The 56,098-nt window shown below is 72.0% G+C and carries 54 protein-coding genes and 1 pseudogene (2 of these 55 running past the window's edge); 11 read left to right on the top strand and 44 right to left on the bottom strand.

The annotated features are described in order from the left end of the window. From fdxA to Leucomu_RS05460, 21 genes are all read right to left on the bottom strand, one after another. Positions 1-263, bottom strand: partial view of a ferredoxin gene (fdxA, locus tag Leucomu_RS05560; RefSeq protein ID WP_031290182.1) — the 5' portion only. Its footprint begins 58 nt before the window's first position; only the first 263 of its 321 coding nucleotides appear in the window; its start codon is at positions 261-263; the stop codon falls past the left edge of the window. A gap of 206 nt (positions 264-469) precedes the next feature. Further along, a complete protein-coding gene (locus Leucomu_RS05555) occupies positions 470-3,004 on the bottom strand; it encodes a glycoside hydrolase family 65 protein (protein ID WP_128386590.1) in 2,535 nt (844 codons plus the stop codon). Next, positions 3,001-4,602 carry an HAD-IA family hydrolase gene (locus tag Leucomu_RS15820; protein ID WP_323368306.1) on the bottom strand — a complete coding sequence of 534 codons (1,602 nt, stop codon included), beginning with the start codon at positions 4,600-4,602 and terminating at the stop codon, positions 3,001-3,003. Before Leucomu_RS15820 ends, Leucomu_RS05555 begins: the two co-directional genes overlap by 4 nt. Beyond that, a complete protein-coding gene (locus Leucomu_RS15465; RefSeq protein WP_267128470.1) occupies positions 4,599-5,003 on the bottom strand; it encodes a carbohydrate ABC transporter permease in 405 nt (134 codons plus the stop codon). Before Leucomu_RS15465 ends, Leucomu_RS15820 begins: the two co-directional genes overlap by 4 nt. 88 nt (positions 5,004-5,091) lie before the next feature. Continuing rightward, positions 5,092-5,955, bottom strand: coding sequence for a carbohydrate ABC transporter permease (locus tag Leucomu_RS15460; protein WP_228407296.1), 864 nt, complete (start codon positions 5,953-5,955; stop codon positions 5,092-5,094). Positions 5,956-5,967: 12 nt separating this feature from the next. Next, complete coding sequence (locus Leucomu_RS05535; RefSeq protein WP_128386589.1) at positions 5,968-7,239, bottom strand: ABC transporter substrate-binding protein; 1,272 nt, start codon at positions 7,237-7,239, stop codon at positions 5,968-5,970. A gap of 325 nt (positions 7,240-7,564) precedes the next feature. Next, positions 7,565-8,404: a prepilin peptidase gene (locus tag Leucomu_RS05530; RefSeq protein WP_128386588.1), complete on the bottom strand. Its 840-nt coding sequence runs from the start codon at positions 8,402-8,404 to the stop codon at positions 7,565-7,567. 23 nt (positions 8,405-8,427) lie between these two features. Then, entirely contained in the window at positions 8,428-9,339 is a 912-nt protein-coding gene (gene argB, locus Leucomu_RS05525; RefSeq protein ID WP_128386587.1) for an acetylglutamate kinase, read from the bottom strand. 109 nt (positions 9,340-9,448) lie between these two features. Beyond that, the gene (gene argJ, locus Leucomu_RS05520) at positions 9,449-10,606 is read right to left on the bottom strand and encodes a bifunctional glutamate N-acetyltransferase/amino-acid acetyltransferase ArgJ (RefSeq protein ID WP_128386586.1); all 1,158 of its coding nucleotides are present in this window, start codon (positions 10,604-10,606) and stop codon (positions 9,449-9,451) included. Positions 10,607-10,751: 145 nt separating this feature from the next. Next, positions 10,752-11,774, bottom strand: a complete 1,023-nt coding sequence (gene argC, locus Leucomu_RS05515) for an N-acetyl-gamma-glutamyl-phosphate reductase (protein ID WP_267128468.1) — start codon at positions 11,772-11,774, stop codon at positions 10,752-10,754. A 130-nt stretch (positions 11,775-11,904) separates the two neighbouring features. Next, the gene (locus tag Leucomu_RS05510; RefSeq protein ID WP_128386585.1) at positions 11,905-12,681 is read right to left on the bottom strand and encodes an enoyl-CoA hydratase; all 777 of its coding nucleotides are present in this window, start codon (positions 12,679-12,681) and stop codon (positions 11,905-11,907) included. Between the two features lie 135 nt (positions 12,682-12,816). Further along, positions 12,817-14,010 (bottom strand): bifunctional 2-methylcitrate synthase/citrate synthase, encoded by a 1,194-nt coding sequence (locus tag Leucomu_RS05505; protein WP_128386584.1) that lies wholly within the window; start codon positions 14,008-14,010, stop codon positions 12,817-12,819. A gap of 90 nt (positions 14,011-14,100) precedes the next feature. After that, positions 14,101-15,012, bottom strand: a complete 912-nt coding sequence (gene prpB, locus Leucomu_RS05500) for a methylisocitrate lyase (protein WP_128386583.1) — start codon at positions 15,010-15,012, stop codon at positions 14,101-14,103. Continuing rightward, the gene (locus tag Leucomu_RS05495; RefSeq protein ID WP_128386582.1) at positions 15,012-16,550 is read right to left on the bottom strand and encodes an MmgE/PrpD family protein; all 1,539 of its coding nucleotides are present in this window, start codon (positions 16,548-16,550) and stop codon (positions 15,012-15,014) included. The genes prpB and Leucomu_RS05495 overlap by 1 nt, the downstream gene beginning before the upstream one ends. Beyond that, the gene (locus tag Leucomu_RS05490) at positions 16,547-17,200 is read right to left on the bottom strand and encodes a GntR family transcriptional regulator (RefSeq protein WP_017884774.1); all 654 of its coding nucleotides are present in this window, start codon (positions 17,198-17,200) and stop codon (positions 16,547-16,549) included. The genes Leucomu_RS05495 and Leucomu_RS05490 overlap by 4 nt, the downstream gene beginning before the upstream one ends. Positions 17,201-17,304: 104 nt before the next feature. After that, positions 17,305-18,231, bottom strand: coding sequence for a VOC family protein (locus Leucomu_RS05485; RefSeq protein WP_128386580.1), 927 nt, complete (start codon positions 18,229-18,231; stop codon positions 17,305-17,307). 155 nt (positions 18,232-18,386) lie between these two features. After that, positions 18,387-18,797 (bottom strand): RidA family protein, encoded by a 411-nt coding sequence (locus Leucomu_RS05480; protein WP_128386579.1) that lies wholly within the window; start codon positions 18,795-18,797, stop codon positions 18,387-18,389. Between the two features lie 249 nt (positions 18,798-19,046). After that, positions 19,047-21,638, bottom strand: a complete 2,592-nt coding sequence (gene pheT / locus Leucomu_RS05475; RefSeq protein ID WP_128386578.1) for a phenylalanine--tRNA ligase subunit beta — start codon at positions 21,636-21,638, stop codon at positions 19,047-19,049. Further along, entirely contained in the window at positions 21,638-22,726 is a 1,089-nt protein-coding gene (gene pheS / locus Leucomu_RS05470) for a phenylalanine--tRNA ligase subunit alpha (protein ID WP_128386577.1), read from the bottom strand. Before pheS ends, pheT begins: the two co-directional genes overlap by 1 nt. Continuing rightward, on the bottom strand, positions 22,713-24,518 hold the full coding sequence (locus Leucomu_RS05465) for a 5-oxoprolinase subunit B/C family protein (RefSeq protein WP_128386576.1): 1,806 nt from the start codon (positions 24,516-24,518) through the stop codon (positions 22,713-22,715). The genes pheS and Leucomu_RS05465 overlap by 14 nt, the downstream gene beginning before the upstream one ends. A gap of 1 nt (position 24,519) precedes the next feature. Next, positions 24,520-25,302 carry a LamB/YcsF family protein gene (locus Leucomu_RS05460; RefSeq protein WP_128386575.1) on the bottom strand — a complete coding sequence of 261 codons (783 nt, stop codon included), beginning with the start codon at positions 25,300-25,302 and terminating at the stop codon, positions 24,520-24,522. A gap of 176 nt (positions 25,303-25,478) precedes the next feature. Between Leucomu_RS05460 and Leucomu_RS05455 the strand changes: the two genes are divergently transcribed. The 4 genes from Leucomu_RS05455 to Leucomu_RS05440 all read left to right on the top strand — a co-directional run bounded on the left by Leucomu_RS05455 (position 25,479) and on the right by Leucomu_RS05440 (position 28,931). After that, the gene (locus Leucomu_RS05455; protein ID WP_128386574.1) at positions 25,479-26,135 is read left to right on the top strand and encodes a hypothetical protein; all 657 of its coding nucleotides are present in this window, start codon (positions 25,479-25,481) and stop codon (positions 26,133-26,135) included. Between the two features lie 90 nt (positions 26,136-26,225). Then, positions 26,226-26,942: a copper resistance CopC family protein gene (locus Leucomu_RS05450; RefSeq protein ID WP_128386573.1), complete on the top strand. Its 717-nt coding sequence runs from the start codon at positions 26,226-26,228 to the stop codon at positions 26,940-26,942. Beyond that, positions 26,939-27,520, top strand: coding sequence for a copper chaperone PCu(A)C (locus Leucomu_RS05445; protein WP_017884765.1), 582 nt, complete (start codon positions 26,939-26,941; stop codon positions 27,518-27,520). Before Leucomu_RS05450 ends, Leucomu_RS05445 begins: the two co-directional genes overlap by 4 nt. After that, on the top strand, positions 27,507-28,931 hold the full coding sequence (locus tag Leucomu_RS05440; RefSeq protein WP_194294570.1) for a Dyp-type peroxidase: 1,425 nt from the start codon (positions 27,507-27,509) through the stop codon (positions 28,929-28,931). Before Leucomu_RS05445 ends, Leucomu_RS05440 begins: the two co-directional genes overlap by 14 nt. A gap of 119 nt (positions 28,932-29,050) precedes the next feature. On the opposite strand, the gene Leucomu_RS15155 is transcribed toward Leucomu_RS05440, so the two are convergent. From Leucomu_RS15155 to infC, 5 genes are all read right to left on the bottom strand, one after another. Next, the gene (locus Leucomu_RS15155) at positions 29,051-29,200 is read right to left on the bottom strand and encodes a hypothetical protein (RefSeq protein ID WP_017884763.1); all 150 of its coding nucleotides are present in this window, start codon (positions 29,198-29,200) and stop codon (positions 29,051-29,053) included. A 173-nt stretch (positions 29,201-29,373) separates the two neighbouring features. Then, positions 29,374-30,183 carry a TrmH family RNA methyltransferase gene (locus tag Leucomu_RS05435; RefSeq protein ID WP_017884762.1) on the bottom strand — a complete coding sequence of 270 codons (810 nt, stop codon included), beginning with the start codon at positions 30,181-30,183 and terminating at the stop codon, positions 29,374-29,376. A gap of 179 nt (positions 30,184-30,362) precedes the next feature. After that, on the bottom strand, positions 30,363-30,746 hold the full coding sequence (rplT, locus tag Leucomu_RS05430; protein WP_017884761.1) for a 50S ribosomal protein L20: 384 nt from the start codon (positions 30,744-30,746) through the stop codon (positions 30,363-30,365). A gap of 49 nt (positions 30,747-30,795) precedes the next feature. After that, positions 30,796-30,990, bottom strand: a complete 195-nt coding sequence (rpmI, locus tag Leucomu_RS05425) for a 50S ribosomal protein L35 (RefSeq protein ID WP_010156662.1) — start codon at positions 30,988-30,990, stop codon at positions 30,796-30,798. 78 nt (positions 30,991-31,068) lie between these two features. Next, positions 31,069-31,674, bottom strand: coding sequence for a translation initiation factor IF-3 (infC, locus tag Leucomu_RS05415; protein ID WP_081611693.1), 606 nt, complete (start codon positions 31,672-31,674; stop codon positions 31,069-31,071). Between the two features lie 237 nt (positions 31,675-31,911). Here infC and Leucomu_RS05410 point away from each other — a divergent pair, with 237 nt between their 5' ends. Next, entirely contained in the window at positions 31,912-32,289 is a 378-nt protein-coding gene (locus Leucomu_RS05410) for a DUF1844 domain-containing protein (protein WP_017884759.1), read from the top strand. Between the two features lie 10 nt (positions 32,290-32,299). Here Leucomu_RS05410 and Leucomu_RS05405 read toward each other — a convergent pair whose 3' ends face one another. Both Leucomu_RS05405 and Leucomu_RS05400 read right to left on the bottom strand, forming a co-directional pair. Beyond that, positions 32,300-33,355 carry an aldo/keto reductase gene (locus Leucomu_RS05405; RefSeq protein WP_017884758.1) on the bottom strand — a complete coding sequence of 352 codons (1,056 nt, stop codon included), beginning with the start codon at positions 33,353-33,355 and terminating at the stop codon, positions 32,300-32,302. Between the two features lie 78 nt (positions 33,356-33,433). After that, positions 33,434-33,868, bottom strand: coding sequence for an Lrp/AsnC family transcriptional regulator (locus Leucomu_RS05400; protein ID WP_017884757.1), 435 nt, complete (start codon positions 33,866-33,868; stop codon positions 33,434-33,436). Positions 33,869-33,947: 79 nt separating this feature from the next. On the opposite strand from Leucomu_RS05400, the gene Leucomu_RS05395 reads away from it, so the two are divergent. Beyond that, positions 33,948-34,799 carry an AzlC family ABC transporter permease gene (locus tag Leucomu_RS05395; RefSeq protein WP_228407294.1) on the top strand — a complete coding sequence of 284 codons (852 nt, stop codon included), beginning with the start codon at positions 33,948-33,950 and terminating at the stop codon, positions 34,797-34,799. Positions 34,800-34,907: 108 nt separating this feature from the next. Continuing rightward, on the top strand, positions 34,908-35,123 hold the full coding sequence (locus Leucomu_RS05390; protein ID WP_267128447.1) for an AzlD domain-containing protein: 216 nt from the start codon (positions 34,908-34,910) through the stop codon (positions 35,121-35,123). Between the two features lie 39 nt (positions 35,124-35,162). On the opposite strand, the gene Leucomu_RS05385 is transcribed toward Leucomu_RS05390, so the two are convergent. The 10 genes from Leucomu_RS05385 to Leucomu_RS05340 all read right to left on the bottom strand — a co-directional run bounded on the left by Leucomu_RS05385 (position 35,163) and on the right by Leucomu_RS05340 (position 43,703). After that, on the bottom strand, positions 35,163-35,336 hold the full coding sequence (locus Leucomu_RS05385; protein WP_128386570.1) for a MetS family NSS transporter small subunit: 174 nt from the start codon (positions 35,334-35,336) through the stop codon (positions 35,163-35,165). Continuing rightward, complete coding sequence (locus Leucomu_RS05380; RefSeq protein ID WP_017884753.1) at positions 35,333-37,012, bottom strand: sodium-dependent transporter; 1,680 nt, start codon at positions 37,010-37,012, stop codon at positions 35,333-35,335. The genes Leucomu_RS05385 and Leucomu_RS05380 overlap by 4 nt, the downstream gene beginning before the upstream one ends. 116 nt (positions 37,013-37,128) lie before the next feature. Further along, positions 37,129-38,013 (bottom strand): SseB family protein, encoded by an 885-nt coding sequence (locus tag Leucomu_RS05375; protein WP_128386569.1) that lies wholly within the window; start codon positions 38,011-38,013, stop codon positions 37,129-37,131. 29 nt (positions 38,014-38,042) lie between these two features. After that, complete coding sequence (gene priA / locus Leucomu_RS05370) at positions 38,043-38,789, bottom strand: bifunctional 1-(5-phosphoribosyl)-5-((5-phosphoribosylamino)methylideneamino)imidazole-4-carboxamide isomerase/phosphoribosylanthranilate isomerase PriA (RefSeq protein ID WP_017884751.1); 747 nt, start codon at positions 38,787-38,789, stop codon at positions 38,043-38,045. A gap of 33 nt (positions 38,790-38,822) precedes the next feature. Then, complete coding sequence (hisH, locus tag Leucomu_RS05365) at positions 38,823-39,497, bottom strand: imidazole glycerol phosphate synthase subunit HisH (RefSeq protein WP_128386568.1); 675 nt, start codon at positions 39,495-39,497, stop codon at positions 38,823-38,825. Further along, positions 39,494-40,102, bottom strand: coding sequence for an imidazoleglycerol-phosphate dehydratase HisB (hisB, locus tag Leucomu_RS05360; protein ID WP_017884749.1), 609 nt, complete (start codon positions 40,100-40,102; stop codon positions 39,494-39,496). Before hisB ends, hisH begins: the two co-directional genes overlap by 4 nt. A 10-nt stretch (positions 40,103-40,112) precedes the next feature. After that, positions 40,113-40,967 carry a cytochrome c biogenesis CcdA family protein gene (locus Leucomu_RS05355; protein WP_017884748.1) on the bottom strand — a complete coding sequence of 285 codons (855 nt, stop codon included), beginning with the start codon at positions 40,965-40,967 and terminating at the stop codon, positions 40,113-40,115. A 6-nt stretch (positions 40,968-40,973) separates the two neighbouring features. After that, entirely contained in the window at positions 40,974-41,984 is a 1,011-nt protein-coding gene (locus tag Leucomu_RS05350) for a DsbA family protein (RefSeq protein WP_017884747.1), read from the bottom strand. Between the two features lie 99 nt (positions 41,985-42,083). Continuing rightward, entirely contained in the window at positions 42,084-43,166 is a 1,083-nt protein-coding gene (locus tag Leucomu_RS05345; protein ID WP_128386567.1) for a histidinol-phosphate transaminase, read from the bottom strand. A gap of 126 nt (positions 43,167-43,292) precedes the next feature. After that, entirely contained in the window at positions 43,293-43,703 is a 411-nt protein-coding gene (locus Leucomu_RS05340) for a hypothetical protein (protein ID WP_128386566.1), read from the bottom strand. A 264-nt stretch (positions 43,704-43,967) separates the two neighbouring features. Here Leucomu_RS05340 and lexA point away from each other — a divergent pair, with 264 nt between their 5' ends. Beyond that, positions 43,968-44,627: a transcriptional repressor LexA gene (lexA, locus tag Leucomu_RS05335; RefSeq protein WP_017884744.1), complete on the top strand. Its 660-nt coding sequence runs from the start codon at positions 43,968-43,970 to the stop codon at positions 44,625-44,627. A gap of 94 nt (positions 44,628-44,721) precedes the next feature. On the opposite strand, the gene Leucomu_RS05330 is transcribed toward lexA, so the two are convergent. The 4 genes from Leucomu_RS05330 to hflX all read right to left on the bottom strand — a co-directional run bounded on the left by Leucomu_RS05330 (position 44,722) and on the right by hflX (position 51,070). Continuing rightward, the gene (locus Leucomu_RS05330; RefSeq protein ID WP_017884743.1) at positions 44,722-45,627 is read right to left on the bottom strand and encodes a methylenetetrahydrofolate reductase; all 906 of its coding nucleotides are present in this window, start codon (positions 45,625-45,627) and stop codon (positions 44,722-44,724) included. Beyond that, positions 45,624-46,805, bottom strand: coding sequence for a uroporphyrinogen decarboxylase/cobalamine-independent methonine synthase family protein (locus Leucomu_RS05325; protein ID WP_017884742.1), 1,182 nt, complete (start codon positions 46,803-46,805; stop codon positions 45,624-45,626). Before Leucomu_RS05325 ends, Leucomu_RS05330 begins: the two co-directional genes overlap by 4 nt. After that, on the bottom strand, positions 46,802-49,144 hold the full coding sequence (metE, locus tag Leucomu_RS05320) for a 5-methyltetrahydropteroyltriglutamate--homocysteine S-methyltransferase (protein ID WP_128386565.1): 2,343 nt from the start codon (positions 49,142-49,144) through the stop codon (positions 46,802-46,804). Before metE ends, Leucomu_RS05325 begins: the two co-directional genes overlap by 4 nt. A 162-nt stretch (positions 49,145-49,306) precedes the next feature. Further along, entirely contained in the window at positions 49,307-51,070 is a 1,764-nt protein-coding gene (gene hflX, locus Leucomu_RS05315; protein WP_128386564.1) for a GTPase HflX, read from the bottom strand. A 191-nt stretch (positions 51,071-51,261) separates the two neighbouring features. Between hflX and Leucomu_RS05310 the strand changes: the two genes are divergently transcribed. Further along, positions 51,262-51,873 (top strand): class I SAM-dependent methyltransferase, encoded by a 612-nt coding sequence (locus Leucomu_RS05310; protein WP_128386563.1) that lies wholly within the window; start codon positions 51,262-51,264, stop codon positions 51,871-51,873. Between the two features lie 72 nt (positions 51,874-51,945). On the opposite strand, the gene Leucomu_RS05305 is transcribed toward Leucomu_RS05310, so the two are convergent. Together Leucomu_RS05305 and Leucomu_RS05300 are read right to left on the bottom strand one after the other, a co-directional pair. Continuing rightward, on the bottom strand, positions 51,946-53,637 hold the full coding sequence (locus Leucomu_RS05305) for a dihydroxy-acid dehydratase (protein WP_017884738.1): 1,692 nt from the start codon (positions 53,635-53,637) through the stop codon (positions 51,946-51,948). A 170-nt stretch (positions 53,638-53,807) separates the two neighbouring features. Continuing rightward, the gene (locus Leucomu_RS05300) at positions 53,808-54,533 is read right to left on the bottom strand and encodes a GntR family transcriptional regulator (protein WP_128386562.1); all 726 of its coding nucleotides are present in this window, start codon (positions 54,531-54,533) and stop codon (positions 53,808-53,810) included. On the opposite strand from Leucomu_RS05300, the pseudogene lhgO reads away from it, so the two are divergent. Beyond that, positions 54,481-55,820, top strand: a pseudogene (gene lhgO / locus Leucomu_RS05295) (L-2-hydroxyglutarate oxidase). The gene Leucomu_RS05300 and the pseudogene lhgO sit on opposite strands and share 53 nt — an antisense overlap. After that, a protein-coding gene (locus Leucomu_RS05290) for an FAD-binding and (Fe-S)-binding domain-containing protein (RefSeq protein WP_128386561.1) crosses the window boundary here: on the top strand, positions 55,817-56,098 show its beginning. Its footprint extends 2,514 nt past the window's final position; the window shows 282 of its 2,796 coding nt (coding positions 1-282); its start codon is at positions 55,817-55,819; its stop codon lies beyond the right edge, outside the window. Before lhgO ends, Leucomu_RS05290 begins: the two are co-directional and overlap by 4 nt.

Here is a 56,098-nt window from a genome sequence, read left to right as displayed (position 1 = left end):
ACCTTCGCCGCACCGCCCGGCGACCCGACCTCGTCGAAGAACTCGACGTTGGCCTTGTAGTAGTCGGCCCATTCCTCGGGCAGATCGTCTTCGTAGTAGATGGCCTCGACCGGGCAGACCGGTTCGCATGCTCCGCAGTCGACGCACTCGTCAGGGTGGATGTAGAGCGAGCGCTCGCCCTCGTAGATGCAGTCGACCGGGCACTCGTCGACGCAGGCGCGATCCTTCACGTCGACGCACGGAAGAGCGATCACATACGTCACGATGCCCCTACCTTTCGTTTCACTCCATCAGGCCGCGGCGTCAGCCGCAGCGGTCGAACGGCGAATGCTCCCCGTTCGCCTCAGCCGACCGTCATCACTCGGCTCGTAACACATCCATCCTACTCCCCGCCCGAGCCGCTGCCTGAGCCCCGCGACCCGGCCCCGCCCCCTTCGATCAGCCTCTGAGCCTGTCGAAGGGAGCGGGCTCAGATCTCGGAGTACTCGCGCGTCGGGATCTCGGTGGTGACCGTGGGCACGTCGGGGTAGAGCGGCGGCAGGGTGCCCGTGTCGCCCTCCCTCGGCAGCATCCCGGCCGAAAGGCCGCGGAACGGACCGAGGTTCGGGCCCTGATCCGCGAGAAGCACCTCGCGCCGCTGCCCCGGCTCGACGTCGAAGCGCTCGCCCCGCACGCTCACCGAGACGGGGGTGTCGCCCTCGACCATCTCGAAGGCGATGCTGCGCCGGCGCAGCTCCACCGCGATGCGGCGCCCCCGCCAGACCAGTTTGAAGCGCAGGGAGTCCCAGTGACCCGGCAGCCTGGGGTCGAAGCTCAGCTGGCGCCCGGCCGCGTCGCGCAGCCCCGCGAAGCCCTGCACGAGCGTCATCCAGACGCCGCCGGTCGAGGCGATGTGCACACCGTCGGCCGAGTTGCGGTGCAGGTTGTCGAGATCGACGCGCAGCGCGTGCTCGAAGTAGCGGTACGCGAGCTCGGGGTAGCCGACCTCGGCCGCGATGATCGACTGCACGACGGCCGAGAGCGTCGAGTCGCCCGTGGTGAGCGCGTCGTAGTATTCGAAGTCGTTGCGCTTCTCCTCGCGGGTGAACTCCTCGCTCGCGAGCAGCAGCGCCAGCACCACGTCGGCCTGCTTGAGCACCTGGAAGCGGTAGATCACGAGCGGGTGGAAGTGCAGCAGCAGCGGCTTCTGCTCGGGCGGGGTCGCGGCGAGGTCCCAGACCTCGCGGTCGAGGAAGTGCGCATCCTGCGGGTGGATGCCCATCTCCTCCGAGTAGGGCACGTTCATCGCGTCGGCCGCCTCCTCCCACGCCACGACCTCGTCGGGGTCGAGGCGCAGGCGGTCCAGCAGCTCGGCGTACACCTCGGGGGCCTCCTGCTCGAGCCGGCGCACCATGTGCGCCGCGACTCGCAGATTGAAGCGCGCCATCACGTTGGTGAAGAGGTTGTCGTTGACCACGGTGGTGTACTCGTCGGGGCCGGTCACACCGTGGATGTGGAAGCGCCTCACCCCGTCGCGGTCGGTGCGCCAGAACCCCAGGCTGCGCCAGAGCCGCGCCGTCTCGACGGGGACGTCGCACGCTCCCGACAGCAGGTACTCGAGGTCGCCCGTCGCGAAGACGTAGCGGGCCAGCGCGTATGTGACGTCGGCGTTGATGTGGTAAGCGGCGGTGCCGGCCGCGTAGTAGGCGCTCGCCTCCTCGCCGTTGATGGTGCGCCAGGGGAACAGCGCACCGTCCTCGTTCAGCGTCACCGCCCGGCGCCTCGCCTGCTCCAGCATCCGCTCGCGGGCGCGCAGCGCGTTGCGGGCCCACAGCGGGGTGGTGTACGTCAGGAACGGCAGCACGTAGATCTCGGAGTCCCAGAAGTAGTGGCCGCTGTACCCGGAACCGGTGAGGCCCTTGGCGGCGATGCCGCGCCCGTCGGCGCGGGCTGATGCCTGGGCGAGCTGGAACAGGTTCCAGCGGATCGCCTGCTGCACGCCGGGCTCGGCCTCGACCTGCACGTCGCTGCGCTCCCAGAACTCGGCCAGGAAGTCCCGCTGCCGCTCCCAGCGCAGCTCGGGCGGCTCGGCCGCGACCTTCGCGAGCGTGTGCACGCAGCGGTCGAGCAGCTCCTCCGGACCGGCCGTCGCCGAGGAGTGGTAGGCCGCGGTCTTGACGAGGCGAACCGTGCGCCCCTGTCTGGCGGTGCCCTGGAACAGGTGCCGCACGCGGTCCGAGGAGGTTTCGACGCGGGTCTGCCACTCGTTCTCGTCGCCGCCGTCGAAATCGTGGTCGACTCCCACGCCCATGGTCATGCCGGAGTCGTGCACGCGGTAGCTCAGCACGCTGCGGCCGCCCTCGTGGCGCGCGGGCCCCGGATCGAGGATGCGCTCGGTCAGCTGCTCGCTCTTGCGGGGGTCCGCCATGCCGGTCGCGGCCCGCTCGGTGTGCACGCGCCGCAGATCCTGGCGATTGACGACGAGGCTCGACAGGGTGAGATCGGCGTCGGCGTCGAGCACCGTGACGCGCATCTCGAGCGTCGCCAGGTGCCGCGACGTGAACGACACCATGCGCCGCGTCTCCACCCGCACCCGCTTGCCCGTCGGGGTGAGCCACAGCAGCGTGCGGGTGAGCGTGCCGGCGCGCAGGTCGAGGATGCGCTGCACATCGAGGATCTCTGACGACTCGAGGTTGAGCCGCTCGTCGTCGACGTAGATGCGGATCGTCTTCATGTCGGGCACGTTGACGATCGTCTGCCCGTGCTCCGCGAAGCCGTAGGCGTTCTCGGCGTGGCGGATGCGCCAGGTTTCGTGCAGGCCGTTGATGAAGGTGCCGTGGCTGCCGAGCGGCAGGCCCTCCTCGTGGTTGCCGCGCAGGCCGAGGTAGCCGTTCGCGAGCGAGAACAGCGTCTCGTCCTGCCCCGCGAGTTCGGGATCGATGCCGCGCACCACGAGGCGCCAGGGATCCTCGCCGAAGTCGCGGTGCAGGTTCTCGACCGGGATGTCGAAGAGTTCGGGGTTCATCGTGCAAGCTCCTCCAGATCCGTGACCACGGTGTCGGCTCCCGCCGCCGTGAGCGTTGCTCCCCCGGCGCCGCGATCGACGCCCACCACCAGGCCGAATCCGCCCGCGCGCGCCGCGGCGACGCCCGAAGCGGCGTCTTCGAACACGGCGGTGCGCTCGGGGGCCGCGCCGAGCAGCTCGGCGCCCCTCAGGAAGGTGTCGGGCGCCGGCTTGCCGGGCAGTCCCTCCCGCTCGGCGACGACGCCGTCCACCACGGCGGCGAAGCGATCCCGCAGCCCCGCGGCCCGCAGCACGGCCTCCGCGTTGCGCGAGCTCGAGACCACCGCGAGGGGGCGCTCCAGCTCGGCGAGACGGTCGAGCAGCAGCAGCGATCCCGGGTAGGGGTCGATGCCGTCGCGCTGCAGCACCTCGGTGAAGGCGCCGTTCTTGCGGTTGCCGACGCCGATCACGCTCTCGTAGCCGTCGTCGCCGGGTTCGCCCTGCGGCAGGGAGATGCCGCGAGCGCGCAGCAGCGCGGCCACCCCCTCGAACCGGGGCCGACCGTCGAGCGACTCGTAGTAGTCGCTCTCGCGGTACGGAGCCTCCCCCAGGGCGGCGAACAGGCGGTCGAAGGTCTCGGCCCACGCCCGCATGTGCAGGTCGACGGTCGGTGTGATCACCCCGTCCAGGTCGAACAGGTAGGCGTCGTAGCGGTCGATCAAACGGTGTGCCCTTCCGGAAGCTACTTCTGCGACCCCCGCCAGCAGTGCTTGTACGAAGTATCGCTGGAACGCGAAAAACACTATCAGCGGAACCAGCATGGAGAGGAACGCCCCGGCTGAGAGCACGTCGATGTTCGCACCGAATTGACGCAGCTGTGACTGGATCGCAACAGTGAGCGGCTGCGAGTCGGTGTTCGTGAAGATCAGCGCCACCAGCATGTCGTTCCAGGTCCAGAGGAACTGGAAGATGGCGAGCGAGGCGATCGCGGGCAGCGCGAGGGGCATCATGATCTGGAAGAAGATCCTCCAGTCCCTCGCACCGTCGATGCGGGCCGCCTCGAGCATCTCCTCCGGCACCTGGATGAAGAAGTTGCGCAGCAGGAAGATCGCGAACGGCAGGCCGAATGCCGTGTGGAACAGGATCACCCCCAGCACGCTGCCGAAGATGCCGAGCGATCCGAAGAGGCGCGCGAGCGGGATCAGCGCCACCTGCAGCGGCACCGCGAGCAGCACGATCACGGCGATGAACAGCCAGTCGCGGCCCGGGAAGTGCAGCCACGCGAACGCGTAGGCGGCGAACGCGCCGAGCACGACGACGAGCACCGTCGTCGGCACCGCGATGACGATCGTGTTCCAGAACGACCCGGTGATCACGGGGTTCGACAGCAGGTTGGCGTAGTTCTCGATCGTGAGCTCGGCCGGCTTCGTCAGCACCGTCCACCAGCCGCTCGAGGCGTTGTCGCCCGCGCTGCGGAACGAGGTGAGCAGCAGGCCGATCGTGGGCACGAGCCAGAAGACGGCGACGATCAGCAGGATCGCGTTGACGAGCCCTCGGCTCGCGATCCGGGCGATGCGCCGGCCGGCCGTCGGCTTGCCCGGGGCGGATGCCACGCTCATCGGCTCCTCTCCTCTCGGAATCTGCGGACGTTGATGATCATCGAGGGCAGCACGAGCACGAGCAGCAGGATCGCGAGCGCCGACCCCAGACCCTGGTTGCTGCCACCGCCGAACGAGACCGTCCACATCTCCACCGCGATCACGTTCGCCGCGGGTTTCGAGGCGCCCGGCGGGATCACGTAGACGAGATCGAAGATCTTCAGCACGTTGATGATGAGCGTGACGAACACCACCACCAGCACGGGCGCGAGCAGGGGGGCCGTGATGCGGGTGAAGACCTGCCACTCGCTCGCACCGTCGGTGCGGGCGGCCTCCTGCAGCGAGCGGTCCATGGCCGAGAGCCCCGAGGCGATCATCACCATCGCGAAGCCCGCCCAGATCCAGACGTAGGCGAGGATCACGACCACGTTGATGAAGGTCGAGCTGAGCCACGAGACGCCCTGCGCCCCCTCGTCGAAGTTCGCCGCGGGCAGGGCCACGCGGTAGCTCTCACCCGCGGCGAGGCCCTCGATCGTGTAGACGCCGCCGGCCCCCGTCGTCGCGTAGCCGCGGATCGAGCCGTCCTCCGCCACGGCGTCGACCCGCACCCCCTCGAGGCCCTTCTTGCCCATCCTCGATCGCCCCCTCGGAGCCGCCTCCGCCCCGGATCACGTCGAGGAACACGGTGCCCGATATCTCGGTGCCGCCCGGCGCGGGCGCCTCGCGGGCGTCGGCGGCGTCCTCGGGCAGCGAGCTCTGCCGGATCCCGGTGAGCGGGAAGTCCTGCACCGATCCCGCGGCGACCGCCTCGCTCGTCGCGATGATCCCGCCCTCGGCCTCGATCCCGAGCCCCTCGCGCGGTTTCGCCCCCGGATAGCTCGACTGCTCGCCGAAGATGCTCTGCACGCTCACGATCGCGGCGTTCACCACGCCGAGCTGGGGGCTCTCCTGGAACATGCCCCGGAAGATGACGCCGGCGGCGAGCATCGAGATCGCCATCGGCATGAACACGATGAGCCGGAACGCCGTCTTCCAGCCCAGCTTGTCGACGAGCACCGCGAAGATGAGTCCGATGACCGTGACCGTCACCGGGGCGACGATCACCCACATGAGGTTGTTGCGGATCGCCGTGAAGGTGGTGTCGTTCGTGAACATGGTGACGTAGTTCTGCCACCCCACGAACGAGGCGCCGCTCTTGTCGAAGAAGGAGCGCACCACCGTGTACACGATCGGGTACACGACGAGCGCCCCGAGCACGAGCAGGCCGGGGCCGAGGAACGAGGCCACGACCAGCCAGCGCCGTGCTCGGCCGCGACCGCGGACGCTCCGTCCGCGGTCGCGGATCTGCACCGGCACCGTGAGCGTGCGGCTCATGGCTGCCGTCGCCTACTGGTAGGCCTTGACGGCCGCGTCCTCGAGACGCTGCGCCGTGCCGTCGATGTCGCTCGGATCCTGGTAGAAGGAGATCATCTCCTGCCAGAAGCCCTGACCCGGCGTGCCCCCGAAGGCGCTCGGGGTGAGGTCCGACATGTCGAAGCGCAGCTCCTCGGCCCCCGTCAGGGCCTCGGCGATCTGCCGCGAGACGTCGTCGGGGTAGAGCGAGGTGTCGACCGAGCCGTTGGGTGACGTCAGGCCACCGTTCGGCACCCAGATCTCGGCCGCCTCGGGCGACGCGAGGAACTCCATGAGCGCCGTCGTGGCCTCGTCGTCGTCGAACTGCACCGCGACGTCGCCGCCGCCCACCACCGAGGACGCCGAGCCGTTCACCGACGGGAAGTCGTAGAACAGCGCGTTCTCACCCACCGTCGAGTTGCCGTCGGCAGCGATGTTGCCGGCCACGAAGTCGCCCTCGAACACGGTGCCCGCCTGCGGGTCCGAACCGAAGACCTCGGTCACGCTCGTCGGGAAGTCGCGCTGGTCGCCGCCCGGCTGCACGAGATCGCTGCCCCACAGCTCGGCCAGCACCCCGAGCGCCTCCTTCACGGATTCGTCGGTCCACGGGATCTCGTGGTCGGTGAGCTGGTCGTACTTCTCGGCCCCAGCGGTGCGCAGGTACACGTTCTCGAACCAGTCGGTCAGCGGCCAGCCGACGTCGGCCCCGATCGAGATCCCCGCGTACCCGGCGTCGCTCACAAGGCCGAGCTGGGTCATGAAGTCGTCCCAGTCCTCGGGCTCGGCGGCGCCCGCCTCGTCGTAGATGTCGGCGTTGTACCAGACGGTCGACTTGTTCGCGCCCTTGAACCACACGCCGTAGAGCTCGCCGTCGACGCTGCCGAGGTCGATCCAGTCCTGCGCGTAGTGCTCTTCGACCGCCGAGCGCACGCCGTCGCCGACGGGCACGATGTCGCCGTTCTGCGCGAGCGACTGCATGAGGGCAGGCTGGCCCAGCACGGCGACGTTCGGCGGGGTGCCGCCCTCGAGCTGCCCCTGGATGTACGTGGGGCCGTTGTCGCCGAAGCTCGTGTAGTTCACCTTCGCGCCCGTGCGCGAGCTGAACTCGGCGAGCACGGCCTCGAAGTTCTCCTGCTCGGCGCCCGACCAGGCCGCCACGACGTTGAGAGTCTCACCCGAGAACTCGCCGCCTCCGCCCCCGGCGCCGCCCCCGCCCGATCCGCAGCCCGTCAGCGCGAGCGCCGCGGCCGACAGGCCCGCCGCCACTGCGAGGAGGCGCCGCCGAGAACGCCGTCCACCACTCGTTGAGAAACGCATCGTATACATGAAGCACTCCGTCCAGCAGGGTTGTTCGCCGGGATCCGGAACGGATCCCGGCGAGGTCGAGCCCGTCTGCTTCGGGTTTGCGAAGCAGCACTGCTCCGCTGCCAGGCTAATCTCCCCCGCGCTCCCGCGGGGACCCCCTTGCGAACGGCCGCTGGATCGTTATAAGGGGTTTCTCGGAGCCGCGCAGCAGATCGCTCGGTCGTTTCCCTCGAACAGCTGGGACCGGGCACGCGCCCGATCCGATTCGGCTTGCCGGACGCCGCCCTCACGCTCCGTACGTCAGGCCGAGGCACGCCTCCGAGATCCGCGCTCCCCACACCAGGCCGGCCCAGGCGCCGAGCAGCATGCACGGGCCGAACGGGAAGGCGCGCGTGCGCGAGGCACGACGCAGCGCGACGAGCACCAGCCCCGCCGCGGCGCCCAGCGCGAAGCCGCTGAGCACCCCCACCAGCAGCGCGCCCGCCCCCGCAAACCCCAGCGCGGCGCCGATCAGCGGCGCCAGCTTGAGATCGCCGCCGCCCAGGCCGCCGCGCGCCGCGAGGGCGAGCCACAGATAGACGGCGAAGACGACCGCGGAGCCCCCGAGCGTCGCCGCCAGGCGCCCCCAGTCGCCGCCGAGCACGCTCGAGACGGTCAGCAACGCGACGACCGCGACGAGGCTCGGCAGCACGATCCGGTCGGGCAGCCGGCGATGCTCGAGGTCGATGAGCACGAGCGCGATCCCCGCCCCCGCGAACCAGAGGTACGCCGCGAGCCCCAGCCACCATGCGACCGCGTGCGCCGGCGGGCCGAGCATCGCGGTCGCCCGCCAAGCACCCGCGACGACGCCCGACTCGGCCGCCGGCCCGCCGGCCGACCCGGAGCCCGGCCCGACCGCATCGGCCGAGGCGTACCACGCCGCGACGAGCGCGAAGACGACCGCCGTCACCCCCATCAGCGGGGCGCTCGCTCCGATCGACCCGCGGCGGCCGAGCCTCAGCGGCTCGCCCCGCGGCACCCGCCGCACGATCGCGGCGAGCGGTGAGCCGACGAACAGCCCGAGCACCGCCGAGCCGACGATGAGCCAGGCCGTGAGCAGCACGGCCGCCTGGGAGCCGGGCGCCACGCGGGGTCAGCCGCCCGCCGCGGCTACGGCGTGACCTCGGTGCCGATGCCGCGCTCGGTGAAGATCTCGAGCAGCACCGAGTGCGGCTCCCGACCATCGATGATCGCGGCCTTCGGCGCCCCGCCGCGCACGGCGTCGAGGCAGGCGCGCATCTTCGGGATCATGCCGGACTCGAGGCTCGGCAGCAGCCGTTCGAGATCGGTCGCCGAGATGCTCGACACGAGCGAGTCGAGGTCGGGCCAGTTCGAGTACAGGCCGGCCACGTCGGTGAGGATCACGAGCTTCTCGGCGCCGAGCGCCGCCGCGAGCGCCGCCGCGAGCGCCGCCGCCGCGTCGGCGTTGATGTTCAGGGAATCGCCCGGACGGTCGGCGTCGGGCGCGATCGACGAGACCACCGGGATCAGGCCCGCCTCGAGCAGCGCCAGCACCGGCTCGGGGCGCACGTCGATCACATCGCCCACGAGCCCCAGATCCATGAGCTCGCCATCGACCTCGACCGGCGGGCGGCGGCGGCCGATGAACAGGCCCGCGTCCTCGCCCGTCGTGCCGGCCGCGAGCGGTCCGTGCGCGTTGATCTCGTCGACCAGCTCGGGGTTCACCTTGCCGGTGAGCACCATGCGCACGACATCCATCGCCTCGGGCGTCGTGACGCGGTACCCGCCTTTGAACTCGCTCTCGATGCCGAGCCGCGCGAGCATCGCGTTGATCTGCGGCCCGCCGCCGTGCACGACCACCGGCAGGATGCCGGTGTGCCGCAGGTACACCACGTCTTCGGCGAACGCCGCGAGCAGCGAGTCGTCGATCATCGCGTTGCCGCCGAACTTGATCACCATGATCCTGCCGCGGAACTTCTTGAGCCACGGCAGCGACTCGATGAGCACCTGCGCCTTGGCGGCCGCCTGCTCGTGGTCGAGGGTCTTCGTGGTGGTGGTCATGGGTTCCGTTCTTTCGTCATCCTGAGGCGGCGGAGCGACTCGCGGCGCGCGGGCCGGAGCCGGACGGCGCCCCCGCGCCCCGACGCCGCCGAGGGTGCGGAGGCCGCGATCACGAGGAGTACGCCGAGTTCTCGTGCACGTAGTCGTGCGTCAGGTCGTTGGTGCGGATGGTGGCGGTGTGGTCGCCCGCGAAGAGTTCGATCTCGACGCGGGTGCGGCGCGGTGCGAGGTCGCACTCCTCGACGGGGCGATCGGGGCCGCCCGCATGGCAGAGGCGCACGCCGTTGAAGCTGACGTCGACCTGGTAGGGGTCGAAGGCCGCGTCGGTGGTGCCGATCGCGGCGAGCACGCGGCCCCAGTTCGGGTCGTTGCCGAAGATGGCGGCCTTGAAGAGGTTGTTGCGCGCGACTGAGCGGCCCACCTCGACGGCATCGGCTGGGCTTGCGGCCCCGCGCACCTCGATGTCGATGTCGTGGCTCGCGCCCTCCGCGTCGGCCTGCAGCTGCGCTGCGAGGCTGTCGCAGACGGCGGCGAGCGCGTCGGAGAACGCCTCCTCGTCGGGCGAGACGCCCGACGCTCCGCTCGCGAGCAGCGTCACCTGGTCGTTCGTCGACATGCAGCCGTCGCTGTCGAGCCGGTCGAAGCTCGTCGCGGTCGCGCGGCGCAGCGCGCGGTCCAGCGCCTCCCCGTCGAGCAGCGCATCGGTGGTGATCACCACGAGCATGGTCGCGAGGCCCGGCGCGAGCATGCCCGCCCCCTTCGCCATCGCCCCGATGGTCCAGCCGTCGCCCGTGTGCACCACGGTCTTCTCGACGGAGTCGGTGGTGAGGATCGCCGCGGGGGCGGTCGTGTCGTCTGCGGCGAGCGCGGCCGCGAGCGTCGGCACGTTGTGCACGATCTTGTCGCGGAAGGCCTGGTCTCCTGTGCCGATGAGCCCGGTCGAGCAGACGAGTATCCGCTCGGCGTCGGGCTCGCCGATGGCGGCGGCGACCGCCTCGGCCGTGAGCCGGGTCGTCTCGTAGCCGAAGTCGCCCGTGAAGCAGTTGGCGCCGCCCGAGTTGAGGATCACCGCGCGCGCCTGGCCGTTCTGCGCGACCTTGCGGCTCCACAGGATCGGGTTGGCCTGCGCCCGGTTGCTCGTGAACACGACGGCCGAGGCACGCTCGGGGCCGTCATTCACGACGAGGGCGAGGTCGGGTTTGCCCGTGCTCTTGAGGCCGACGGCGATGCCGGCCGACCTGAATCCCTGGGGTGCGGTGACGCTCATGCCTGCTCCTTCTTCTGCGCTGCCGTGGCGCGGCTGGCGGCCGCGGTCTCGATCCGGGTCGCGATCTCGATCTCGCCGAAAGGCGGATTTCGCACGTGCTCCGCACGCGGAGCACGCGAAATCCGCCATTCGAGGGCCGGGCCCGTCACGGGGCCACGCCGTTCACCGACAGACCCGTGGTCTCGGGGATGCCGAGGGCGATGTTGGCCGACTGGATCGCGGCGCCCGCGGTGCCCTTGGCGAGGTTGTCGAGGGCCGCCGCCACCACGACGCGGCCCGCCGCCTCGTCGATCGCGACCCCCATCAGACACGTGTTGGCGCCGAGCGTGTCGGCGGTGCGCGGGAAGACCCCCTCGGGCAGCAGCTGCACGAAGGGTTCCGCGGTGTAGGCGTCCTCCCAGGCGCTGCGCACCTGCTGCGCGGTGACGCCGGGCGCGAGCCGCGCCGTGGAGGTCGCGAGGATGCCCCGGCTCATCGGCACGAGCACGGGCGTGAAGCTGATGCTGGGCTCGGTGACGGCGCCCGCCCCGCGCAGCGCCTGCCGGATCTCGGGGATGTGCCGGTGCGTGCCCCCCACCGCGTAGGGGTTCGCGCTGCCCATGAGCTCGGCGCCGAGCAGGTGGGTCTTCGCGGCCTTGCCTGCACCGCTCGGCCCCACGGCGAGCACGCTCACGATGTCGCGCGGCTCGATCACCCCCGCCGCGATACCGGGGGCGAGCGACAGCGCCACGGTCGACGCGTTGCAGCCCGGCGCCGCGATCCGCGTCGCCCCGGCCAGGCACTCCCGCTGCCGGGTCCAGACGGGTGCGCCGTCGGCGGCGCGCTCGGCCACGATGAGCTCGGGCACCCCGTACGCCCACGCTCCGTGGTGCTCGCCCCCGTAGAAGGCCGCCCAGTCGGCGGCGTCGGTGAGGCGGTGGTCTGCGCCGCAGTCGATCGCGAGGCGCACGTTCCCGAGCCGAGCCGTGAGCTCGCCCGAGGCACCGTGCGGCAGCGCGAAGAACACGACGTCGTGGCCGTCGAGCACCTCGGGCAACGTGGGCTGCAGCACCAGGTGCGCGAGCGAGCGCAGGTGCGGCTGCGACTCGCTGAGGGGCCGGCCGGCGCTCGAGTGCCCCGTGACGGTGCGGATCTCGAACTCCGGGTGCCCCGCGAGCAGGCGCAGCAGCTCTCCCCCGGCCTACCCGCTCGCTCCGGCCACCGCCACTGAATAGGTCATCTCGCGCCCTCCATCGTCACCCGTCTATTCTGGCACCTCGCGGGCCGGTCGCGGGCGCCGACCCCCGCGGCACCGGGCCTCAGCGGTGGGTGAACTCGGGCGGGCGCTTCTCGGCGAAGGCCCGCATGCCCTCCGCCTGATCCTCGGTCGCGAAGGCCGCGGCGAACGCCTGCCGTTCGAAGCGCAGCCCCTCCGACAGCGGGGTCTCCTGCGCCACCTGCAGCGCCTCCTTCGCGGCGTACACCGCGGGCAGCGACTTCGACGCGATCGTCTCGGCGGTCTGCGCGGCCTCGGCGAGCAGCTCGGCCGCCGGCACCACCCGCGAGACGAGCCCCGACCGCTCCGCCTCCTCGGCATCCATCATGCGGCCCGTGAGCACCATCTCGGCGGCCTTGTACTTGCCGATCGCTCGCGGCAGGCGCTGCGAACCGCCGAAGCCGGGCAGGATCCCGAGGTTGATCTCGGGCTGGCCGAACTTCGCGGTGTCTGCCGCGATGATGATGTCGCACATCATCGCGAGTTCGCAGCCGCCGCCCAGCGCGAAGCCCGACACCGCGGCGATCAGCGGCGTGCGCATGCGTTCGAAGCCGCCCCACCCCGGGAACGGCCCGCCGAGGTACATGTCGGAGTACCCCAGCTCGGCCATCTCCTTGATGTCTGCGCCCGCGGCGAAGGCCTTCTCAGAGCCCGTGATCACGATCGCGCCGATCCCGGAGTCGGCGTCGAAGGCGAGCGCCGCCCCGATGAGCTCGCGCACCAGCGTCGAGTTCAGCGCGTTGAGGGCCTCGGGTCGGTGCAGGGTGATCGTCGCGACGCGCCCCTGCGTCTCGGTTCTGATGCAGCTGTACTCGGTCATCGTCGCTCCTCGTTCTGCGGGTGGGATGCGCGGCCCGGAGCGGATCCCGATCCGGGCGCACACCCCACGCTACCGCGCGGGCGCTCCTCCGCGCTCGGCCCGCCTCGCCGGAGGGACCGGGCGCGCAGCGATCCGCTACTCCGCCTCCGTCTCGCGCTCCGCGGCGGCGAGCTGCTCATCGGTGGGCTCGTACCCCTCGACGTGGCGCTCGGCCGGACCGTTGTAGGCCGACAGGGGGCGGATCAGCGCGTTCGAGGCCGCCTGCTCCATGATGTGCGCCGTCCAGCCGGTGACGCGCGAGGCGATGAACAGGGGCGTGAAGGTGAGCGTGTCGAAGCCCATGAGGTCGTACGCGGGGCCCGACGGGTAGTCGAGGTTCGGGTAGATGCCCTTGCGCGACACGAACTCGCGCTCGAGCGCCTCGTAGAGTTCGCCCACCTCGGGTCGGCCGTAGTGATCGATGAGTGCGTCGAGCGCCGCTTTCATGGTGGGCACGCGCGAGTCGCCCTTCTTGTAGACGCGGTGCCCGAAGCCCATGATCTTGCGCTTCTCGGCGAGCGCCCGATCGAGCCACGGCACGACGTTCGAGGCGTCGCCGATCTCGTCCATGATGTGCAGCACCGCCTCGTTCGCCCCGCCGTGCAGCGGGCCCTTGAGCGCACCGATCGCAGCGACCACCGCCGAGTAGAGGTCGGAGAGCGTCGACGTGACGACGCGCGCCGTGAACGTCGACGCGTTGAACGAGTGCTCGGCGTACAGCGTCATCGAGCGGTTGAACGCGTCGACCACCGTGTCGTGCGGCTCGGCTCCGAAGGTCATCCACAGGAAGTTGGCGGCGTAGTCGAGGGCGTCGCGGGGCTCCACGATCTCCTCGCCGCGGCGGCGGCGCTGCCCGTACGCGACGATGGCGGGCAGCGCCGCGTAGAGCCGGATCGAGCGCTCCAGGTTCTGCTCGGGCGTGCCCGAGGCGTCGAGCACCGACGCGGAGCCCGCCGTGTCGGATGCGCCGATCACGCTCACCGCCGTGCGCACCTCGTCCATCGGGTGGGCCTCGAGCGGCAGCAGGTCGATCGCCGCCCGCACCTCGCGCGGCAGGGCGCGGTGGCGGCGTTCGCGGGCCCGCAGCTCGGCCAGCTGCCGCTCGTCGGGCAGTTCGCCGTTCCAGAGCAGGTACGCGACGGCTTCGAACGGCTGCGTCGCGGCGAGCTCCTGCACCGGGTAGCCGCGGTAGAGCAGGCTGTTCGTCTCGGGGTTGACCTTCGAGACGGCGGTGACGTCGGCCACCACTCCCGCGAGGCCCTTCTTGATCTCGGCGTCCGTTTCGGCCATCTTCGGCCCCTTCCCTCGTCGTGCTGCGCGCAGTCGCAGGATCTCACGTCTTGATCGATCGATCCAGCGGGTGCGCCCCGCGGTGGCCCGTCAGCGCTCCACGCTGAAGTTGAAGACGCTCGTGTCGAAGCGGTCGTACCCCGCGTAGTCGACGAGCTCGTAGAGGTCGGCGCGGTGCTGCATCTCGTCGAGCTTCGAGGTGAGATGCCCGTGCTCGTTCAGCGTGTCGAGCGCCCGCGCGGTCGCCCCCATTGCGATCCGCAGCATCGACACGGGCCAGATCACGATGTTGACGCCGATGTCGGCGAGCTGCTGCGCCGAGAAGAGGTCGCTCTTGCCGAACTCCGTCATGTTGGCGAGGATCGGCACGTCGATCGCGCGGCGCACCGCCTCGAACTCCTCGAGGGTGCGCATCGCCTCGGGGAAGATCGCGTCGGCGCCGGCGTCGACGAGGGCCTTCGCCCGGTCGATCGCGGCGTCGAGACCGGCCCGCCCGTCGGCGGTGGCGCGGATGTCGGTGCGGGCCATGATGAGGAAGCCGGGGTCGCGACGGGCGTCGACGGCGGCCCGGATGCGCTTCGCCGCCGTGGCCTCGTCGACCACCGACTTGTTGTCGAGGTGCCCGCACCGCTTCGGGTTGACCTGGTCTTCGATGTGCATGCCGGCGAGACCTGAGTCTTCGAGCGTCTGGACGGTGCGCGCCACGTTCATCGGCTCGCCGAATCCGGTGTCGGCGTCGACGATCGCAGGCAGCTCGGTCATGCGGGCGATCTGCTGGGCGCGCCCCGCGACCTCGGTGAGGGTGGTGAGGCCGATGTCGGGCAGCCCGAGGTCGGCCGAGAGCACGGCTCCCGAGATGTAGACGCCGTCGAAGCCCTTGCGCTCGATGAGGCGGGCCGACAGCGGGTTGAAGGCCCCCGGGAAGCGCAACAGCTCGCCGCTCGCGAGCCGCTCGCGGAACAGGCGGCGCTTCTCGGCCGGGGTGGTGTTCGCGTACAGCATCAGAACAGTCCCTTCGGCGCCGCGGCGAGGTCGATCACGCCGGCCCTCGCGACGATGCCCAGCTCGCGCACCTCGTCGGCGGTGAGCTCGGGCAGGCGCTGCACGAGCTCGAGGAAGCGCTCGATCTCGGTCTCGTCGAGCACCGGCCCGGCGAGGGTGCGGAACTTGGCGATGTAGTTCCCGCGCTCGAAGGGGCGCGCGCCGAGCGGGTGCGCGTCGGCCACGGCGATCTCGTCGATCAGCGAGGTGCCGTCTGCGAACTCGATCTCGACACGGCCGCCGAACGCCTTCTCATGGGGGTCCTCGGAGTGGTAGCGCCGGGTCCACTCGGGGTCTTCGGCCGTGGTGATCTTGTGCCACAGCTCGACGGTGTCGGGGCGGCTCGCCCGCCCGGGAGCGTAGGAGTCGACGTGGTGCCAGCCCCCGTCCTGCAGCGCGACGGCGAAGATGTACGGGATGGAATGGTCGAGCGTCTCGCGGCTCGCGGCGGGGTCGTACTTCTGCGGGTCGTTCGCGCCCGAGCCGATCACGTAGTGGGTGTGGTGGCTCGTGTGCAGCACGATGGACGCGATGCCCGCGGGGTCGGCGAGTTCGGGGCGCTCGCGTCGCAGCTTGCGGGCCAGGTCGATCCAGGCCTGCGCCTGGTACTCGGCCGAGTGCTCCTTGGTGTAGCTGTCGAGGATCGCCCGCTTGGGCTCGCCCGGCGCGGGCAGCGGCACGTCGTACGCGGCGTCCGGGCCGTCGAGCATCCACGCGATCACACCGTCCTCGCCCTCGTAGATCGGGCTCGGGGAGGTCTGGCCGCGCATGGCGCGGTCGACGGCCTCGACGGCCATCTTGCCCGCGAAGGCGGGGGCGTGCGCCTTCCAGGTGGAGATCTCGCCTTTGCGGCTCTGGCGCGTGGCGGTGGTGGTGTGCAGGCCCTGGGCGACGGCCTGGGAGATGGTCTCGGCGTCGAGGCCGAGCAGCGCGCCGATGCCGGCCGCCGCCGAGGGCCCGAGGTGGGCGACGTGGTCGATCTTGTGCCGGTGCAGGCAGATGGCCCGCACGAGATCCATCTGGATCTCGTAGCCGGTGGCGATGCCGCGCACGAGCGCTCGGCCATCGGCGCCGGTGTGCTGCGCGACCGCGAGGATCGGCGGGATGTTGTCGCCCGGATGCGAGTACTCGGCCGCGAGGAAGGTGTCGTGGTAGTCGAGCTCGCGCACGGCGACGCCGTTCGCCCAGGCGGCCCACTCGGGGCTCGTCTTCGCGGCGCCCCCGCCGGTCGCGGCCAGACCGAAGATCGCGGCTCCGGATCCCCCGGTCGAGACGGGGTGCGACAGGGCCTGGGCTCGCGCCGCGACGATGGGCGCGCGGTTCAGCGACGCCGCCGCGACGGCGGCGTTGTCGATGATGCGGTTGATGATCATGTCGACCACCCGGGGTTCGACCTCGACCGGATCGGTCGAGACCTGCGCGATCTTCCAGGCGAGCTGCTGCTCGCGGGGCAGCTGCTCTTCGCTCGTGTGGACGCGGACGTGGTGGGTGACGGTCATTGCGGTCCTTCCGGAGAGGGCGCGTCGATCGAGTTCAGGATCGAGCTGAGGGCGTTGTGGAGGTGCACGTGAGTGGAGTGCGCGGCGAGCTCGGCGTCGCCCGCGGAGATGGCCCGGGCGATGAGCGCGTGCTCGGAGACGGATACGGCGAGCCGGCGCCGGTTGTCGCGCGCCAGTCGGCGGGCTCGGGCGAGGTGGGTGCGCACGGTGCGCAGCGCGCTCACGAGGTGGGTGTTGGCCACCGCCGCGTCGATTTCGGCGTCGAAGCGCGCGATGAGCGCGTAGTAGTCGTCAGCGGCGACCTCGCCCGACTCGGGGTGCGCGCGCTCGAAGTCGTCGGCGAGCTGCGCGAACGTGCCGGGTTCGCCGCGCTGGGCGGCGAGCCTCGCCGCGGTCTCCTCGAGCGCGCGCCGCGCCTCGAAGAGCTCGCGGATGTCGGCGGCGTCGAATCCCGCGACCACCAGCACACGCGGCGACTGCTGCCGCACGAGCCCGTCGGCGGAGAGGCGGCCGATCGCCTCGCGCATGGGGGTGCGGCTCACACCGAGCCGCTCGGCCTGCTCGACCTCGCCGATCACCGTTCCCGGCGGCAGCTCCCCGCTCTGGATGTCTTCCAGCAGCGCGGCGTATGCCCGGTCGCTCGCTCGCACTCGACCTCCCCGTTCACCCCGAGCGTATACATAACTGGCTTCCATGGCAAGAACGAGAGGAATACGCCCGAGTTGCGTATACGTTCGGGTCGAGCGCGCCCGATTCAGAAATCGGCGATGACCAGCTTCTTCATGCCCATCATGTGCTCGTAGGCGTCGGGGCGCTGCATCAGCTCGGCCATGTCGGCGGGCACGATCTGCCAGCTCACCCCGAAGCGGTCGGCGAGCCAACCGCACTGCTCGGCCTCGGGCACCGCCGAGAGCGCTTCCCAGAGCCGGTCGATCTCGGCCTGGTCGGTGCACTGCACTTCGAGCGACACCCCGCAGCCGAATTCGAACTGCTGTTCCACTCCCGAGTCCATCACCGCGAACCACTGCCCGCCCACGCGGAACTCGCCGTACATGAGCGCATCGGCCGTGGCCGGGCCGGTCGGTGCACCGTAGGGGAACCGCCCGCCCGCGGCCGCGTCGTCGAACACCGAGGTGTAGAAGTCGATGGCCTCGGAGGCCCGGTTCTGCGCCGCACCGCTGAACATGAGCGAGGGCACGATGAACGGCCTCGGCTCGCCGGACGGGTCGGTGAGCATGAGCTGCCAGCTCACTCCGAACCGATCCTGCACCCAGCCGTAGTGCGCGCTGAACGGGTACTCGCCCAGGGGCATGAGCTCGCGCCCGCCCTCGGACAACGCGCCCCACAGCCGGTCGAGCCGGGTCCGGGCCGCCGCCTCGTCGCCGTCGAACATGAGCGGGTCGAAGTTCACCATGAACGAGATCGACGGGTTCGGTGCGAACTCGTCGCCGGCGTTGATGAGCGTGAGCCGGGTCGAATCGGTGCCCCGAGGCTCGGGAATCTCGACCGCCACCGTGAGCGGCTCGCCCGCGAACTGCTGCTGGAAGTCGAGCAGACCGGTGTCGGGATAGCGCGCTTCGACCGTGGAGCGCGCGCCGGGGAACGCCTCGGCGTAGAAGGCGCCCGCCTGCTCGGCGTTGCGATCGCACCAGATGTTGGGGATGATCTTCTGAGCTGACATGACCGCCTCCTCGGGGTGTTGCTCTCAGTATCCCCGCAACCACCGACGCTGACAACGGGTCGCGAGCGGGATCGCGACCGGCGCCCCTGCCTCGGCCGGGGCTCGTCGGCCGGACTCGACGACCCAGACCCGGCGCGCGGTGCCCCGCCCCGCGGTCAGTCGAGCACGGCGGTCGCCTCGATCTCGACGAGCACGTGCGGCTCGAAGAGCGCGGCCACGCCGATCAGCGTCGACGGAGGCATGGGCTGCGGGATCCCGAGCTCGTCGGCCACCTCGGCGATTCCGGCGAGGAAGTCGTCGTGCTTCTCGGTGCGCCAGTCGGTGAGGTAGAACCGCAGCCGCACCACGTCGGTGAAGCGCGCGCCGGCGCCGGCGAGGCCCGCCGCGACGTTGCGCAGCGCCTGCGCCACCTGACCGGGCAGATCACCCGGCGCCACGGGTCCACCGCTCGAGGTCGCCGAGACCTGCCCGGCCACGCACACCGTGCGGCTGCCCGTGCCGACCGCCACGTGCCTGAACGGCACCTCCTGCGCCAGCCCCTCCGGGCTGAACAGTTCAACGCTCACGCTCTCATTCCCTCCGACTCGGATCTCCAGGTCGCGCACCCGGCCCCTCGCCGCGTCCGCATCCCAGTCGTATCCGGCCATCGCGACGAACCGCAAGCGCGGCGCTCGAGACGTGCGTCGACGGTCAAGAGCCGAGCGCGCGCCTGCGCATCGCGGTCCCGCCCGCAGCCCCGCCGGTCCCCTGAGAACGCGAACGGCTCCGAACCGCCGGGGTTCGGAGCCGTTCGTGCGACGCGAGAGCCCGGAGTCCTACTCGCGCAGCTTGGCGCCGAAGGCCAGCTCGGCGGCGGCCACGCCCGCGAGCTTCGCCTCGCTGGCCTCCTCGGCCTTGAGCGTGCGGTCGGCGGCGCGGAAGCGCAGCGCGAACGTGATGGCCTTCTGCCCCGGCTCGATACCGGTGCCCCGGTAGTCGTCGACCACCCGCGCCTGCTCGAGCAGCCCGCCGGCGCCCGCCACGACCACGGCGAGCACGTCGCCCGCGGGCACGTCGTCGGCGACGACCAGCGTGAGATCCTGCGTGGCGGCGGGGTAGGTCGAGAGGGGCGCGGGGTCGGGCGCACGAGGAGCGAGCTCGATGATGCGCTCGAGGTCGAGCTCGAACGCCGCGGCACGGCCCGGCAGATGGTGTTCGGCGACGAGCTCGGGCAGCAGTTCGCCGGCGACGCCCACCACCTCGAGGCCGCCCTCGTCGCCATCGGTGTCGTCGGCCACGCGGATCGCGAGCTCGGCGGTGCGGCCCGGATGGAAGGCGCGGTGGGAGCCCTGCGAGACCACGAGCTCGGCCGAGACCGCGGCTGCGACCGTGCGGGCCGCGTCGAGCGCGTCGGCCCAGTCGTAGGCGCGCGCCGATTCGCCGGGCTGCTTCGCGACGGCGTCGCCGAGCAGCAGGCCGGCCGCGCGGCGCGGCTGGTCCGGGATCGAGGCGTTCAGCTCGGCCAGCATCTCGGCGGAGGGCCGCTCGGCGAGCGGCGGCACCGCCTCGGTGCCCGTCGCTGCCGCGGAGGGGGCGAACACCGCCCCGAACTCGACGAGGGCGAGGTCGGTGACGCCGCGCGAGACGTTGCGCTGCGCTGCGGTCACGAGGCCGGGCAGCAGCGAGCGGCGCAGGAAGGGCGCCTCGCCGTCGAGCGGGTTCGCGAGGCGCACGGCGTCGACCGGCGCGTCGGCATCGGCGTCGCCGGGCTCGCTCCCGGCGCCGAAGCGCTGCAGCTGGGCCCGCGAGACGAACGGGTAGCTCTGCACCTCGTCGAGGCCGGCGGCGGTCACGACGTTCGCGGCGCGGCGGCGCAGCCGCTGCTCGCGGGTGAGGCCGCGGCCTGCCGGGGCGACCGGCAGCTGCGACGGGATGCGGTCGTAGCCGACGATCCGCGCGACCTCCTCGATCAGGTCGGCTGGACGGGTGAGATCCGAGCGCCAGCTCGGCGGGGTCACGAAGAGCAGGTCGGGCTCGCCCGCCGTGCCGAGCGAGATCGTGCAGCCGATCATCTCGATCGCGCCGCGGATCTCGTCGTCGGTGTAGTCGGTGCCGAGCAGGCCGTTCACGCTCGACATCCGCAGGCGCACGACGGGCGCCTCCCAGGGGGCGACGACGTCGCTGCCGAGCTCGTCGGCGGTGCCGCCGGCGAGCTCGACGAGCAGGTCGACCATGCGCTGGGCCGCGGCCCGCGCCACGAGCGGATCGACGCCGCGCTCGAAGCGCCTGGACGCCTCGCTCGGGAGCTTGTGGCGGCGCGAGGAGCGCGCGATCGAGACGGGGTCGCAGGTCGCGGCCTCGACGAGCACGTCGGTGGTGCGCTCGTCGGCCTTGGTCGACTCGCCGCCCATGACGCCGGCGAGGCCGATCGCGCCGGACTCGTCGGCGATCACCAGGTCTTCGGGGTGCAGCGAGCGCTGCTGGCCGTCGAGTGTGACGAGGGTCTCCCCCGCCCGCGCGCGGCGCACGGTGATGCCGCCCTGCAGCTTGGCGAGGTCGTAGGCGTGCAGGGGGTTGCCGAGCTCGAGCATCACGTAGTTCGAGATGTCGACCTCGAGCGAGAGCGAGCGGATGCCGGCGAGCTGCAGGCGCGCCACCATCCAGGCCGGGGTGGGCCGCGACTGGTCGATGCCGCGCACGACGCGGGTCACGAAGCCGGTCGCTCCCGCGCGCCCGCGGATGGGCGCGTCGTCGGCGAGGGTGACGGGGAAGCCCGAGACGGCGGCGGGCTCGCTCGCGAGCGCCGGATCCGAGAAGGCCGCGCCGGTGGCGTGCGCGTACTCGCGGGCGACGCCGCGGATCGAGAACGCGTAGCCGCGATCCGGCGTCACGTTGATCTCGACCGCGGTCTGATCGATGCCGAGCAGCGCCTTCGCGTCGGCGCCGGGAACGAGCGTCGCGGGGTCGAAGCCGAGTCGGGAGAGCACGATGATGCCGTCGTGGTCGTCGCCGAGCGACAGCTCGCGCGCCGACGCGATCATGCCGTCGGAGACGTGGCCGTAGGTCTTGCGGGCGGCGATCTCGAAGCCGCCGGGTAGCACGGCGCCGGGCAGGGTCACCACGACCTTGTCGCCGGCCTCGAAGTTGTGGGCGCCGCAGACGATGCCGCGCACGTCTTCGCCGCCGTCGGCCGCGCGCTGCCCCTCGGGAGCGACGCGCACCCGGCACCAGTTGACGGTCTTGCCGTTGGAGTGCTCCTCGGGCTCGCGCGAGAGCACCTCGCCCACGACCACGGGGCCGGTGACGTCGAAGCGGCGGATCGACTCCTCCTCGAAGCCCACGCGCACGAGGTCGGCGTGCACCTGCTCGGGGGTGACGTCGTCGGGCAGCGAGACGAACTCGCCGAGCCAGCTGAGTGGAACGCGCATTAGACCAGTCCTCCGAACTGACGGTTGAAGCGAACGTCGCCCTCGACCATGTCTCGCATGTCGTTGAGGTCGTTGCGGAACTGCAGGGTGCGCTCGATGCCCATGCCGAATGCGAAGCCCTGGTACTCGTCGGGGTCGATGCCTGCCGCGAGCAGCACGTTGGGGTCGACCATTCCGCAGCCGCCCCACTCGACCCAGCGGGCGCCGCCCTTGGCGTTCGGCTGCCACACGTCCATCTCGGCGGAGGGCTCCGTGAAGGGGAAGAAGTTGGGTCGCAGGCGGATCTTCGCCTCGTCGCCGAACATCTGCCTGGCGAAGTGCTCGAGCGTGCCGCGCAGGTGGGCCATGGTGAGGCCCCGGTCGATCGCGAGGCCCTCGATCTGCTGGAACACGGGGGTGTGCGTGGCGTCGAGCTCGTCGGTGCGGTAGACGCGCCCCGGGGCGACCACGTAGACGGGCAGCTCGCGCTCGAGCAGTGCGCGGATCTGCACCGGTGAGGTGTGGGTGCGCAGCAGCAGATGGCGGTCGGCGGGCTCGACGAAGAAGGTGTCCTGCATGGCCCGGGCGGGGTGATCGGGATCGAAGCCGAGCGCGTCGAAGTTGAACCACTCGTGCTCGATCTCGGGGCCCTCCGCGATCTCCCAGCCCATGCCGATGAAGATGTCGGAGGCCTCGTCCTGCAGCTGGGCGAGGGGGTGGCGGGTGCCCGCGGCGCGGCGCACGGGCGCGGCGGTCACGTCGACGGTCTCGGCGACGAGGCGCGCGGCGGCCTCCTGCTCGGCGAGCTCGGCCTCGCGGCCCTGGTAGGCGCCCTCGATGCGGCCTCGCGCCTGGCCCATGAGCTTGCCGGTGGCCGCCTTCTCGTCCTTCGGCACCTGGCGCATGAGGGCGTTGAGCTTCGCGATCGCCGAGGCCTCGCCGGAGTGCTCGGTGCGGGCGGCCTTCAGCTCGGCGACGGAGCCGGCCGCGGCGAAGGCGGCGAGGGCCGCTTCGACGGCGGCGTCGGCCGCCTGCTGGGTGATCGGGTTGGACGGCTGCGGCTGCTGGGCCTCGCCCGCCCCTGCGGGGTTCGTTTCACTCGCTGACACGAGGCATCATTCTACCGGTTCGGCGGGCGGCCTTCCCCACCAGCTCGACCAGCAGCTCGGCGAGCTTCGCACGGTCGCCCGCCGCGGTCAGCCGGTCGAACGCGGCCGCGAGGTCTCCGGGCACCGTGATGCGGTGTCGGCGACCGTCGATCTCGATCGTGAAGGCGACGGTCTCGGGCACCGGGGCGTCGAAGCCGAGGGGCTCGCCGGGGTCGTCGGGGTCGACCGGTTCGAAGCGCAGCTCGGCGCCGGGCGGCACCTGGGCTGCGCGGTCGAGGTCGGCGTCGATGACGGTGCCGATGACGGGGTAGCCGCCGGTGACGGGGTGGTCGGCCAGGAAGAGCACGGGCAGGCCGTTCGGCGGCACCTGCACGGATCCGCGGATCACCCCCTCGGTGGCGAGCTCGCCGGTGCGGCTGCGGGCGAGCGGATCGCCGTCGAGCCTGAGACCGATGCGGTTGGACCGCGGGGTGACCCGCCAGGTCCGCTCGGCGAAGGCGGTGCGGGCCTCGGGGGTGAACCAGTCGTCGCGCGGGCCGGGCACGAAGCGCAGCACCGCCCGGCGCGCGACCGGCGGCTGCGCCGGGGCGGCGTGCTCGGGGTCCGCGGGCCGCTGCGGTGGCGGCCCGACGGCGAGGTGCGCGCCGGCCGCGAGAGGCGGTGCGCCGAGCCCGGAGAGGCTGTCGTGGGCGGCGCTGCCGAGCACGCCGCGCCGATCCTCGATGCCGCCGCCCACGGCGACGTAGCAGCGCAGCCCCCGTCGGGGGGCGCCGAGGCGCAGCGTCTCGCCCGCCGCCAGTTCGATGGCGCTCCCGGTTCGCGGGGAACGCACCGCGCCTGCTCCGGCCGGCTCGACCCTGATCTCGGCGTCGGCGCCCGTCACCGCGACGCGCAGCGCACTGCGGGCCCGCAGTGCGAGGCCGCCGTTCAGGTTCTCGAGGCCCGGGGCCTGCGGCGGGTTGCCGACCGCCAGGTTGGCCCGGCGCAGCGCGTCGCGGTCGAGCGCTCCCGACTCGGTGACTCCGAGCGCGGCGTGCCCGGGGCGCCCCGCGTCCTGCACGAGGGTGAGCATGCCCGGGTCGAGCACCGTGAGCGCGGGTTCGGACGGCCGCGGATCGCGCCGCGGCGCGCCCGTCCGAACGACCGGCGCGAGCACCACGGCCTCCCGCACCGCCCGGAACCGGACCGTGTCGCCCGGGGCGACGCGGGCCGGGCGATCCCGGGTTTCGTCCCACATGCGCTCCCCCGTGCGCCCGATCAGCCGCCAGCCGCCGGGCGACTCCCCCGGGTACACCGCCGAGAAGCCCGCGGCGAGCGCGACGGCTCCCGCGGGCACAGCCGCCCGCGGCGAGTCGAGTCGGGGCACCCCGAGGCGCGCGTCGCCGCCGGCGAGGTAGGCGAAGCCCGGCGCGAAGCCGCCGAACGCCGCCCGCCACGGCGTGCCCGTGTGGGCGGCGATCACACCGTCGCGCCCGAGGCCGGTCAGCTCGCCCACCGCGGCGAGGTCGTCGCCGTCGTAGACCACGTCGATCGTCACCTCCGCGCCGGCCGCCGCCCGCGCCGCGAGCGGCTCGTCGAGACCGGCCACCGCCTCGGCGACGCCGCGCACGGCCGCGCGGTCGGCGCACACCACGAGCACGGTGCGGGCCGCGGGCACGACGTCGACCACCCCCGCCAGGCCGAGCTCGCGCAGCCGCGCGGCGACCCCGAGCACCCGGTCGAGATCGGGCAGGTCGATGATGCACGCGCGGTCGCCGACCGGCCGCATCGGGAACGCGCCGACGCCGGGCATGCTAGGCGAAGCTCCGGATCGACACGCCCGCGCCCTCGAGTCCCGCCCGGATCTCGCGCGCCAGGCGCACCGCGGCCGGATCGTCGCCGTGCAGGCAGATGCTGTCGGCCGCGACGGCGAGCTCGGTGCCGTCCACGGCGACGATCCGCCCCTCCGTCGCGATCCGCACCGCCTGGGCGACCGCCGCCTCCGGGGCGAGCAGCGCCCCGGGCGCCCCCCGCCTCACGAGCGTGCCGTCGGGCAGGTATCCGCGGTCCGCGAACGCTTCCGCGACGGTGCGCAGCCCCGTGTCCCGCGCCACCCGCTCGATCACCGAGCCGGGCAGCACCATGAGCGGCAGGGTGTCGTCGAGTTCGAGGACGGCTCGGGCGACGGCCCGCGCCTGGTCCTCGCGCACCGCGATGGCGTTGTAGAGGCCGCCGTGCGGCTTCACGTAGCGCACCTCGGTGCCGACGCTGCGGGCCACCGCCTGCACCGCGCCGATCTGGTAGATCACCTCGTCGGTCAACTCGCCGAGGTCGACCTCGATGAGGCGGCGGCCGAAGCCCTCGAAGTCGCGGTAGCCGGGGTGCGCCCCGACGGTCACGCCCAGCTCGGCCGCGCGACGGCAGGTCAACCGGATGCCGCCGGGATCGCCGGCGTGGAAGCCGCAGGCCACGTTGGCGCTCGAGATCGAGGGCAGCACCCCGGCGTCGTCGAACACCCGACCCCCGCCCGACTCGCCGAGGTCGCTGTTCAGGTCGATGCCGCCGGCCGTAACCCGGGCCTGCTCGCTGCTGGACATGCACCCTCCTCGACGAAACCGGCGGCGCGGCGCGCCTCCGCCCCCATTCTCCCGCAGCCCGCTCGATCCCGCCCCTGAATGTGCCCGCCCCGCCCGGGCCGACGCTCTCCGCCCTTCGCGCGCCGCGCTCGCGGGCGGGCAGGAGGCCCCGGCATCGCGGCGGTAGACTGACGGACATGCAGGGAATGCGGCCGCACGAGCGCCCCCGTCGGGGCGCCGCGATGAGCCGCACCCCGATGAGCCGCGGCACGCGCACGGCCCGCGGAACGGCGGGCGCGCTCGCCGCGACGCTGCTCGCGGCAGCCTCGCACGGGATCGCCGGCGGCGCCATCACCTGGCCGGCGGTCGCGGTGACCGCGATCCTCGCCCTCCCGCTCTGCACCGCGCTCGCCGGACGCGTCGCCTCGCTGTGGCGACTCACCGCGGCGGTCGGCACGGCGCAGTTCCTCTACCACTGGATCTTCGCCGGCATCGACGTCGTGGGATCGGCGCCCGCGGGGGCGCCCGCCCCGCCGCACGCGGCCCACCTGGCGACGCTGCAGGGCTTCGCGCCCGAACTCGCGACCGCCGGCTCCGCCGACGCCGCCATGTGGCTCGGCCACGCCCTCGCGGCGGTGCTCACGATCGCTCTGCTGCACCGCGGCGAGCGCGCCTGCCTCGCCCTCGCCGGCCTCATCCGCCGCGCGCTGCCCTGGCGCCGGCCCCGGCTCGTCGCCGTGTCGCGACGCCCGGCGCTCCGGCCCCTCGTGCTCCGCGCGCCGCTGCGCGCCCGCACCGCAGCCCGCTCCGCGATCAGCCACCGCGGACCGCCCACGGTCTCTTTCTCCGTATAACTCACACCAGTCCGCCCGGGTCACCCGCGGGTCTCGCCGCCGTGCGCGGCCTCACCGACGTGCCATCCGGGCCGCACGAGAAAGACCATTATGAACACCACCATCATCCGCCCGCGCCGCACCCGCGCCGCGGTCCTCGGCCTCGCCGCGCTCGCGACGCTCGGCCTCTCCCTCGGACTCGCCTCCCCGGCGCTCGCGCACGACGAGCTCGTCGACCGCGGCGTCGTCGCGACCGACGACGGCCGCGTCGACGGGATCCGACTCACCTTCAACAACAGCATCATCGAGGTCGGCACCGAGATCGTCATTACCTCCTCCGACGGCGCCGACGTCACCGACGGCGCACCCGAGGTCTCGGGGCCCGACGTCGTGCAGCCGCTCGCCGCCGAGCTGCCCGAGGGAGACTACGACGTCGCCTGGCGCGTCGTCTCGAGCGACGGCCACCCCATCGAGGGCGCCTTCGTGCTGCAGCTCACCGAGCCCAGCGCCTGGCAGGCCGAAGAGGCCGCCATCGTCGAGCCCGATTCCCGGTTCGAGGACGGCTCGGAAGACGGCTCCGTCGACGAGCACGACGCCGCCGATCACGACCACGACCACGACGCGGACTCGGGATCGGCCGCGGCGGGCGACGAGGGCGGCCTGTCGACGGGCGCCATCGCCGCGATCTCCATCGGCGCCGTGCTCGTCGCCGGCGGTGCGCTCGCCGCCGTGCTCGTCGGCCGACGCCGCCGCGCCGCGGGCATGCGCGCCGCGGGCACCGCGGACGGCTCGTCCACCGCTTCGAGCGACGAGGAGGACCGGGCATGATCCGCATCGAGAATCGCGTCCGCCTGCGGGCCGCGCGCTCCCTCGCGGCGCTCTCCGCCGCCGCGCTCCTGCTCGCCGGGTGCTCCGGCGCGGCCGCGAACGACCGCACTCCCTCGGAGCCGAACGAGCAGGCGCCGAACGCCGTGTTCATCGACGGCTGGGCCAAGTCCGGCGAGCAGGGCGGTATGACCGGCGTGTTCGGCACCCTCGAGAACCACGGCGACGACGACCTCGTCATCACCGCCGTCGAGAGCGAAGCCGCGGGCAGCGCCGAACTGCACGAGGTGACGACCGCGGGCGTCATGCAGCAGATCTCGGGCGACGTCACCGTGCCCGCCGGCGGCTCGTTCGAGTTCGTGCCGGGCGGCGACCACATCATGCTCATGGACCTCGCGGCCGATCTGCTCGCGGGCGACGAGGCGCCGATCACGGTGAGCTTCGACGACGGCAGCAGCATCTCGTTCTCGGCACTCGTGAAGGACTACTCGGGCGCGAACGAGAGCTACGGCGACGGCGGGCACGGCGGTTCCGGCGAGCACGGCGGCTCCGACGAGCACGACGACCATGGCGGGCACTGAGTCGGGGCCGCGCACCGACCCCGCACGCCGCTCCGCACGCGCCGACGCGCCCGACGCCGCCCTCGGCGTCACCGCAGAGACGAGCGGAACGAGCCCCTCGGCGGCGGGACGCGCCTCGGCGCATCCCGCCGCCGAGGGGCGCGGCCCCGCCCCCGAGCTCGGCCGCCGTGCGCTGCTCACGGGCGGTGCGCTGGGGGCCGGGCTCAGCGCGGTGCTGGGCGCGGGCGGCGCGCTCGGGTTCGGCGCTGCGCGCACCGCGACGGCGCCCGTCCCCGGTGCCGCGGCGGCGGCCGAGACCGAGCCGTCGCTCGGGCCCGGCGGCGGGCTGCCCGGTTTCGGCGGGGAGTCGCTGCCCTGTCACGGGCCGCATCAGGCGGGGGTAATCACCGCTCCCGCAGCGCACGTGCGCTACGCGGCCTACCGGTTGCGGCCGGATGCCGATGCCGAAGCGCTCCGACGCATGTTCCGAGTGCTGACGGGCGATGTCGAGGGGCTCACGTCGGGCGAGGCTCCGCTCGCCGATCCCGAACCCGAGCTCGCCGCGAGACCGGCCCGGCTCACCGTGACCGTGGGCGTCGGGCCCGAGCTCGTCGACCGCGCGGGGGCCGCTCGCCCCGGGTGGCTCGCGCCCCTGCCCCGCTTCGACCGCGACCGGCTGAACGGCGACTTCGACGGGGGCGACCTGCTGCTCGCGATCGAGGCCGACGACCCGCTGCCGATCTCCCACGCCGCCCGCATGCTCGAACGCGACCTCGCGAGCTTCGTCGAACCGCTGTGGCGGCAGCGCGGCTTCCGCCGCGCCCGGGGCTCCGAGGGCGACGGCACCACGATGCGCAACCTCATGGGCCAGGTGGACGGCACCGTCAACCCCTCGTCCTCCGAGGACGGCTTCGACGGGCTCGTCTGGCTGGGCCGCGAGGCGGGCTGGCTCGCGGGGGGCACGGCGCTCGTGCTGCGGCGCATCCGCATGGAGCTCGACACGTGGGACATGGTCGACCGCCCCGGGCGCGAGCAGACCATCGGCCGGCGGCTCTCCGATGGCGCGCCGCTCACCGCTCCGCCCGCTCCCCCGCTCGGCGACGGCGGGGAGCGCACCCCCGCCGACTTCGACGCGAAGGACGCGCGGGGGCTGAGCGTGATCCCGGTGGCCGCGCACATCCGGCGGGCCCACTCCAGCGACCCGTCGGAGCGCATCTTCCGGCGCGCGTCGAACTACGACGACGGACACGAGGCCGGCTTGCTGTTCGCCTGCTACCAGCGCGATCCGCTCGCGCAGTTCGTGCCGATCCAGCGCCGGCTCGACGAGGCCGACCTGCTCAACGAGTGGGTCACCCATGTCGGCTCGGCGGTGTTCGCGATCCTGCCCGGCTTCCGGCCGGGTGAGACCCTCGGGGCGCCCCTCTTCGATTAGGGTCCGTCGCGCACCGGCCCGGGCCTCCGGCCCCGGATCCCCGGCCCCGGCCTCCCCGCTCCGCCCCGAGGCGAGCGGGGAGTCGCCGGGTCGGCCGTGCCGGGCGCCGGCGTGCGGCACTAGGGCAGGGGGATCGCGGCGAGGGCCCGCGTCGCGTGTCCGAGATAGGCGCAGGCCCCCGTCGCGATGCCCGCGGCGAGCAGGCACGCGGTCACGAGCGCGGTCGGAACGAGTACGACGGGCCGGTGCAGGAGCTGGATGAGCTTCATGCCCCCATCCTCGCGGCGCGCTCGCGGCGCCGCATCGGCCCGCAGTACCCCGGGTGTGGTACCAGGGGCTGATCGTCGTCCCGCGGCGCCGGGCCGCGGCGCCGGGCCGCGGGAATCGAGGGCCGAGCCCGCGGCCCGGTTCGGCCCGCGGGCGTCAGCCGGTGCGGCCGTGCTCAGCCGCGCTGCGAGAACGCCGTCTCGTAGAGCAGCACACTCGCGGCGGTCGCGAGGTTGAGCGACTCGGCCGCGCCGTAGATGGGCAGTTTGAGCGAGCGGTCGGCCAGGGCGCGATCCGCCTCGCTCAACCCGCGCGCCTCGTTGCCGAAGACCCAGGCCACCGGGCCCGCGAGCGCCCCCTCCGCGCGGGCCTCGAGCAGCCCCGCCCCGCGCACGTCGGCGGCGAGGCTCGTGAGGCCCGCCGCTCGAGCGGCGTCGAGCGCCTCGGCGAGCGAGGGCGCCACCGCGACCGGCAGGTGGAAGAGCGAGCCCGTGGTCGAGCGCACCACTTTCGGGTGGAACGGGTCGATGCTCTCCCCCGAGAAGATCACCGCGTCGGCGCCGGCCGCGTCGGCGGCGCGCAGCACCGTGCCCGCGTTGCCGGGGTCCCGGATCTCGTGCAGGATCGCCACGAGCCGCGCGCCGCTCAGCACCTCGGCGAGATCCGGCTCCCAGACGCGCGCGATCGCCACGACGCCCTGCGGGTTCACGGTCTCGCTCAGCGCGGCGAAGACCTCATCGGTCGCGCGCTCGACCCGCACACCGGCCTCGGACGCGAGCCGGTCGACCTCGTGCTGCCACGGCTCGGTGCCCATCGACGCGTAGACCGTCTCGGCGAGCTCGGGCCGGTGCGCCAGCAGCTCGCGAACCGACTGGGGCCCCTCGACCAGGAAGCGCCCCTGAGCCTGCCGCTCCTTCTTGCGCGCGAGCGCGGCGGCCCGCTTGACGCGGGGGGCCTTCGGATTGCTGAGGATCGCTTCGTTCACGCGTCCACACTACCGGGCGCGCGAGGCCCGGGTCCGGTGAGGGATCCGGCCTCCGTGAGAGCGGATCCGCCCCTCTCGCCTCACCGAAGCCGGAACTCGCACCGCAGCCGGGCCCCCGTACGCAGAAGCACCCCGTCGCTCCGGCGGGAGCGGCGGGGTGCGTTCGACGGATGGCGCGCTTACGCGGCCTTCGGAGCCGAGGTGTCCTCGGGCAGAGCGTTCTTCGCGACCTCGACGAGGGCGGCGAAGGCGGCCTGGTCGTTGACGGCGAGCTCGGCGAGCATACGACGGTCGACCTCGACGCCCGCGAGGCCGAGGCCCTGGATGAAGCGGTTGTAGGTGAGGCCGTTGGCGCGCGCACCGGCGTTGATGCGCTGGATCCACAGGCGGCGGAAGTCGCCCTTCTTCTTACGGCGATCGTTGTACGCGTAGACGAGGGAGTGGGTGACCTGCTCCTTCGCCTTGCGGTACAGGCGCGAACGCTGCCCGCGGTAGCCCTCGGCGCGCTCGAGGATGACGCGACGCTTCTTGTGGGCGTTGACTGCCCGCTTGACTCTAGCCATTTCAGTTCTTCCTTACGAAAATCTCAGATGAAAGCTGGGTGCTCGCGGCTCAGTGGCCGAGGAGCTTCATCGCCTGCTTGGCGTCGCCCTTGGCGAGCACCTGCTCAGCGTTCAGGCGGCGCTTGCGCTTCGAGGCCTTGACCTCGAGGTTGTGGCGCATGCCGGCCTGCTGCTTCATCAGCTTGCCGGAGCCGGTGAGCTTGAAGCGCTTCTTGGCCCCCGAGTGGGTCTTCTGCTTGGGCATCGATTTCTCCTTGTTGTGTGCGCGCCGCGAACGGCTGCGTATGGCGCGGGGCAGCTGCGCGGGGCAGTGCGCCGCAGATTACTCGCCGGCGGAGGCGGATCCGGCCGCCTTGTCCGCCTTGCGGATGGCCTTCTCCTCGGCACGGCGAGCGTTCTGCTCGGCCTTCGCCTCGGACTTGTTCTTGATGGGCGAGATGACCATCACCATGTTGCGACCGTCGATGCGGGGCCTCGACTCGACGGTGCCGAACTCCGCGATGTCCTCGGCGAACTGCTGCAGCAGGCGCACGCCCATCTCGGGGCGCGACTGCTCGCGGCCGCGGAACAGGATCATGGCCTTCACCTTGTCGCCCTGCGACAGGAAGCCGACGGCACGCTTCGTCTTGGTCTCGTAGTCGTGCTTGTCGATCTTCAGGCGGAAGCGCACCTCTTTGAGGACGGTGTTGGCCTGGTTGCGACGGGCTTCCTTCTGCTTCTGAGCCGCCTCGTACTTGAACTTGCCGAAGTCCATGATCTTCGCCACGGGAGGCTTCGAGTTCGGGGCGACCTCGACGAGATCGAGATCGGCGTCGGCCGCCAGGCGCAGCGCAGTCTCGATCGGGACGACCCCGACCTGCTCGCCACTGGGTCCTACCAGTCGCACCTCGGGGACGCGGATTCTGTCATTCGTACGGGGATCGCTGATCGCCGGCTCCTCTGATCTCAGGTGATGGGCGCCCCGGATTCGGAGCGACGGACGGAGATCAGGGCCGCGCACGCGCCGCCCGCACCCTTCTCGAGCTGCCGCGAACGGCGGGGTGCCAACTACCCGGTAACCTTGAAAGCGGTGCCGGGTGGGAGAATCTCCTCTTCCGCATCTCGGCAAGTAGCCGAGAACCACAGGCAAGTTTAGCACAGATATCCCCGAGACAGTCAGGACAGCATGAGCGAGAACCCGCAGCAGGACGCATCGATCCACGAGGCCGAGACGCAGGCCGCGTCTCAGGCGGCCCGCGACATCGCCGAGGTTCCGGCCGTCGAGGTCATCACCGCGGCCGCGGTGAACCTGCTCAGCGCTGCCGCCATCAAGTGCGGTCTGGCCGACGATCCCGAGAACGAGACCGACCTCGACGAGGCCCGCAAGCTCATCAACGCGCTCGCCGGCCTCATCACCGCGGGCGCCCCCGAGATCAGCGACTCGCACGCGCGCCCCCTGCGCGACGGGCTGCGGTCGGTGCAGCTCGCCTTCCGAGAGGCCTCCGCGATCCCCGACGCGCCCGGTGCCGGCCCCGGCGAGAAGTACACCGGCTCGGTGATCTGAGCGGGCCCGTTCAGCCGAGCAGCGGCACCTCGCCGCCACGGCGGGCGTCGCGCCACAGGTCGACATCGGCGTCAGCGCGGCCGAGCAGGTCCTCGATCTCCGCGAGCTCCTGGGCGTCGAAGTCGAGCTGCTCGAGCGCGCGCCAGTTCTCGTCGAGCTGTGAGAGACGGCTCGCCCCGATCACGAGGCTCGTGACGCGAGGGTCGCGCAGCGCCCACGCGAGCGCGAGCTGCGCGAGGCTCTGCCCGCGCTCGGAGGCGATCGCGGCGAGGCCGCGCAGGCTGTCGCGCAGTTCATCGGTGAGGGCCGAGGAGCTGAAGCTGCCGGGACTCGCGGCGCGCGAGCCCTCGGGAACGCCGTCGAGGTACTTGTCGGTGAGCATGCCCTGGGCGAGCGCCGTGAAGCCGATCACCCCGAAGCCCTCGTCGGCGGCGACGTCGAGCAGCCCCTCGGTCTCGATCCAGCGGTTCAGCATGCTGTACGAGGGCTGGTGGATCGTGACGGGCGTTCCGAGCTGGCGCAGCATGCCGGCGAGCTGCCGGCCTGCGTCGGCGGAGTAGGAGGACATGCCGACGTAGTGGGCGCGGCCCGAGCGCACGATGTGGTCGAGCGCGGCCGCGGTCTCCTCGAGCGGCGTACGGGGATCGGGCCGGTGCGTGTAGAAGATGTCGACGCGGTCGAGGCCGAGTCGCTCGAGCGAGCGGTCGAGGCTCGTGACGAGGTGCTTGCGGCTCGCGCCCGCACCGTGGGGGCCGGGCCACATGTCCCACCCGGCCTTCGTCGAGATGACGAGTTCGTCTCGATGCGCGGCCAGGTCGTCGCGCAGGATCCGCCCGAAGTTGCGCTCGGCGGCGCCGTAGGGCGGGCCGTAGTTGTTGGCGAGGTCGAAGTGGAAGATGCCCCGCTCGAAGGCGCCGAGCACCAGTTCGCGCTGGGTCTCGTGCGGGCGATCGTCGCCGAAGTTCTGCCAGAGGCCGAGCGAGAGGAGCGGCAGGTGCAGGCCGCTGCGGCCGACACGGCGAACGGGGGTGCGCTCGTAGCGCGAGGTCGAGGCGTGGAGGCTCATGGGCTCGATGCTATCGAGCCGACGCCGGTGCGGAAAGAGCCGGCGCACCGACCGAGTGTCGGTCGTCGGCCCGCGCGCTCAGCCCTTCAGGTTCTTCATCGCGAAGTGCGAGCTCACCTTGCCGACGCCCTTCAGCGCCATGATGCGCTTGGTGAGGAACTCCTCGTAGGCGACCAGGTCGGCGACGGCGACGCGCAGGAAGTAGTCGGGAGTGCCGAAGAGCCGTTTGAACTCGCTCACCTCGTCGAGACGCGCGACCTCGCGCTCGAACCCCTCGACCACCGCCGCCTCCTGGGTGCTCAGGTCGACGTGCAGGATGACCTCGAAGCCTCGAGCCGTCGCCTGGGGGTCGATGACGGCACGATATCCGAGGATCACGCCCGAGGCCTCGAGGCGCTGCACCCGGCGCAGGCACGGGCCGGGAGTGAGCCCGACCCGCGACGCCAGTTCGACATTGCTGAGCCGCCCCTCTCGCTCCAGCTCATCGATGATTGCGCGATCCAGACGGTCCATGCGCATATATTGCCACAGGCGCCGTTGTCGCGACCGACTTCGCATGCACATTGCGGCGATTCTCGGGCACCATAGTGGGGTGACCTCAGCAGCCCGCACGCCCGCTCCCCCGTCGCGGCGAGCCGGCATCGCGCTGGGCGTGCGCGACTCCCTGGGTGTGGGGATCGGGATCTTCCCGCTCGGCGTCGCCCTCGGCATGCTGGTCGTGCAGGCCGGGCTGCCGTGGTGGCTCGCGCCCGCGCTCTCGGTGGGGATCTTCGCGGGGTCGGTGGAGCTGCTGATGGTGAGCATGCTGGCCTCGGCCACCCCGCTGCTCACCATCGCGGCCACCGTGTTCGCCCTGAACTTCAGGCACGTCTTCTACGCGCTCTCGTTTCCGCTGTCGCGGGTGCGGAGGGGGTGGCCGCGCGCCTACTCCGTGTACGCCCTCATCGACGAGGCCTATGCGACCTACGTGCTGATGCCCCCGGAGCGGCTCACCTCCGCCCGCATCGTGACGGGACAGCTCGCGATGCAGGCGTACTGGGTGGTCGGAGGCCTGGTGGGCGTCGCGATCGCCTCGTCGCTGCCCGAGCCGATCGAGGGCTTCGAGTTCGCCCTCTACGCGCTGTTCATCGTGATGACCCTCGACGCGGCGCGCAGCCGACGCGAGGTCCCCTCGATCGTGCTCGCGGGCCTCGCGGTGACGGTCGCGATCCTCCTCGCCCCCGATTCGGCCCTGCTCGCGGGCCTCCTGATCTTCACCACACTGCTGGTCGTGCGGCACCTCCTGACGCGCAGAGCCGCGCCGGGCGCGGTCTCGCCGGTCGGCGATACGGGAGCCGGCGGCGGTTCCGCGACCTGCGCCTCGGGATCGGGCGAGCCCGGCAGCACTGTCGAGGGCGACGCCGGTTCGGCTTCCGCCGACGCGCAGGGAGGCCGCGATGCCTGACGCACCCCTCTGGTACCTCATCGCCGCGATCGCGATCGGCGGTCTCATCACCCTCGCATTGCGGGCGGTGCCGTTCGCGGTGCTGAGCCGCTGCGCAAGTCGAAGCTCGTGCAGCGTCTCGGCCGCTGGATGCCCGCCGGCCTGCTGCTGATCCTCGTCGTCGTGGTGCTGCGCGGCGAGGTGCTCGCCCGCCCCGGCGAGGTGTGGGCGATCGCGGCGGCCTCGGCGGTCACGGTCGTGGTGCACCTGCTCGGCCGACGCCGCGCGCTGCTCAGCATCGCCGCGGGCACCGCCTGCTACGTGCTGCTGCTCAACCTGTTCTAGAGCCACCCGTCGGCGGGCCGCAGTGCGGCCGCGGGCGGCTCACGTGTCGCGGATGGGTGGCAGGTCGTAGACCTCTTCGCCCGCGGGGTCGTCGCCGCCCGGCGGGTACTCGGCGATCTCGGATCGCCGTCCGAGGAACACCACGCTCGCGATGAGGCCGCCCCACACCACGACGGTGGAGAGCACCAGGAACAGGATCGCGACGGGGGTCATCGCGCACCTCCCTCGATATCTGCGGAGTCGTCGGCTGCGCCCCGCGCGGGGCCGCTGATGTGGCTCGCTGTCGAGCCGCCGCGCCCGGTGGGGCGCCCGACCGCGGGCCCGGCACCGACCGCGACCGGCTTGCCCGAGGCGTCGAGCGGCGGCCAGGGCGTGAAGCGGTCGGGGGCGAACTTCCACGGCAGGGCCGTGAGCACGATCGATCCGACGATCATCACGAGCACCGAGCCCCACCCCACGATCAGCAGGTAGGTCTCGTCGTAGCCCTCGTACGGCTCGTTGATGAGCTTCACCACCGTCGCGATGAGCATGTAGCCCAGCACGACCGGGCCCAGCACCGAGACGAGGAACAGCCAGATGCGACCGACCTTGAAGGTCGACAGGGCGCTGAGATGCCCGCTCAGCTCGCGACCCGCGCGCCGGATCCAGAGCACCGTGACGCTCATGACGACCGCGGAGGCGACGATGCCGATGTTGTTCGCCCAGTTGTCGATGGTGTCGAGCGCGATGAGGCCCGAGGTGGTGCCGAACAGCAGCAGAGAGACCACGGCGAGCACGCCCCCGAGCCCGTAGGAGACCGCCTTACGACCGATCCCGAACTTGTCGATGACGCCCGCGAAGACGACCTCGAGGATCGAGATGAGCGAGGTGAGCGCCGCGAGGGTGAGCGAACCGAAGAACAGGGCGCCGAAGAACGGGCCGCCCGGCATCTCGGCGACGATCGCGGGGAACGTCATGAAGGCGAGGCCCACGCCCGTGAGGCCTTCGAGCTCGTTCACAGTGATGCCCTGCTGGAACGCGAAGAAGCCGAGGGTCGCGAACACCCCGATGCCCGCGAGGATCTCGAACGACGAGTTGGCGAAGGCCACGACGAGGCCCGGGGTGGTCATGTTCGAGCGCCGCTTGCGATAGGAGGCGTAGGTCATCATGATGCCGAACGCGACCGACAGCGAGAAGAAGATCTGGCTGTAGGCGGCGACCCACACGGCCGGATCGGCGAGCGCCGCGAAGTCGGGCGTGAAGAGCGCGTTCAACCCGTCTGCCGCGCCCGGCAGCATGAGCGCGCGCACCACGAGTGCCAGGAAGCCGACGATCAGCAGCGGGATCGCGATCATGTTGAGCCGCTGCACGCCCTTCACCACGCCCGCGCCCAGCACGACGAGCGTGACGAGCCACATCAGCACGAGCGGGATGAGCACGCCCGGCACGAACTCCATGGTGAACGACGCGTCTGAGAGCTTGAGGTACTCGCCCACGAAGAACCCGGTCGCGTCGTCGCCCCACGGCAGGGAGAACGAGAACACGAAGTAGCTCGCCGCCCAGGCCAGCACCGCGGTGTAGTAGATGGCGATGAACACGCAGATCATCACCTGGAACCAGCCGATGCCCTCTCCGAGCCTGCCGGCCAGCCGCCGCAGCGCGAGCGGCGCCGAACCGCGGAAGCGGTGGCCGATGGCATAGTCGAGGAACAGGATCGGGATGCCCGCTGTGAGCAGCGCGACGATGTACGGGATGAGGAAGGCGCCGCCGCCGTTCTCGTAGGCGACGCCGGGAAAGCGCCAGATGTTGCCGAGCCCGACTGCCGAGCCGATGGCGGAGATGATGAAGCCGATCTGGCCGGTCCACTCGGCGCGCGGCTGCGCTGCCGTCGCTGCGGTACTCGAGGTCATGAGGCGTGCTCCTTCGCTGTGAGCCGGATGTGTACGCAAGCGTAACAGCAGCCTCCGACATGCGCACCTCCCCTTGCGGGAAAGGAGGAAATCCGACTCGGGATTTGCCGGCTCCCTCAGGCGGCGAGCGCGCGGATGCGCAGCGAGTCGACGCGCTCGGCGACGAGCTCGCTCGCGGCCCAGCGCTGCTGCGCGTCGGCCACGATGCGCTGCAGCTCCTCGCGGTCGAGCCCGGGGGCGAGACGCAGCACCACGTCGGTCTCGGGGGCGAGCAAGCGCGCCTCGGGATCGCCCGGCAGCAGCAGCACCTCGACGACGCGAGGGTCCGCCGCCGTCGACGCCCGGAACGCCTCGAGCACTCGCGGATCCGCCCACGCCGGAAGCCGCCGTTCCCCGAGAGCCATCGCCTGCAGCTGCGTGCGTCGCACGCCGAGCTCCTGGGCGGGCGATCCCGGGTCGACGATGATGAGGTCGGTCTGCTCCTGGGCGGCGGCGAGGGCGGCCTGGGGGCCGGGCACCGGGATCGGCCGCGCCTCTGCGTGCCAGGCCCCCATCGCCTCGACCGAGCTGAACACCGGCATGACCCGCCGCCCGTCGGGCGCGGAGACGGTCACGATCGACAGCTCCTGCGACTTCTCGACCGTGCGACCGTCGGGGGTGATCCCCGTGTCGCCCGCCTCCGCGAGCAACGGGATCAGCACGCGCACCCGGGAGAGCGCGACGATCGCCTCGGCGTGGGCGTCCGCGAGCGCGTCGAGATGCGCGGCACCCGGCTCGCCGGAGCCGAGCGCGGCGGCGGCCCGCCGCAGGGCGGCGACGGCGTCGCTCAGCTCGGCCGGCGTCCCGCCGTCGTCGCCCGCGAACGCCGTGCCGTGGTGGTCGAAGGTGCGCCCCTCCCACGGAAAGCCCGCCGAGTCGGCCGCCCCGCCCGGCTCCAGGCTCTCGGGGACGCCCGTCGAACGCGGCGCGTCACCCGTCGAGGGGAGCTTCTTGATCGCCATCTGTGCTCGCGCGAAGCAGTGATCGAGCGCTAGCGCCCGGCCACATCGAGAGCCGCCGCGAGCGTGAAGGCCCCGTCGTAGAGCGCTTTGCCCACGATCGCGCCCTCGACGCCGAGCGGCACGATCTCGCGCAGCGCGGCGAGGTCGTCGAGGCTCGACACGCCGCCCGACGCCACGACCGGGCGGGAGGTGCGGGCGCAGACCTGCTTCAGCAGCTCGATGTTCGGCCCGCGCAGGGTGCCGTCCTTGGTGACGTCGGTCACGACGTAGCGGGCGCAGTTCGCGTCCTCGAGGCGCTCGAGCACGTCCCAGAGGTTGCCGCCCTCCTCGGTCCAGCCTCGGGCGGCGAGGGTCTCGCCGCGCACGTCGAGGCCGACGGCGATCTGCTCGCCGTAGCGGGCGATCACCGCGCGGGTCCACTCCGGGTTCTCGAGCGCGGCAGTGCCGAGGTTCACGCGGCGCGCCCCCATCTCGAGCGCGGCCTCGAGACTCGCGTCGTCGCGGATGCCGCCCGAGAACTCGATGTTGACGTCGCCCGCGCGCTTGATGATCTTGCGCGCCACCGCGACGTTGCTGCCGCGCCCGAAGGCGGCGTCGAGGTCGACGAGGTGGATCCACTCCGCGCCCTGCTCGATCCAGTCGAGTGCCGCGTCGACCGGGCTGCCGTAGTTGGTCTCGGTGCCGGCCTCGCCCTGGGTGAGGCGCACCGCCTTGCCGTCGACCATGTCGATCGCGGGCAGCAGCTGAAGTTTGGGGCCCTGCGCCAGTTCACTCATGTGTGCGGTTCTCCTTGGTACGAGAGTCGGGTGTCAGAGGGTCGAGATCCAGTTGCGCAGCAGCTGGATGCCGGCTTCGCCGGACTTCTCGGGGTGGAACTGGGTCGCGCTCAGCGGGCCGTTCTCGACGGCGGCGACGAATCGCTCGCCGTGCTCGGCCCACGTCACGATCGGCCTGGTCGCCGCGCCGCGCCCTTCGAGGGCCCAGTCGGTGACCGCGTAGCTGTGCACGAAGTAGAAGCGCTCGTGGGCGATGCCGCGGAACAGCACCGAGTTCTCGGGCGCCTCGACGGTGTTCCAGCCCATGTGCGGCAGCACGTCGGCCTCGAGGCGGCGCACGGTGCCCGGCCACTGGCCGAGCCCCTCGGTCTCGACGCCGCGCTCGACGCCGCGCTCGAACATCACCTGCTCGCCCACGCAGATGCCCAGCACGGGGCGACCGCCGGCGAGCCTGCGATCGATGAGTTCGTCGCCGCGCACCGCGCGCAACTGCCGCATCACGGCGTCGAACGCGCCCACGCCGGGCACGAGCAGACCGTCGGCCTCGGCGACCGCGCGCGGATCCCGGGTCAGTTCGACCTCGGCGCCCGCCTTCGCGAGCGCCTTGACCGCGGAGTGCACATTGCCCGAGCCGTAGTCGAGAACGGCGACGCGCTTGCGCGGACCGTTCCCATCAGCACCGTCGGCGACGCGCTCGCTCCCCGTCACAGGGCTCCCTTGGTCGACGGGATGCCTGCGACGAGCGGGTCGAGCGCCTTCGCCTGGCGCAGAGCGCGGGCGAACGCCTTGAACTCGGCCTCGGCGATGTGGTGCGGATCCCGCCCCTCGATCAGTCTGAGGTGCACGGTGAGCCGCGCGTTCAGCACCAGCGCCTCGAAGAAGTGGCGCACCATCGACCCCGTGAAGTGGCCGCCGATGAGGTGGAACTCGAACCCTGCGGGCTCGCCCGAGTGCACGAGGTAGGGGCGGCCCGAGATGTCGACCACGGCCTGCGCGAGCGCCTCGTCGAGGGGCACGAGGGCGTCGCCGTAGCGCGAGATGCCGCTCTTGTCGCCGAGCGCCTCGAGGATCGCCTGGCCGAGCAGGATACCCGTGTCCTCGACGGTGTGGTGCACGTCGATGTGCACGTCGCCGCGCGCCCGCACGGTGAGGTCGGTGAGCGAGTGGCGCGCCAGCGCCGTGAGCATGTGGTCGAAGAAGGGCACACCGGTGTCGATGTCGGATGCGCCCGTGCCGTCGAGGTCGAGGCTCAGGCTGATCTGCGACTCGCTCGTGGAGCGCTCGAGCGAGGCGGTGCGTGCTGCTGCGGTCATGGCCATGATTCTATCGGGGTTCGCCGGCGCCGGTCCCTGCGGGTGCGGCGAGCGGCGGTTCGGGATCGCGGCGCAGCGCCTGGCGCACCGCGAACCAGAGCCCGCCGGCGGTCAGCACCACGACGAGGAACACCCAGTTCGGGATCGCGGCGGAGGCGTGCTGCACCCATCCCTCGAGGCGCGCCTGTTCGGAGTACCCCAGCATGCTGCCGAGGGTGCTCGTGCCGCGCGTCGCGAGCAGGAGCACACCGATGCCGACCGTGATCGCTCCGCCGATCACGCTGCTCCACGCGTTGCGCCAGCGACCGATCACGAGTTCTCGGGGGCGCACGAGGCGGCGCACCCCGGGCACGCGCTCCCAGAGCAGGGCGAGCAGCAGCAGCGGCAGGGCCATGCCGGCCGCGAAGACGAGCATCACGACGCCTCCGAGCAGCGCGTTGCCGCCGTAGGCGGCCATCGTCAGTGCTGCGCCGAGCAGCGGCCCCGCGCACACTCCGGCGAGTCCGTACACGGTGCCGAGCGCGTAGACCGACGCGATCGAGGTGCTCTTCGCGCCGCGCTGGCGCGTCATGGCGGGCAGTCGCACGCCGAGAAGCATCGCGACGCCCAGCACGATGACCACGATCGCCGCGGCCGTCATGAGACCGTCCCGGTGCAGCGTCACCCAAGCGCCCACGGTGCCGGCGAGCAGCCCGAGCGGCACGAGCGAGGTCGCGAGGCCGAGGAAGAAGACGCCGGTGCGCGCGATCAGTGCACCCGGGCTGCTGAACGCGTAGGCGAAGAACGCGGGCAGCAGCATCGCCGAGCAGGGACTGAGCAGGGTCAGGGCGCCGCCGAGGAAGGCGCCGAGCAGGGTGAGCTCCACCTCGCGCTACTCGCCGCGGCCCTGCTCGGCAGCGGCGACCGCGCTGTCGAGGAAGCCGCGGAACTGCTCGATCGGCTGCGCGCCCTGCAGCACCTGGCAGCCGTCGGTCTCGGCGAAGAACGGCACCGATCCCACGCCCAGCTGCTTGGCCTGCGCGCTGCTGGCGCGCAGCTCGGCGAGCAGCTCGGAGCTGTCGAGGTCGGCGGTGAAACGCGCGATGTCGGGCACGCCCGCCTGCTTCGCGTAGTCGACGAGCAACGAGTCGGTGATCTCGGGGCGCTCCTGGTGCATCGCGTCGTAGACCTCGAAGAGGTACTCGAAGTAGCGATCCTGCTCCCCGGCCGCGCGCGCGGCCACCGCCACCCGCGCGGAGACGTCGCCGTCGATGAAGTCGACGTCGTGCACCTCGAGTCGCACTTTGCCGGTGTCGACGTACTCCTCGATCAGCGTCGGCAGGGTGTCGCGCGAGAACACGCCGCAGTAGGGGCAGCGGAAGTCGGTCCACTCGGCGATCACCACGGGGGCGTCGACGTCGCCGAGCGCCATCGGGTCGTTCGGCTCGCGGCGCTCGGGCGCGGGGCAGCTGCCGGCTTCGCCGGGCTGCGCCGAGGCACCCGCCTCGGCCGACGCGCCGGTCGCGGAGGCCGCTGCGCCGACGGTCTCCGCGCTCTGCAGCTGCACGAGCTGCGAGACCGAGACGCCGCCGAGCACCACGACGAGCGCCACGAGCAGCACGACGAGGTTGCGCATCAGGCGGTAGCGCCGCTCGAGCGCGCGGCGGTCGAGGGTCTCGGCCGCCCCTCGCCGACGCGGGGCCGCCGCGACGGCGACCGGCGCCGGTTCGGCCGGCCCGGCGGGGAGCGGTTCGCCGGCCTCGACGGACCGAGCGGTCGACACCGAGCCCGACGCGTCGGCGCGTTGCGCGGTATCGGCGGCGAGGCCCTCGCTCGTGGGGGCGTCGCCCGCGCCCGGGGCGTTCTCGGCGTCGCTCGCGCCGTCGTGTTCGTGCTGAGACATCGCCTCGATCCTATCCGCACGCACGGAAGATAGCTGTCACTTGTATCTGAAGCGCACGCTCTCCGCGTCGAGGCGGCCGTCCACGCGGCAGGGCGGGCGTCAGCGCGCAGTCGGCGTCAGCGCCGCGATCGCCTCGATCACGGCGGTGGTCTCGCTCTCGGTCCCGGCGGTGATGCGCAGGTGCCCCTCGATGCCGAGGTTGCGGATCAGGATACCCTGCGCGCGCAGCGACTCGAAGACCGCTGCCGGATCGTCGAAGCCGCCGACCAGCAGGAAGTTCGCGCCGGACGGGTGCACCTCGTAGCCGAGCTGCACGAGTGCGGCGGCGAGCCGATCGCGCTGATCGCGGATGTCGGCGACGGTGGCGAGCATCTCGTCGGAGTGGCGTATGGCGGCGGTAGCCGCGGCCTGCGTGAGCGCGGAGAGGTGGTACGGCAGTCGCACGAGGCGCAGGGCGTCGATCACGGCGGGGTCTGCCGCGAGATATCCGAGGCGCACGCCGGCGAAGGCGAAGGCCTTGCTCATGGTGCGCGAGACGAGCAGGCGATGGCGGCCGGGCAGCAGCGCGACCGCGCTCTCGCGCTGCGCGTCGAACTCGTGGTAGGCCTCGTCGACGATGAGGATGCCGTCGAAGGCCTCATAGGCGGCGAGGATCACCTCGCGGTCGAGCGGCGTGCCGGTGGGGTTGTTGGGGCCGCACAGGATGGCGATGTCGGGCCGGTGCTCGCGCAGGGCGCCGACCACGAGCTCGGGGGTGAGGGCGTAGTCGGCGGGGCGCGCAACGGCGATCCACTCCGTGTCGGTGCCCGAGGCGAGCAGCGGGTACATGGAGTAGGTGGGCGTGAAGCTCAGCAGCGAGCGCCCGGGGCCGCCGAACGCCTGCAGAATCTGCTGCAGCACCTCGTTCGAGCCGTTCGCCGCCCACAGCTGCTCGACGGTCAGGCCATGGCCGAGATAACCGGCCAGGGCCTCGCGCAGCTCGGTGAACTCGCGGTCGGGATAGCGGTTCACTCCGTGAACCGCCTGCGCGAGCGACTCCGCGATGTCGGCAACCACGCCCTCGGGGATCGGATGCGTGTTCTCGTTGACGTTGAGGCTCACCGGCACGGGATCCTGGGGAGCCCCGTAGGGCTGCTTGCCGACGAGGTTGGCGCGGAGAGGGAGATCGCTCAGGCTGGTCACCGCACCAGTTTAGAACCTCCCCGGGGCGCCGCCGGCTCGCGAGGCCGGCGCGCAGGGTCGGAACCTAGTGGGTGCGCCCGGGACGCCTTCGAACGCGCACGCTTCGATCGCTCAGGCTTCACACCCTCACGTATCGAGCTCGTCGGCCCCGAACACCGCGGGGCTGTCGGAGTACCGCAGCGGCACCGCGATCGCCTCGCCCGCCTCGATGCCAGAGCCGTCGAGCTGGTTGAGCTGCACGATCTCGGCGACCAGGTCGCGCGGGTCGGCCTCGGGGTCGAGCTCGGTCGCGAGCGACCAGAGCGAAGCACCGGGCTGCACGACCACGTAGTGGAACTGCTGGCCGGAAGCGCCCTCTTCCGACGCGAAGGCCTGGGGGCCCGCGAACGTCGCCGCCAGCGCGAGCAGGCCCGCGACCATCACGGTGGCCAGCGATCCGAAGACCACTCGCCCGCGACGCGTGAGGCGCAGCTTCGCGTTCGCCTTCGGGGGGCGAACCTCGTACGACTCGTGCTGCAGAACCGCCTGTGCGCTCATGGTGGTCTCTCCTGTTCTTCCGCGCCGCCGCGAGTATCACATCGGGGCGAACATCTGTTTCGAATATATCTTCGATGAATCGAAACCGCAAGCAAGATCTTCGAACACATGTTTCGATCTTTTCCGCGACACTCGAACACTTGTTTGGCGGTGTTCGAATGCAGCGGCTATGGTTTCGAGCAACGGCATCACTGAATCAGCAACCACTGACATTCATGGATCCGACCCTCCCGCCACCGCCCTCGGGCCTCGGAAAGGACAGCGATGAGCGACGCTCCCCACTCCCGGAAGCCCCTCAGCGAGAAGCAGCAGGCGATCCTCGAGTGCATCGCGCGCTCGGTCGACACTCGCGGCTACCCGCCCAGCATGCGCGAGATCGGCGACGCCGTCGGGCTCTCCTCGCTCTCGAGCGTCACCCACCAGCTCAGCCGCCTCGAGCTCGGCGGGTACATCCGCCGCGATCCGAACCGGCCCCGAGCACTCGAGATCCTCGTCGAGCTGGCGAGCACGAGCGCGGCCATCGCCGACGCCCCCGCGCAGCAGGTCGAGGAAGCCGCCTACGTGCCCCTGGTCGGGCAGATCGCCGCGGGCGTGCCGATCACGGCCGACCAGCAGGTCGAGGAGATCGTGCCGCTCCCCCGGCAGCTCGTGGGCGACGGCCAGCTGTTCATGCTGCGCGTGGTGGGCGACTCCATGATCGATGCGGCGATCTGCGACGGCGATTTTGTGGTCGTGCGCCAGCAGCGCGAGGCCGAGAACGGCGACATCGTCGCGGCGATGCTCGACGGCGAGGCGACCGTCAAGGTCTTCCGCCGCCGCGACGGCCACACGTGGCTGCTGCCGCGCAACAGCGCGTTCGAGCCGATCCTCGGCGACCACGCCGAGGTGCTCGGCCGCGTCGTCGCGGTCTTCCGCTCCGTCTGATCGCGCAGGCCGGGCCGGGGCCGCCCCCGGCCCGGCGTCGGCACGCGGTGGCGAGCGGCCGAACGCCGCGGAAGCGCCCGGCGCTGCCGTACCCTCAGCCGATCGGATCCGGCGTCAGCAGCTGCAGCTCGCGCAGCACGGCCAGCACCTGCTCGTGCCGGTTGAAGGTGTAGAGGTGCACCGACGGGGCTCCCCCGGCGAGCAGCGCGCGTGCGAGGTCGACCGTGTGCTCCACGCCCAGCTCGGGCGCGTATCCCCCGGCCTCCTCGAGTGCCCGTTCCAGCCCCTCGGGGGCCGGGCGACCCGCCAGCGACGCGACCTTGCGCAGCTGCGCACTCGTCGAGACCGGCATGAGCCCGGGCAGCACGGGGATCCGCAGCCCCGCGCTCTGGGCGTCGCCCACGAAGCCGAGGTACTCCTCGGCCCGGAAGAAGAGCTGCGTGACGGCGAACTGCGCGCCGGCCTCCTGCTTCTCGATGAGCCATTCGATGTCCTGCGAACGCGATCGCGACAGCGGGTGCCCGTTCGGGTACGCGGCCACGGCGGTGCGCCCGACGCTCGTGAGCGGCGGTCGCTCGGCGCGGGCCTCGGCGACCAGATCGACCAGCTCGAGCGACGACAGGGATCCCGTCACCGCAGGGTCGTGCTCGTCGAGCCCCCGCGGCGGGTCGCCGCGCAGGGCGAGGAAGTCGTGCACGCCGGCGTCCATGATGCGGTGGATCGTCTCGCGCACCGCATCGCGGCTCTCACCGACCGTGGTGAGGTGTGCGAGCGGCAGTGCGTCGGTGTGATCGCGCAGGTACTTCAGCAGGTCGAGCGACGCGTCGCGGTTGGACCCGTTCGCCCCGTAGGTGACCGAGATGAAGTCGGGGCCGGCTGCGGAGAGGTGCTGCACGGCGTGCCCGAGGGCGAGGGCGGCGGCGCCGCTGCGCGCCGGGAACACCTCGAAGGAGAAGCGGGCGCGGGTGGGCGCGCTGCCCGCGAGCGGCAGCGGGCTCACGACGCCGCTCCCGCCAGGGCCTCGGACGCCAGCTCGGTGCCCCGCACCCGAGCGGCGATCTTGGCGAAGGCCACGTCGCGGGCGAAGTCGGGCGAGCCGTGCCGCGGCTTCTCGTCGATGAGGTAGGGCGAGAACCCGCAGTCGTCGGTAGAGCCGAGCAGCTCGGGCGGCACGAAGCGCGCCGCCCGCACGAGCTGGTCGCGGATCTGCTCGGCCGTCTCGAGCCTCGGATGGGTGGGGTTGGTCACGCCGATGAGCACGCGCGGGGCGCGCCCGCGGGATGCCCGTCCGCGCAGCTGACCGCCGACGAGACGGGCGACACGATCCGGATCCTTCTCCCCCGCGGCCTGCACCAGGAAGTACCCCGCCTCGATCTGGAACAGCTCGGGGATCAGCTCGGCGTAGTCGATGTCGGCGCTGTGCGCCGAGTCGTTGTCGTTGCCGGGGCAGGTGTGCACGCCCACCGCGGCGCGCTGCCGCGGCTCGAGGCGATCCAGCACCCGGTTGATGAGCTCGATGAAGCCTCCCAGCGCTTCGGGGCCGGCCCACGGGGCGCGCAGATCACGGCGCAGCGCGAGGCGCCCCTCCGTGAAGTCGATCGTGACGCGGGAGGCGCCCGCGGCGAAGCAGCGCGCGATGTCGTCGGCGCAGCCGTCGACCACGTCGTTCAGGAAGTCGTCGCGCGAGTAGTCGCCGAGGCCCGCATCGGGCACCATGAGCGACAGCATCGACGGCGAGATCACGGCCTGCTTGAGCGGCAGGTCGGTCAGCTCGCGAGCCGCCGACACGTCATCGGCGGCCCACGCGCGGAAGGCGAACGGTGCGCTTGCGAGGCTCGGGATCACCCGGTGGTGGCCGTCGGCGAACACCGCGAAGACCGGCCCTTCCTCGACCTCGTCGGTGCCGAGCGGATAGCTCGCGAAGCTGTGCCTGCGCTGCTCGCCGTCGGAGATGATCGGCGAGCCGGTCGCCGCCAGGCGGTCGAGGGTGTCGCGCACCGCGAGATCCTGCTCGGCGCGCAGCTGGGCCTGCGAGGCGAGCCCCGTCTCGGCGTCGAGCACCGCGCGCTGCAGCCGCGCCGGGCGCGGCAGCGAGCCGACGGGCTCGGTGGGGAGCCGATCGCTCGGCCAGGGCGCCGCCGCACCGGGCTGCGGCGCCCGCGAGTCGGGCAGCGTCACACCGCTCCTTCGCGCACCGCCTGAGCCGCCCGCACGAGGTTCGTGAGGCTCTCCACGGTCTCTCCGTAGCCGCGCGTCTTGAGCCCGCAGTCGGGGTTCACCCACAGCTGCTCGCCGGGGATGCGGCTCGCGGCGATGCGGATCAGCTCGGTCTGCTCCTCGACGCTCGGCACGCGGGGCGAGTGGATGTCGTAGACGCCCGGGCCGATGCCGCGCGAGTAGCCGTGATCACCGAGGGGCTCGACCACGTCCATGCGGCTGCGGGCCGCCTCGATCGAGGTCACGTCGGCGTCGAGGCCGTCGACCGCGTCGATGATCTCGCCGAACTCGGAGTAGCAGAGGTGGGTGTGGATCTGCACCTCGGCGGCCGCCCCGCTCGTCGCGAGACGGAACGACCCCACCGACCAGTCGAGGTAGGCGGGCTGGCGGTCGGCGTCGAGCGGCAGCAGCTCGCGCAGCGCCGGCTCGTCGACCTGCACGATCTTGATGCCGGCCTCGACGAGATCGTCGATCTCGTCGCGCAGCGCGAGCGCCACCTGGTTCGCGGTGTCGGCGAGCGGCTGGTCGTCGCGCACGAACGACCAGGCGAGGATCGTGACGGGGCCCGTGAGCATGCCCTTGACGAGGCGATCGGTGAGCGACTGCGCGTAGGCCGACCACGCGACCGTCATGGGGGCGGGCCGCGAGACGTCGCCCCACAGGATCGAGGGGCGGGTGGCGCGGGTGCCGTACGACTGCACCCAGCCGTGCTCGGTGACCGCGAAGCCGTCGAGCAGCTCGGCGAAGTACTGCACCATGTCGTTGCGCTCGGCCTCGCCGTGCACGAGCACGTCGAGCCCGATCTGCTCCTGCAGCCGGATGACGCGCTCGATCTCCTCGCGGAGGAAGCCGTCGTAGGCCTCCTGGTCGATCTCGCCGCGCGTGAAGGCGGCGCGGGCCTTGCGGATCTCGGTGGTCTGCGGGAAGGAGCCGATCGTGGTGGTCGCGAGGCTCGGGATGCCGAGCGCGCTCTGCGCGTCGCGGCGGTCGCCCTCGGAGGCGCGGCTGCGATCGGCCTCGCCGACGGCGGAGACGCGATCCCGGACGCCGTCGACGCGAACGCCGGGGGCCGATGCGCGGTCCGCGAGCACCCGGTCGACCTCGGCCAGCTCGGCCTCGATGGCAGCGGAGCCCTCGGAGAGGCCGCGGGCGAGGATCGCCACCTGCTCGACCTTCTGGTCGGCGAAGGCGAGCCACGACTTCAGGCGCTCGTCGAGCTTGGTCTCGTCGTTCACGTCGTGCGGCACGTGCTGGAGATTGTTGGAGGTGCCGACGACCACGGCGATGCCCGAGCGCTGCAGAGCCTCGGCGGTGCCGAACGACTGGCGCAGATCGGTGCGCCAGATGTTGCGGCCGTCGACGACACCGGCGACCAGCTGCGTGCCCTCGAACGCCCGCGCGAGCTCGCCGGAGTCGTGGGCCTCGATCGGCAGTGTGCCGCGCACGAGGTCGGCCTGCACCGCCTCGACGGGCAGCGCGCCAAGGCGCAGGAGCGCGCCGGAGGAGTCGCCGTAGGGCGCGGTCAGCAGGATCTGCGGACGCTGCGCCGCGGGCGCCGCGCCGAGCGCGCCGTACGCCCGCTCGACGAGCGCGAGGGTCTGCTCGCGCGGCACCGAGAGCGAGTCGGAGACGAGTGCGGGCTCGTCGAGCTGCACCCAGGAGGCGCCGGCGGCGGCGAGCGCGCTCAGCAGCTCGGCGTAGACCGCGACCGCCTCGTCGAGGCGATCGATGGGGCGGAAGCCCTCGCCGGCGTCGTCGGAGGCCTTCGCGAGCAGCAGGTAGGTGACGGGGCCCACGAGCACGGGGCGCGGCTCGACGCCCTGCTGCGCGGCCTCGGCGACGCCGGCCACGAGGGAGGCCGCGTTCGCCGCAAACGGGGTGCGCTCGTCGATCTCGGGAACGCTGTAGTGGTAGTTCGTGTCGAACCACTTGGTCATCTCGAGCGGCTGGTGGTCCTTGTCGCCGCGCGCGAGCGCGAAGTAGACGTCGAGGTCGCTCGCGCCCTCGCGCGCCGCGACGTCGGCGAAGCGGCCCGGGATCGCGCCGAGCGCGAGCGTCGCGTCGAGCACCTGGTCGTAGAAGCTGAAGCTCTCGGGCACCGCGCCGCCCGCTGCGGGCAGGCCGAGCTCGACGAGGCGCGAGCGGGTCGCGGCGCGCAGCTCCCGAGCCGTCTCGAGGAGCTCGCCCTCGCTCGTGCTGCCCTTCCAGTAGGACTCGATGGCCCGCTTCAGCTCGCGGCGGCGGCCGAGGCGCGGGTACCCGAGGATCGTGGCGTTGGGCAGGGGCGTCGTTGCGGACATGCGGGTCCTTCGGTTCGGGAACGTGGGGTGCGCGACCGGGTGCGATCCGCGCCCGGTCACCCACACGCTATCCCGCACCGCCGACGTGGAGTGCGCATGTTGCGCTGTATGAACTACGAAGTGTTACAGCCTTCGAGTCGGCGTCCGCCCCGAAGGCTCCGCCTACGCCAGGTACGGGTCGAGCTTCGCGAGCATCTCGCCCGTCACGTAGGCGCGCACCCGCGTGCCCTGCTCGACGTACTCCGTCGACAGCACGCGGTTGCGCTCGTGCAGCTCGGCCACGAGCTCGCCGCGGTCGTAGGGCACCACCACGGTGACCTCGCGATCCGGAACCGGCAGCGCCGCGTCGATCCGGCGCCGCAGCTCCTCGACGCCCTCGCCGGTGCGCGCCGAGACGAACACGGCGTCGGGGGCGAGGCCGTGCAGCACGAGCCGCTGCGATTCGTCGAGCAGATCGGCCTTGTTGAAGGCCACGATCTCGGGGATACCCTGCGCGTCGACCTCGGCGATCACATCGCGCACGGTGCGCAGCTGGGCGGCGGGGTCGGGGTGCGACCCGTCGACCACGTGCAGGATCACGTCGGCCTCGCCCACCTCCTCGAAGGTCGACCGGAACGCCTCGACCAGCTGGTGGGGCAGGTTGCGCACGAAGCCGACGGTGTCGGCGTAGGTGAAGCGGCGCCCGTCGGCCGTCTCGGCGTGGCGCACGGCCGTGTCGAGTGTGGCGAAGAGCTGGTTCTGCACGAGCTCCTGCGTGCCCGTGAGGCGGTTCAGCAGGCTCGACTTGCCCGCGTTCGTGTAGCCGGCGATCGCGACCGACGGCACCTCGCCCCGCTTGCGGTTCGCGCGCTTCGCGTCGCGGGCGGGGGCGAAACCGGCGATCTGCTTGCGCAGCTTCGCCATGCGGGTGTGGATCTTGCGGCGGTCCAGCTCCATCTTGGTCTCGCCGGGGCCGCGGGATCCCATGCCCGCACCGCCCGAGCCGACCTGGCCACCGGCCTGCCGCGACATCGACTCTCCCCAGCCGCGCAGGCGCGGCAGCAGGTATTCGAGCTGAGCGAGTTCGACCTGGGCCTTGCCCTCGCGGCTCTTCGCGTGCTGGCTGAAGATGTCGAGGATCACCGCGGTGCGGTCGATCACCTTGACCTTGACCACGTCTTCGAGCGCGCGGCGCTGGCTCGGGGCCAGCTCGGTGTCGGCCACGACCGTGTCGGCGCCGACGGCGGCGACGAGCTCGGCGAGCTCCTGCGCCTTGCCCTTGCCGAGATAGGTCGCGGGGTCCGGGTGCGCGCGGCGCTGCAGCAGGCCGTCGAGCACGCGGGCGCCCGCCGTCTCGGCGAGGGCGGCGAGCTCGCGCAGCGAGTTCTCGGCCTCTTCGAGCCCGTGTCGGGCGGAGCCCGTGTAGACGCCGATGAGCACGGCGTTCTCGAGGCGCAGCTGCCGGTACTCGACCTCGGTGACGTCTTCGAGCTCGGTCGAGAGGCCGGCCACGCGCGTGAGCGACGCCCGCTCCTCGCGCTCGAGTCGGATGAGTTCGAGGTCTTCGGCGAGCCGGTCGTGCGCCTCGTCGCCGAGTGCCTGCGCTCCGCCGGTGAGGTTGTCGACGCCGAGGCCGCCGGAGCGCGCCGCCGCGTCGCGGATCACGGTCGCGGAGCCGCCGCGCGCGGCGCGTGCGAGCAGCCGCTCGAGCGGATCGGCGCTGTCGGCCGCGTGGGAGTCGTCATCGGGTGTGCCGGAATCGGCGCCGCTCCGGGCCGCGGAAGCACCGGGTTCGTCGCCTGCGGCGGGTGCCTCGGAGGCGTCGGCCTGCGACGCGGCGTTCGCGGAGTCGGCGCGCTGCGCGCTCTTCGCACCGCGGTCCGCTTCGCCGTTCACGACGACGTCGTCGAGTGCGAGGTCTGATTCTTCTGTGAAGCGTTCTGTCATCTGGCCTCCAGTGTACGTCGGATCATCCCGCGCGTGTCGGCCGTTCGCCCACAGCGCGATCCTCCGCACCCGCCCGTGCTTCGGGGCTCGCCGATATCTCGGACGAGGACGCGGATCCCGGCCCGAGGCATCGGCGCGATCCGAAGGAGCGGCCCGCCACGGCCGCTCCTCGCGCCTGGGATACTGAGTGGGTGACCGAGCACTACTTCTCCGAGGCCCCCGCCGGCGACTACCGCCCCCGCGAGATCGAGGCGGTGCTGGGCGGCTCCCCGCACGCCGTGCTCACCGCGGGCGGCGTCTTCAGCCCGGACCGCCTCGACCGCGGCACGGAGGTGCTGCTGCGCACGGTACCGGGCCTCGAGGAGGCGCCGGAGGGCGCCGTGCTCGACATCGGCTGCGGGTGGGGGCCGATCGCGCTCGACGCGGCCATCGAGGCCCCCGGGCGCGAGGTCTGGGCGGTCGACGTGAACGCGCGATCGCGGGAGCTCACCCGCGAGAACGCCGCACGCCTCGGCCTCGGCAACGTGCGGGTCGCGGCGCCCGATGAGGTGCCGAGCGGCCTCGGCTTCGCCGAGATCCGGTCGAACCCGCCGATCCGGGTCGGCAAGGAGGTGCTGCACGGGATCCTCGCCGCGTGGCTCCCCCGTCTGCTGCCCGGGGGCGCTGCCTATCTCGTGGTCGCGAAGCACCTGGGGGCCGACTCGCTGCAGCGCTGGATCGCGGCCGAGTTCGTAGGGCTCGAGGTGTCGCGCGCGGGGCGCGACAAGGGTTTCCACGTGATCGAGGCGCGGGCGCGGGCGTAGCCGCGGACCCCGTCTCGCGCCTGCGCGGCGCCCGACGCCCGCCGCGGCTGGGATCGCGAGCGCCGGTCGCACTCAGTCGGCGACGAGGAATCCGAGGTCTGCGCCCTCCGGAGCCTGCAGCACGTTGTCGTGGTAGAGCTTGCGGTAGCCGCGCTCCCGCCCGATCGCCCTCGGCTCGGAGGGCGTGCGGCGTGCGAGCTCCTGCTCGTCCACGAGCAGATCGAGCACCCGCCGTTCGACGTCGAGCTCGATGAGGTCGCCGTCGCGCACCAGCGAGAGCGGCCCGCCCTTCGACGACTCGGGCGCGACGTGCAGCACGACGGTCCCGTACGACGTGCCGCTCATGCGTCCGTCGCTGATCCGCACCATGTCGCGCACCCCCTGTTTCGCGAGGTACTGCGGGATGGGCGCCGATCCGGCCTCCGGCATGCCCGCCGCCGCGGGGCCGATGTTGCGCAGCACGATGACGTGGTCCTCGGTCAATCCGAGCGACTCATCGTCGATGCGCGCTTCCAGATCCTCCTGCGAGTCGAACACCGCCGCCGGCCCCCGGTGCGTGTTGAAGCGCCCCGATGCCGCCGCCACCTTCAGCACGGCGCCCTCGGGCGCGAGCGAGCCCTTGAGCGCCACGAGCGCCCCGGGGTCGCCGAGCGGCTCGTCGAGCGTGCGGATCGTCGTCTGCCAGCGCGTGTCGTTCGTCGCCGACTCGATGAGCTCGCCGAGCGTCTTGCCGGTGACCGTCTTCGCGTCCAGCCTGAGCAGCGGCTTCAGCTCGGCCAGCAGCGCCGGCACTCCCCCGGCGATGTGCATGTCGGGCAGGTATCCCTTGCCCGCGGGCTTGCAGTCGACGAGGAGCGGCGTCGCGGCCGACACCCGGTCGAAGTCCTCGAGCGTCAGCCGGATGCCCATGCGCCTCGCGATCGCCGTGAGGTGGATGATGGCGTTCGTCGATCCGCCGATCGCGGAGAGCACGGTCATCGCGTTGTGGAACGAGTCCTCCGAGAGGATCTCGCGCGGCGTGACGGGGTCGCCGATCAGTCGCACGGCCTCCCGACCCGTCCGCACGCCGAGGCGCAGCCGGTCGCTCGATACGGCCGGGGCCGTCGCCCCCGTCGGCAGCATGAGGCCGAGGGCCTCGGTCACGCACGCCATGGTCGAGGCGGTGCCCATGACCATGCAGGTGCCCGACGTGGGGCAGAGCTGCTGGGTCACCTCGGCGATCTCCTCCGCGTCGAGGCCGGCTCCGCGGTAGTCGGCCCACATGCGGCGGCAGTCGGTGCACGCCCCGAGGCGTTCGCCGCGCCAGTTGCCCGTCATCATGGGCCCGACGACGAGGGCGATCGAGGGGATGTCGCTCGAGACGGCGGCCATGAGCTCTGCCGGCACCGTCTTGTCGCAGCCGCCCAGCAGCACCACCGAGTCCATCGGCTGGTTGCCGAGCTGCTCCTCGACCTCCATCGCCATGAGGTTGCGGAAGAGCATCGTCGTCGGGTTCGTCAGGATCTCCCCCAGCGACATCGCCGAGAACACGAACGGGAGCCCGCCCGCCTCGAGCACCCCGCGCTTGACCGCCTCGATCAGCTGGGGCATGTCCCGGTGGCAGGTGGTGTAGTCGGAGGTCGTGTTCAGAATGCCCACGATCGGCCGCTCGAGATCCTCGGCGTCGTACCCCGCGGAGGACAGGAACGCCCGGCGCAGATACTTCGAGAAACCGGGGTCGCCGTACGAGGTCAGACGACCCGCGAAGCCCTTCTGATCCGTCATTCTCTGATCCTTCCTCGGTTCATCGATACGGGGACCCGGGCCTGCGCGAGGCGTGACACGGGCGTGCTGCATTGCTTATTGCATGTTACATGCAAATCGTGTGAAGATGTATCCCACGTCGATCAGAGGGGCGATTTCAGAAAGCGGTGGTGAGACTCATGACGGAGCCGTCAGCTCGGGAACTCGCTCTTGCCGACCCAGTCGAGCAGCTCGGCCACGCGTTCGCGGCTGTACTCCTCCTGGCCCTTGCTCTCCTGGTTGATCAGCAGATATGCGGTGCTGAGAATATGTCGACGGGTGGCGGCCGCAGCCGCGGCCGGGTCCCCCGCCTTCACGGCCGTGAGGATCGCCTCGTGCTCGCCGATGATGTCGTGGGTGGAGCGGCTGTTCGGCACCGTGCCCACCCCGCGCGTCAGCACCACGTTGCGGAGATCCTGCACGATCGAGACGGCTCTCGGGCTGTCGGCGATGCGCAGCAGAGCGAGGTGGAAATCGCGATCCGCGCTCAGGAACTCGTCGTAGTCGGCGTTCTCGGAGGCCCGCTGCATCTTCTCGTGCATGAGCTCGACCTCGGCGAAATCGGACCCCGTGGCGATCTGCGCGGCGCGCGCGATCAGCGGCACCTCGAGCAGCAGCCGCACCTGGAAGACGCCGATCAGCTCGGGAATCGAGGTGCCCACGACGCGGGCGCCCCGGTTCTTCTCGAACTGCACCATTCCCGCCTGGGCGAGCTGGAGCAGCGCCTCCCGCACCGGCGTGCGCGAGACCCCCAGCTCCTTCGCCAGCGCGCTCGTCGAGATCAGCGTGCCCGGTGAGAAGCGTCCGCTCAGAATCGCCTGACGGATGACGCCGACGAGACTGTTCGATGCGGTTTCCCCAAAGACGAACTTCTCCATGAACACCCACTATAGACACAGAAAGCATCGGTTTCGGATCATGTCAACCTCCATAGGTATCGTCGGCGGGGGAATTCTCGGCGCCGCGCTCCTGCACCTGCTGACCGAGCGACATCCGGACTGCTCCTTCACGCTCTTCGAGAAGGAGAGCGCGCCCGCGCTGCACCAGACGGGGCACAACTCCGGTGTCGTGCACGCCGGCCTCTACTACACGCCCGGCAGCCTGAAGGCGACGCTCACGCGCCGGGGGTCGCGCTCGTCAAGGCGTTCGCCGAGCAGCACGGGCTGCCCTACGACGAGTGCGGCAAGCTGCTCATCGCGACCGACGAGGCGCAGGTGCACCGGCTCGAGCAGATCGCCGAGACCGCCAGGGCCAACGGCGTGCCCGGCATCGAGATCCTGCGCACCCTCGAGCAGATCCGCCGCGTCGAACCGCACGCGAACGGCATCGCGGCCCTGCACTCCCCCACCACGGCCATCACCGACTACGCCGCTATCACCCGCAAGCTCCTCGACCTCTCCGAGCAGCGCGGCGCCGAGCTGAGATTCGGCGCGCGGGTGACGGGCGTGACCGGATCCGACAGCGGGGCCGTCGTCGAGGTCGGCGGCGAGCGGCTCGCGTTCGACCGGGTGATCGTCTGCGCGGGCCTGCAGTCCGACCGCATCGCGAAGACCACGGGCGGCGGCCGCTTCCCCGCGATCGTGCCCTTCGCCGGCAGCTACTACACACTCGCCCAGCCCAAGGCCGACCTCGTGAAGGGCCTCATCTACCCGGTTCCGGATCCGGCGTTCCCCTTCCTCGGCGTGCACCTCTCGCGCATGATCGACGGGCGCGTGCTCGTCGGCCCGAGCGCCTTCCTGTCCTTCCGACGGGAGGGTTACTCGAGCCTCTCGTTCTCGCTGCGCGACAGCCTGCAGATCGCCGGCACCGGCGCGTTCTGGAGGTTCGCCGCGCGCAACATCCGCAGCACGGTCCAGCAGCTCGAGGGCAACACCCGACGCGCCTTCGCGCGGCAGTCGAGAGACTTCATCTCCGGCATCGAGCGCCGGGACCTGCTGCCCGGCACGCGGGGCGTGCGGGCGCAGGCGATGCGCTCGGACGGCGCCCTCGAGGAGGACTTCGTCATCGAGCGATCGGGGCGGGTGACCCACGTGCGCAACGCGCCCTCCCCGGCCGCGACCTCATCGATGGCGATCGCCGAGCACATCGCCGACATGATCGGCCTCGGCGCGGGCGGGAGCGGAGCGACCGGGGGCACCTCCGCCGCGGAAGAGCGCCGGGCATGACCGCAGCGACGAGCGAGGCGTACGCGTTCCTCGAGCGCTCGGGCGTCGAGGTCGACCGCTCGAAGCGCAGGCGGGGCGAGTACTCGAGCGACTCGTCGAACTACCGGGTGGTGCCCGAGGCCGTCGCGTTCCCCCGCCACTCCGACGAGATCGAGCTGCTGGCCGAGGCGTCGCGCACGTACGGGGTGCCGCTGACCGCCCGCGGCGCCGGAACCTCGGTGGCCGGCAACGCCGTCGGATCCGGCATCGTCTTCGACACGTCGCGGCACCTGAACACG

The sequence above is a fragment of the Leucobacter muris genome, from assembly GCF_004028235.1.
Taxonomy (GTDB): domain Bacteria; phylum Actinomycetota; class Actinomycetes; order Actinomycetales; family Microbacteriaceae; genus Leucobacter; species Leucobacter muris.
This window is presented reverse-complemented; position numbering and strand designations above follow the sequence as displayed.

Excerpts from the sequence above, each read along its gene's own strand:
- Leucomu_RS05555 (WP_128386590.1), bottom strand. The coding sequence starts at position 3,004 with ATGAACCCCGAACTCTTCGACATCCCGGTCGAGAACCTGCACCGCGAC.
- Leucomu_RS15820 (WP_323368306.1), bottom strand. The coding sequence starts at position 4,602 with ATGAGCGTGGCATCCGCCCCGGGCAAGCCGACGGCCGGCCGGCGCATC.
- Leucomu_RS15460 (WP_228407296.1), bottom strand. The coding sequence starts at position 5,955 with ATGAGCCGCACGCTCACGGTGCCGGTGCAGATCCGCGACCGCGGACGG.
- argB (WP_128386587.1), bottom strand. The coding sequence starts at position 9,339 with ATGACCACCACCACGAAGACCCTCGACCACGAGCAGGCGGCCGCCAAG.
- argJ (WP_128386586.1), bottom strand. The coding sequence starts at position 10,606 with ATGAGCGTCACCGCACCCCAGGGATTCAGGTCGGCCGGCATCGCCGTC.
- Leucomu_RS05510 (WP_128386585.1), bottom strand. The coding sequence starts at position 12,681 with ATGACCGAGTACAGCTGCATCAGAACCGAGACGCAGGGGCGCGTCGCG.
- Leucomu_RS05505 (WP_128386584.1), bottom strand. The coding sequence starts at position 14,010 with ATGGCCGAAACGGACGCCGAGATCAAGAAGGGCCTCGCGGGAGTGGTG.
- prpB (WP_128386583.1), bottom strand. The coding sequence starts at position 15,012 with ATGCTGTACGCGAACACCACCCCGGCCGAGAAGCGCCGCCTGTTCCGC.
- Leucomu_RS05495 (WP_128386582.1), bottom strand. The coding sequence starts at position 16,550 with ATGACCGTCACCCACCACGTCCGCGTCCACACGAGCGAAGAGCAGCTG.
- Leucomu_RS05485 (WP_128386580.1), bottom strand. The coding sequence starts at position 18,231 with ATGTCAGCTCAGAAGATCATCCCCAACATCTGGTGCGATCGCAACGCC.
- pheT (WP_128386578.1), bottom strand. The coding sequence starts at position 21,638 with ATGCGCGTTCCACTCAGCTGGCTCGGCGAGTTCGTCTCGCTGCCCGAC.
- Leucomu_RS05465 (WP_128386576.1), bottom strand. The coding sequence starts at position 24,518 with ATGCCCGGCGTCGGCGCGTTCCCGATGCGGCCGGTCGGCGACCGCGCG.
- Leucomu_RS05460 (WP_128386575.1), bottom strand. The coding sequence starts at position 25,302 with ATGTCCAGCAGCGAGCAGGCCCGGGTTACGGCCGGCGGCATCGACCTG.
- Leucomu_RS05455 (WP_128386574.1), top strand. The coding sequence starts at position 25,479 with ATGCAGGGAATGCGGCCGCACGAGCGCCCCCGTCGGGGCGCCGCGATG.
- Leucomu_RS05450 (WP_128386573.1), top strand. The coding sequence starts at position 26,226 with ATGAACACCACCATCATCCGCCCGCGCCGCACCCGCGCCGCGGTCCTC.
- Leucomu_RS05445 (WP_017884765.1), top strand. The coding sequence starts at position 26,939 with ATGATCCGCATCGAGAATCGCGTCCGCCTGCGGGCCGCGCGCTCCCTC.
- Leucomu_RS05440 (WP_194294570.1), top strand. The coding sequence starts at position 27,507 with ATGGCGGGCACTGAGTCGGGGCCGCGCACCGACCCCGCACGCCGCTCC.
- Leucomu_RS15155 (WP_017884763.1), bottom strand. The coding sequence starts at position 29,200 with ATGAAGCTCATCCAGCTCCTGCACCGGCCCGTCGTACTCGTTCCGACC.
- rplT (WP_017884761.1), bottom strand. The coding sequence starts at position 30,746 with ATGGCTAGAGTCAAGCGGGCAGTCAACGCCCACAAGAAGCGTCGCGTC.
- rpmI (WP_010156662.1), bottom strand. The coding sequence starts at position 30,990 with ATGCCCAAGCAGAAGACCCACTCGGGGGCCAAGAAGCGCTTCAAGCTC.
- Leucomu_RS05410 (WP_017884759.1), top strand. The coding sequence starts at position 31,912 with ATGAGCGAGAACCCGCAGCAGGACGCATCGATCCACGAGGCCGAGACG.
- Leucomu_RS05405 (WP_017884758.1), bottom strand. The coding sequence starts at position 33,355 with ATGAGCCTCCACGCCTCGACCTCGCGCTACGAGCGCACCCCCGTTCGC.
- Leucomu_RS05400 (WP_017884757.1), bottom strand. The coding sequence starts at position 33,868 with ATGGACCGTCTGGATCGCGCAATCATCGATGAGCTGGAGCGAGAGGGG.
- Leucomu_RS05385 (WP_128386570.1), bottom strand. The coding sequence starts at position 35,336 with ATGACCCCCGTCGCGATCCTGTTCCTGGTGCTCTCCACCGTCGTGGTG.
- Leucomu_RS05380 (WP_017884753.1), bottom strand. The coding sequence starts at position 37,012 with ATGACCTCGAGTACCGCAGCGACGGCAGCGCAGCCGCGCGCCGAGTGG.
- Leucomu_RS05375 (WP_128386569.1), bottom strand. The coding sequence starts at position 38,013 with ATGGCGATCAAGAAGCTCCCCTCGACGGGTGACGCGCCGCGTTCGACG.
- priA (WP_017884751.1), bottom strand. The coding sequence starts at position 38,789 with ATGAGTGAACTGGCGCAGGGCCCCAAACTTCAGCTGCTGCCCGCGATC.
- hisB (WP_017884749.1), bottom strand. The coding sequence starts at position 40,102 with ATGACCGCAGCAGCACGCACCGCCTCGCTCGAGCGCTCCACGAGCGAG.
- Leucomu_RS05350 (WP_017884747.1), bottom strand. The coding sequence starts at position 41,984 with ATGTCTCAGCACGAACACGACGGCGCGAGCGACGCCGAGAACGCCCCG.
- Leucomu_RS05340 (WP_128386566.1), bottom strand. The coding sequence starts at position 43,703 with ATGAGCGCACAGGCGGTTCTGCAGCACGAGTCGTACGAGGTTCGCCCC.
- lexA (WP_017884744.1), top strand. The coding sequence starts at position 43,968 with ATGAGCGACGCTCCCCACTCCCGGAAGCCCCTCAGCGAGAAGCAGCAG.
- metE (WP_128386565.1), bottom strand. The coding sequence starts at position 49,144 with ATGTCCGCAACGACGCCCCTGCCCAACGCCACGATCCTCGGGTACCCG.
- hflX (WP_128386564.1), bottom strand. The coding sequence starts at position 51,070 with ATGACAGAACGCTTCACAGAAGAATCAGACCTCGCACTCGACGACGTC.
- Leucomu_RS05305 (WP_017884738.1), bottom strand. The coding sequence starts at position 53,637 with ATGACGGATCAGAAGGGCTTCGCGGGTCGTCTGACCTCGTACGGCGAC.
- Leucomu_RS05300 (WP_128386562.1), bottom strand. The coding sequence starts at position 54,533 with ATGGAGAAGTTCGTCTTTGGGGAAACCGCATCGAACAGTCTCGTCGGC.